The 57,228-nt window shown below is 45.1% G+C and carries 45 protein-coding genes and 2 pseudogenes; 32 read left to right on the forward strand and 15 right to left on the reverse strand.

Features of this window, described 5'->3' with window-relative positions; translation table 11 throughout:
- The coding region (locus tag JCM15548_RS12290) for a hypothetical protein (RefSeq protein WP_157482726.1) at positions 1-1,116 on the reverse strand (1,116 nt) is incomplete at its 3' end.
- Between the two features lie 781 nt (positions 1,117-1,897).
- On the opposite strand from JCM15548_RS12290, the gene recD reads away from it, so the two are divergent.
- From recD to JCM15548_RS12305, 3 genes are read left to right on the forward strand one after another with little or no spacing between them, the layout of a single operon-like run.
- A complete protein-coding gene (gene recD / locus JCM15548_RS12295; RefSeq protein WP_062125754.1) occupies positions 1,898-3,703 on the forward strand; it encodes an exodeoxyribonuclease V subunit alpha in 1,806 nt (601 codons plus the stop codon).
- Positions 3,704-3,708: 5 nt separating this feature from the next.
- Positions 3,709-6,837, forward strand: coding sequence for an exodeoxyribonuclease V subunit gamma (locus JCM15548_RS12300; RefSeq protein WP_062125756.1), 3,129 nt, complete (start codon positions 3,709-3,711; stop codon positions 6,835-6,837).
- Positions 6,838-6,843: 6 nt separating this feature from the next.
- Positions 6,844-10,017 (forward strand): UvrD-helicase domain-containing protein, encoded by a 3,174-nt coding sequence (locus JCM15548_RS12305; protein WP_062125758.1) that lies wholly within the window; start codon positions 6,844-6,846, stop codon positions 10,015-10,017.
- Here JCM15548_RS12305 and JCM15548_RS12310 read toward each other — a convergent pair.
- Complete coding sequence (locus tag JCM15548_RS12310) at positions 9,997-11,187, reverse strand: ATP-binding protein (RefSeq protein WP_062125760.1); 1,191 nt, start codon at positions 11,185-11,187, stop codon at positions 9,997-9,999. The genes JCM15548_RS12305 and JCM15548_RS12310 overlap by 21 nt on opposite strands.
- 265 nt (positions 11,188-11,452) lie before the next feature.
- On the opposite strand from JCM15548_RS12310, the gene JCM15548_RS12320 reads away from it, so the two are divergent.
- The 9 genes and pseudogenes from JCM15548_RS12320 to JCM15548_RS12345 all read left to right on the forward strand — a co-directional run bounded on the left by JCM15548_RS12320 (position 11,453) and on the right by JCM15548_RS12345 (position 19,179).
- Positions 11,453-12,823 carry an efflux transporter outer membrane subunit gene (locus JCM15548_RS12320; RefSeq protein WP_062125765.1) on the forward strand — a complete coding sequence of 457 codons (1,371 nt, stop codon included), beginning with the start codon at positions 11,453-11,455 and terminating at the stop codon, positions 12,821-12,823.
- A gap of 18 nt (positions 12,824-12,841) precedes the next feature.
- Entirely contained in the window at positions 12,842-14,011 is a 1,170-nt protein-coding gene (locus JCM15548_RS12325; protein ID WP_062125766.1) for an efflux RND transporter periplasmic adaptor subunit, read from the forward strand.
- Positions 14,012-14,104: 93 nt separating this feature from the next.
- A pseudogene (locus tag JCM15548_RS25550) lies at positions 14,105-15,300 on the forward strand (efflux RND transporter permease subunit).
- Complete coding sequence (locus JCM15548_RS25555) at positions 15,297-17,144, forward strand: efflux RND transporter permease subunit (protein WP_262487040.1); 1,848 nt, start codon at positions 15,297-15,299, stop codon at positions 17,142-17,144. Before JCM15548_RS25550 ends, JCM15548_RS25555 begins: the two are co-directional and overlap by 4 nt.
- 66 nt (positions 17,145-17,210) lie before the next feature.
- On the forward strand, positions 17,211-17,777 hold the full coding sequence (locus JCM15548_RS12335; RefSeq protein WP_062125768.1) for a DUF502 domain-containing protein: 567 nt from the start codon (positions 17,211-17,213) through the stop codon (positions 17,775-17,777).
- Positions 17,778-18,098: 321 nt separating this feature from the next.
- Entirely contained in the window at positions 18,099-18,290 is a 192-nt protein-coding gene (locus JCM15548_RS24015; protein ID WP_227625765.1) for a hypothetical protein, read from the forward strand.
- A 32-nt stretch (positions 18,291-18,322) separates the two neighbouring features.
- On the forward strand, positions 18,323-18,595 hold the full coding sequence (locus JCM15548_RS24020; protein WP_227625766.1) for a hypothetical protein: 273 nt from the start codon (positions 18,323-18,325) through the stop codon (positions 18,593-18,595).
- The gene (locus tag JCM15548_RS24025; protein WP_227625767.1) at positions 18,583-18,828 is read left to right on the forward strand and encodes a hypothetical protein; all 246 of its coding nucleotides are present in this window, start codon (positions 18,583-18,585) and stop codon (positions 18,826-18,828) included. Before JCM15548_RS24020 ends, JCM15548_RS24025 begins: the two co-directional genes overlap by 13 nt.
- Positions 18,829-18,840: 12 nt before the next feature.
- Complete coding sequence (locus JCM15548_RS12345; protein WP_062125770.1) at positions 18,841-19,179, forward strand: YeeE/YedE thiosulfate transporter family protein; 339 nt, start codon at positions 18,841-18,843, stop codon at positions 19,177-19,179.
- A 2-nt stretch (positions 19,180-19,181) separates the two neighbouring features.
- Here JCM15548_RS12345 and JCM15548_RS12350 read toward each other — a convergent pair whose 3' ends face one another.
- On the reverse strand, positions 19,182-19,553 hold the full coding sequence (locus JCM15548_RS12350) for a response regulator (protein ID WP_062125772.1): 372 nt from the start codon (positions 19,551-19,553) through the stop codon (positions 19,182-19,184).
- A 46-nt stretch (positions 19,554-19,599) separates the two neighbouring features.
- Entirely contained in the window at positions 19,600-21,804 is a 2,205-nt protein-coding gene (locus JCM15548_RS12355) for a PAS domain-containing sensor histidine kinase (protein WP_062125774.1), read from the reverse strand.
- Between the two features lie 268 nt (positions 21,805-22,072).
- Here JCM15548_RS12355 and JCM15548_RS12360 point away from each other — a divergent pair, with 268 nt between their 5' ends.
- The 3 genes from JCM15548_RS12360 to JCM15548_RS25560 all read left to right on the forward strand — a co-directional run bounded on the left by JCM15548_RS12360 (position 22,073) and on the right by JCM15548_RS25560 (position 24,007).
- Positions 22,073-23,422 carry a CoA-disulfide reductase gene (locus JCM15548_RS12360; protein ID WP_062125777.1) on the forward strand — a complete coding sequence of 450 codons (1,350 nt, stop codon included), beginning with the start codon at positions 22,073-22,075 and terminating at the stop codon, positions 23,420-23,422.
- Between the two features lie 253 nt (positions 23,423-23,675).
- Positions 23,676-23,885 (forward strand): addiction module protein, encoded by a 210-nt coding sequence (locus JCM15548_RS12365; protein ID WP_227625768.1) that lies wholly within the window; start codon positions 23,676-23,678, stop codon positions 23,883-23,885.
- Complete coding sequence (locus JCM15548_RS25560; RefSeq protein WP_262487041.1) at positions 23,885-24,007, forward strand: hypothetical protein; 123 nt, start codon at positions 23,885-23,887, stop codon at positions 24,005-24,007. The genes JCM15548_RS12365 and JCM15548_RS25560 overlap by 1 nt, the downstream gene beginning before the upstream one ends.
- 243 nt (positions 24,008-24,250) lie before the next feature.
- On the opposite strand, the gene JCM15548_RS12370 is transcribed toward JCM15548_RS25560, so the two are convergent.
- The gene (locus tag JCM15548_RS12370; protein WP_062125783.1) at positions 24,251-25,384 is read right to left on the reverse strand and encodes an ATP-binding protein; all 1,134 of its coding nucleotides are present in this window, start codon (positions 25,382-25,384) and stop codon (positions 24,251-24,253) included.
- A gap of 458 nt (positions 25,385-25,842) precedes the next feature.
- Between JCM15548_RS12370 and JCM15548_RS12375 the strand changes: the two genes are divergently transcribed.
- The 15 genes from JCM15548_RS12375 (at position 25,843) to JCM15548_RS12440 (ending at position 43,262) form a co-directional block, all read left to right on the forward strand.
- Positions 25,843-27,747: an O-antigen ligase family protein gene (locus tag JCM15548_RS12375; RefSeq protein WP_062125786.1), complete on the forward strand. Its 1,905-nt coding sequence runs from the start codon at positions 25,843-25,845 to the stop codon at positions 27,745-27,747.
- A gap of 311 nt (positions 27,748-28,058) precedes the next feature.
- Positions 28,059-28,313, forward strand: coding sequence for a hypothetical protein (locus JCM15548_RS12380; RefSeq protein WP_062125789.1), 255 nt, complete (start codon positions 28,059-28,061; stop codon positions 28,311-28,313).
- A gap of 92 nt (positions 28,314-28,405) precedes the next feature.
- The gene (locus tag JCM15548_RS12385; RefSeq protein WP_062125792.1) at positions 28,406-29,473 is read left to right on the forward strand and encodes a BF3164 family lipoprotein; all 1,068 of its coding nucleotides are present in this window, start codon (positions 28,406-28,408) and stop codon (positions 29,471-29,473) included.
- 207 nt (positions 29,474-29,680) lie between these two features.
- The gene (locus tag JCM15548_RS12390; RefSeq protein ID WP_062125795.1) at positions 29,681-30,220 is read left to right on the forward strand and encodes a hypothetical protein; all 540 of its coding nucleotides are present in this window, start codon (positions 29,681-29,683) and stop codon (positions 30,218-30,220) included.
- 3 nt (positions 30,221-30,223) lie between these two features.
- Positions 30,224-32,233, forward strand: coding sequence for a hypothetical protein (locus tag JCM15548_RS12395; protein WP_157482728.1), 2,010 nt, complete (start codon positions 30,224-30,226; stop codon positions 32,231-32,233).
- A 2-nt stretch (positions 32,234-32,235) separates the two neighbouring features.
- Positions 32,236-33,048, forward strand: a complete 813-nt coding sequence (locus JCM15548_RS12400; protein ID WP_062125802.1) for an efflux RND transporter periplasmic adaptor subunit — start codon at positions 32,236-32,238, stop codon at positions 33,046-33,048.
- A 44-nt stretch (positions 33,049-33,092) separates the two neighbouring features.
- The gene (locus JCM15548_RS12405; RefSeq protein WP_062125805.1) at positions 33,093-33,305 is read left to right on the forward strand and encodes a permuted SH3 domain-containing protein; all 213 of its coding nucleotides are present in this window, start codon (positions 33,093-33,095) and stop codon (positions 33,303-33,305) included.
- A gap of 68 nt (positions 33,306-33,373) precedes the next feature.
- Positions 33,374-36,529, forward strand: a complete 3,156-nt coding sequence (locus JCM15548_RS12410; protein WP_062125807.1) for an efflux RND transporter permease subunit — start codon at positions 33,374-33,376, stop codon at positions 36,527-36,529.
- Positions 36,530-36,567: 38 nt separating this feature from the next.
- A complete protein-coding gene (locus JCM15548_RS25565; RefSeq protein WP_083985121.1) occupies positions 36,568-38,064 on the forward strand; it encodes an efflux RND transporter permease subunit in 1,497 nt (498 codons plus the stop codon).
- Positions 38,065-38,096: 32 nt separating this feature from the next.
- Complete coding sequence (locus JCM15548_RS25570) at positions 38,097-39,629, forward strand: efflux RND transporter permease subunit (RefSeq protein ID WP_062125810.1); 1,533 nt, start codon at positions 38,097-38,099, stop codon at positions 39,627-39,629.
- A gap of 1 nt (position 39,630) precedes the next feature.
- Positions 39,631-41,118 carry a TolC family protein gene (locus JCM15548_RS12425; RefSeq protein WP_062125812.1) on the forward strand — a complete coding sequence of 496 codons (1,488 nt, stop codon included), beginning with the start codon at positions 39,631-39,633 and terminating at the stop codon, positions 41,116-41,118.
- 107 nt (positions 41,119-41,225) lie between these two features.
- Positions 41,226-42,398, forward strand: a complete 1,173-nt coding sequence (gene lepB / locus JCM15548_RS12430) for a signal peptidase I (protein ID WP_157482730.1) — start codon at positions 41,226-41,228, stop codon at positions 42,396-42,398.
- A gap of 99 nt (positions 42,399-42,497) precedes the next feature.
- A complete protein-coding gene (locus tag JCM15548_RS24035) occupies positions 42,498-42,671 on the forward strand; it encodes a type II toxin-antitoxin system HigB family toxin (protein WP_227625769.1) in 174 nt (57 codons plus the stop codon).
- Entirely contained in the window at positions 42,671-42,808 is a 138-nt protein-coding gene (locus JCM15548_RS26360; protein ID WP_369403700.1) for a type II toxin-antitoxin system HigB family toxin, read from the forward strand. Before JCM15548_RS24035 ends, JCM15548_RS26360 begins: the two co-directional genes overlap by 1 nt.
- Positions 42,798-43,262 carry a helix-turn-helix domain-containing protein gene (locus JCM15548_RS12440; protein WP_227625770.1) on the forward strand — a complete coding sequence of 155 codons (465 nt, stop codon included), beginning with the start codon at positions 42,798-42,800 and terminating at the stop codon, positions 43,260-43,262. Before JCM15548_RS26360 ends, JCM15548_RS12440 begins: the two co-directional genes overlap by 11 nt.
- Before the next feature lie 146 nt (positions 43,263-43,408).
- On the opposite strand, the pseudogene JCM15548_RS21165 reads toward JCM15548_RS12440, so the two are convergent.
- A pseudogene (locus JCM15548_RS21165) lies at positions 43,409-43,576 on the reverse strand (ThuA domain-containing protein); the annotation flags it as partial.
- A 306-nt stretch (positions 43,577-43,882) separates the two neighbouring features.
- Here JCM15548_RS21165 and JCM15548_RS12445 point away from each other — a divergent pair.
- The gene (locus tag JCM15548_RS12445; RefSeq protein WP_227625773.1) at positions 43,883-44,479 is read left to right on the forward strand and encodes a cation efflux transmembrane domain-containing protein; all 597 of its coding nucleotides are present in this window, start codon (positions 43,883-43,885) and stop codon (positions 44,477-44,479) included.
- A gap of 163 nt (positions 44,480-44,642) precedes the next feature.
- Here JCM15548_RS12445 and JCM15548_RS24045 read toward each other — a convergent pair whose 3' ends face one another.
- A complete protein-coding gene (locus JCM15548_RS24045; protein ID WP_227625771.1) occupies positions 44,643-44,759 on the reverse strand; it encodes a ThuA domain-containing protein in 117 nt (38 codons plus the stop codon).
- Positions 44,760-44,951: 192 nt separating this feature from the next.
- Positions 44,952-45,674: a DsbA family oxidoreductase gene (locus tag JCM15548_RS12450; RefSeq protein WP_062125830.1), complete on the reverse strand. Its 723-nt coding sequence runs from the start codon at positions 45,672-45,674 to the stop codon at positions 44,952-44,954.
- 201 nt (positions 45,675-45,875) lie between these two features.
- Here JCM15548_RS12450 and JCM15548_RS25990 point away from each other — a divergent pair, with 201 nt between their 5' ends.
- Positions 45,876-49,250 carry a rhamnogalacturonan lyase family protein gene (locus tag JCM15548_RS25990; protein WP_083985124.1) on the forward strand — a complete coding sequence of 1,125 codons (3,375 nt, stop codon included), beginning with the start codon at positions 45,876-45,878 and terminating at the stop codon, positions 49,248-49,250.
- A 97-nt stretch (positions 49,251-49,347) separates the two neighbouring features.
- Here JCM15548_RS25990 and JCM15548_RS12460 read toward each other — a convergent pair whose 3' ends face one another.
- From JCM15548_RS12460 to JCM15548_RS12490, 7 genes are all read right to left on the reverse strand, one after another.
- Complete coding sequence (locus JCM15548_RS12460) at positions 49,348-51,771, reverse strand: glycoside hydrolase family 2 TIM barrel-domain containing protein (protein ID WP_062125833.1); 2,424 nt, start codon at positions 51,769-51,771, stop codon at positions 49,348-49,350.
- A 192-nt stretch (positions 51,772-51,963) separates the two neighbouring features.
- A complete protein-coding gene (locus tag JCM15548_RS12465; RefSeq protein WP_062125836.1) occupies positions 51,964-52,977 on the reverse strand; it encodes a beta galactosidase jelly roll domain-containing protein in 1,014 nt (337 codons plus the stop codon).
- Positions 52,978-52,988: 11 nt separating this feature from the next.
- A complete protein-coding gene (locus JCM15548_RS12470) occupies positions 52,989-53,333 on the reverse strand; it encodes a beta galactosidase jelly roll domain-containing protein (RefSeq protein ID WP_083985125.1) in 345 nt (114 codons plus the stop codon).
- A complete protein-coding gene (locus tag JCM15548_RS12475) occupies positions 53,294-54,067 on the reverse strand; it encodes a beta galactosidase jelly roll domain-containing protein (protein WP_062125842.1) in 774 nt (257 codons plus the stop codon). The genes JCM15548_RS12470 and JCM15548_RS12475 overlap by 40 nt, the downstream gene beginning before the upstream one ends.
- Positions 54,068-54,210: 143 nt before the next feature.
- The gene (locus JCM15548_RS12480; protein ID WP_062125845.1) at positions 54,211-54,897 is read right to left on the reverse strand and encodes a response regulator transcription factor; all 687 of its coding nucleotides are present in this window, start codon (positions 54,895-54,897) and stop codon (positions 54,211-54,213) included.
- Positions 54,894-56,456, reverse strand: a complete 1,563-nt coding sequence (locus JCM15548_RS12485) for a sensor histidine kinase (RefSeq protein WP_062125848.1) — start codon at positions 56,454-56,456, stop codon at positions 54,894-54,896. Before JCM15548_RS12485 ends, JCM15548_RS12480 begins: the two co-directional genes overlap by 4 nt.
- A gap of 117 nt (positions 56,457-56,573) precedes the next feature.
- Positions 56,574-57,059 (reverse strand): hypothetical protein, encoded by a 486-nt coding sequence (locus JCM15548_RS12490; protein WP_062125861.1) that lies wholly within the window; start codon positions 57,057-57,059, stop codon positions 56,574-56,576.
- Positions 57,060-57,228: the final 169 nt, after the last annotated feature.

Consider the following 57,228-nt stretch of genomic DNA (forward strand, 5'->3'; position numbering starts at 1 on the left):
ATTATTTGGTGAGAGAGACTGAGTTCTTTCTTCAATCCAGCTTTTAAGGGCCCTAATTTGTTGAGATTTTTGAGGGTTTAACTCTTTGGCTTCTTCAAGAATAGTTAAAACAGTATTGGGGTTTTTGAGGTAATTGAAACCTGCCTGTCCCACACGTTTTTTGTCCTCCAGGTAGCCCTTTTCCTTTATGTCATCTATTTTATTGTCCAAAACAAAAGAAAGGTTTTTGCGGGCCACAATGTTAAAGCTTTCAGCATCATTGATGGGTTCCGGCACTTTTAAAAATGATGCCTCGCCGTAAAACCCGACAATCTTACCTTTTGAATAAAAAACCACGATATTGTCACTATCTTTCAGCGACGGGGCAGCATTCCATTGAGAATACCCCAAGATTTTATTCCCTTTGTTGCGTGGGTTGTCAATGTCAAAATTCCAGCTTTCATGGGGAATATTTCCGTCTTTTACCCAGGAATGATTGCTTGGGTCATTGCTTGGAGCTTTCCAGTCGTTACTGTTCCATGTGATGTTGGCAATAATCATTCCCGGTAGCTGGGGGTTGGCATCCATAGTATTGTTGTTATTGCGAATAGACTGTATTCTGTTTAAAGATTTGGCAAACTCTTCATCCGGAATCATCATTTTTTCCTCCAGTCCCATGTCCATTATAAGTTGGTCTATAACCGGCTTTTGATTTTGAATAAAATCATCAAGATTTGAAAAGATGTTCTTCTCGTTGGAATAAGGCCTGGTGTACTTGGTTTCATCCACTTGCTTGAACCCCTGGATTTTTTCAATGCATTGATTATACAAATCCAACAGACCAGAATCTTTTTCACCTTTAAAAACTATTTCGAGATGGGCTGAAGCATTCCCTTGTTCATCGATACCAACAACAAAGCCAATGCTTTTGGTCATATTAACACCCCCATTGGGCTTGTAAAATCCAATGAAAATGTAATTATGATTACCATGGAACCAATGGCCGCCTTTGAGTCTTTCCTTATTATTCTTTTTACGTAAATAAAAAGTAAAATCCGGCTCTTTTGCTCTTATGCTTAAAAGGTGTTCGAGCAATTTGTCGTGCCATTCAATTATAGACTGTGGAGTTTGGAACATTATTTTTTAATTTTCATGATCATTTTTTTTTAAGCAAAATTCAGGGTCAATTACTTATAAGTCGTCATAGGTGAGGTGGTAAAGGCGATAAATTATAGTTTTCATGAGTAGTGATTTAGCAGTGCTTCACCTTTTTTTCTGCGAAAAAGTTTTGGGAGCGAAAAACTTTTTAGGCTTTAAGATCTAATTTGCAAAGAATGTAAATGTCTTTTGTTCTGCAATGTTTTCATTATTAAAGGGTAATGGTTTCTCCTATTTTTTAGGAAAAGTTTTCGTTGGTTAAAAATGTTCAAAATTTCCGCCATTTCAAAATCTCACATTCAAGCTCTTTTAACATTAAACCAAATGCAGGAAGTAAAGGACAATGCTAGTTTAATATCTTAAAAATATGGAGATGCACTTTTCACGGACTTTTGATCTGGGTGTTTTACCTCTACCTGAGGAGATTTCTCCTGTCACGAATGAAAGTATTGCAGGTCTGTAATTGGTGCCACGTGACTTTCTCGATTCAGAAAAAAATGATTAATTCTTTTCACGTACGACACCTTTTGGCATACTGCCACTTACCTTTGCTTTACAAATCGAATGCAAACCTTTAAAACGCCACAAAATGAAAACAGCCAAAAGCCTGGTATTAATAAAGCTATTGATTTTTGCCTCCAGGAAAGCACCGCTCTACAGAAAGCGGCTCTTGGTTTTATAGGATGCGCTTTGATATCATCAATTTTATAGGCATTTTTAAAAACGCAACATTCCCTAACTAGTCAATAAAGCAATTTTCATGCAAACCATTAACGATGTACATGCTCAATTTGCCGGATTTTTTCCTGAGGTGGAATTGAGGCCACTCATTTATTTGTTGTCGAAGAAGTTGAGTGAGGGGCATGTCTGTATTGACCCCATGGCCTTGCTGGATAGCAGTGAGCTGCCGGAGCCTTTGGACCAGGTTGTTGGGGATGTGGCACAGCTACTGGGGGATAGTCAGCTGGTTTCAACGGCATGCGGACCTAAGCGACCGATGGTCTGGCACAGGGAGCGACTGTATTTGCAGCGGTACTTTCACTATGAAACGGTGATTCTTGAACGGATAAAGGACTTTTTGGACAGTGAAAGGGAGCGCTTTCCGGCCATGAAGCAAGCGCTGGAAATGCAGCGGGAACTGATTCGGCGACTGTTTGGTGCGGATGAAAATGCCGGGAGTCGGCCGGACTTCGACTGGCAGATGATGGCGGCGCTGTTGGCGCTTGTTAATCAGTTCACGATTATAACGGGCGGACCCGGGACGGGCAAAACGACCACGGTTGCTAAAATACTGACGATTTTATTTGCTGTGAATCCGGCAGCAAAAGTGGCGCTGGCGGCTCCTACGGGTAAGGCGGCTTTTCGCATGGCGGAATCGTTGAAAAATACCCACATTGAATTAACGGAGGCGGTTAAGGAGCAATTTGGCCGCTTGGAACCGGTGACGCTTCATCGCCTGCTGAAGGCGCATGGTACGTCGTCGAAATTCAGGCACCATGCGGGTAATCCGCTGCGGTATGACCTGGTGATTGTGGATGAGGCTTCGATGGTGGATGTGACCCTATTTGCCAAACTATTGGATGCGGTGGGCAGTAATACTCAACTGATATTGTTGGGCGATAAGAACCAGTTGGCTTCTGTGGAGGCCGGCAGTGTGCTGGGTGATTTGTGTCACACGCAAAGCACCATGAATGTGGTGACGTCGGAAAAGGCGCGGTTTATTCAGCAGTTTTTGGTGGAGGCTGAACCGTCTATTCCTCATCATTTGGTGGTGGAAGCTTGTCCGAACCCATTGGCTGAACATGTGGTGGAGCTCCAAAAAAGTCACCGTTTTTCTGACGAAAAAGGGATTGGTTTGCTCAGTAAAGCCATCATTAACAACGACCAGCCTGTCTTGCAAGCCTTTCTGCTTGAGAATATCGATGATGCCATTACGATTGATAAGGGCTACGACGCGGAAAAATTTCATGCATTTGCAGAGGGTTATCGCGCCTATATTCAGGAGCCTGACACGGCCCTGGCACTCAAAAAGTTGAATGATTTGCGGGTGCTTTGTGCCATTCGGGAGGGGGATCAGGGCGTTTATGCGGTCAACCGTCGCATCGAGGGTTACTTGCAGGAGAAAAAATGGCTACAGCCTCAGAATGAGTTTTATGAAAACAGGCCGGTCATGGTCTTGCAGAATAACCCGGGGTTGCGCTTGTTCAATGGGGATATTGGCATTGTGCGCAAGGATGCGGAGGGTAGTCCCAAAGTGTGGTTCGAAGATGCTTCGGGGGCGCTGCGCGCTTTTATTCCCGGACACATTGGCGCGGTGGAAACGGTTTTTGCCACCACCGTGCATAAAAGTCAGGGGTCGGAGTTTGACCGGGTGCTGGTGCTTTTGCCCAATCAGCCGCAGCTCCCGATTATGACGCGCGAGCTGGTGTACACGGCCATTACCCGTGGCAAAAGCCATGTGCTGCTGCAGTGCACGGATGAGGTTTTAATGGCGGCGGCAGCCCGCAGTGTGGAACGCGCTTCGGGTTTAATGCACCGCATCGATGAAATAACTAATAAGCAATAAAGGCCATGGCTCTGAAAGTTACTGTATCTACTTCCATCGAACAACTCTTCTCGACCCTGAGTGCGCAGCTTGAAGCCGGCGCCCAGTCGGTTTTTACGCCCCACACCTTTGTCACGCAGACCAGCGGGATGGACAACTGGTTAAAGTACCGTTTGGCTGAGCAGTCGGGCGTGGCTGCCAATATCCGCTTTCTGCGACCGGCCGGTATGGTGGCTCAGTTTTATTACCTGACCGGCGGCAGTTATTTAAAGAGCTACTTGTCGGGCAACCTGACATGGCTCATTTACAGTCTGCTCAACGAGTCGGATTTTAAAGACCGCTTTTCAGATATTGCCGCTTATTACGCGGGAAAAGGTCTGGATGGCGATTTGAAGCGGCTGGGATTGGCACGAAGGGTGACCGACTTGTTCGACCAGTACCAGGTGTACCGTTCGGATATGGTGAAGGACTGGAACCGGCAAATCACTTTTGAGGTGGATAACAAAAACTGGCAACAGTTTTTGTGGTGGCGGGTCCGGCAGCTCACGGCCCAGTCCATTCCCGATAAAACGGAAATGGCGGACAGCATCCAAAGGCAGCTTCGGCAGCCGGAACAAAGGGAAAAACTGTTGGCACAACTGCCTGCTGTTCATTTCTTTGGAATATCTGCTTTATCACCCTACCACATGGCCATTTTTGCCGGGGCCTCCCAGGTGATGGATGGGCATTTTTATTTGCTTTTGCCTGCTTTGTCGCAGTTGGCCAGCGGAGGAAAGACGCTGTCTTTTGAAAACAGTCTGCTCGAAAGCTGGGGCGATTTGATGAAAGAGACGAGCGGGATTGTGCTGCAGCATGCGGGGAATGATGGACTGACGGTTCTGCCGCAGGCGCCCAAAACACCGGCTACACTTTTGCAAAAAGTGCAGCACGACCTTCGGCAAAACCTTGCTGAACCGACCCAGATAACTGAGGCTGACTTGTCGGACAACTCCCTCACCATCAATGCCTGCTACACCGCCACACGGGAAGTGGAGTCCTTGTACAACTATTTGGTGCACATGGTGCAAGGGCGTGGTGAAGCGGTATCGACCCGCGATATCGTGGTGCTGGTGAGTCAGGTGGATACGTATGCACCCTATATCAAGGCGGTTTTTGACCACGCGCCCTATAAAATTCCGTATTCCATTGAAGGAGAAAGTTTGGAGCAGTCCGACGGACTGGTGGGGGCGTTGCTGGGACTGTTGGGTATTTCGGAACAGAGTTTTACTTCGGGAAATGTGCTGCGTCTGCTTGATTCGGCTTATATTCGTAAGCGCTTTGGCATACGGGACCTGGCGCTCATTCGAAAAACAATAGCAGCGGCCAATATCCGCTTTGGCATCGACAACCGAAGTGAGGACGACAGTCGTTTTGTTAGCTGGAGGCATGGCCTCAAACGCATTGTTTATGGCATGTGCATGGTGGGGGAGGACCTGTATTCAGATGGTGAAGAAACCTTGATTCCCCTGGATGATTTGGAGGGACGACCCGCCCTGGAGATGGTCGGCTTTCTGCATTTTGTAGAGATGTTGATGGGCTCTGTCCGGGAACGCGACCAAGCCAGGACCTTGTCGGGATGGGTCGAATACACCGAACAAGTGATCCATCATTTGATATGGCTGCCCGATGAGGCAGCCAATGAGGAGTACACCATTGTTTTGGGGCAGCTTAAACGACTCAATGCCATCGACCACCTGGTGAAGGAGGAGATGGCTTATGAGCTGTTTTTGGATCAGTTCAGCCAGCAGTTGGCAGATAATACGTCCACTCACCACCATGGAGGAGGCGTGGTTTTCTGCTCCTTCATTCCCATGCGCAGCCTTCCTTTTAAAATGATTGCCATGCTGGGACTCAACTTTGACAAATTTCCGCGCAGGGACAAGCATTTGAGTTATGATCTCAGATCGGGCCACCATCAACCGGGCGATCGAAGCATCAAGAACAATGATAAGCACCTGTTTCTGGAAACGGTTTTGGCGGCCAAAGAGAAGTTGTACATCAGTTATTTGGGTAGAAGCACCAAGGATAATTCAGAACTACCGCCCTCCTCATTGGTGGAGGAATTGGTGGATTATTTGGAGTCGGCCAGCGAGAGCCCCGCTCTGGTCCGTTCCAAACTCATCACCCTTCAGCCCCTGCACGCTTTCAGCTCCAAATATGGCAGCGGTCCCTACTACAACTATATCAAAGAGCCGGATTTCCGGGCCGAATTGGGTGAGGGGAATAACCGAAATGTGTTAAATCATAGCAGCTTAGATCTGAATCGTTTGGTGGCTTTTCTCAAAAATCCCTTTAAAACCTATTATAAGAATGTGGCCGGAATCAACTACGACGATGGCGGGATGGAGGAACTGGAAGAAAAGGAACTGTTCTCGTTGGATGCCTTGCAAGCGTGGCATTTGAAAAATGCCTTGCTTGAAATGGAGGCGTCGGCCAAAGCCGACTTTATCCAACGTGGCACAATGACCGGTACACTGCCCCTGAAAAACATGGGGCGGGCCCTGGTCGATAGCATCGACGAGGCGGTTCAACCCTTAAAAGTTTTGGTCGATGGAATTACCAAAGGTGGCCCGGCATCGTCCCTGGCCATTGAGGTGGATTTGGGCGCAACGGTCTTAACGGGACAAGTACAGCACGTCTATGCGGATCAAATGGTTTTTGTCTGCTTTTCCTCCGGCGAGTTTAAATATTATCTGGAAGCTGTGGTCTGTTATTTAGCTGTAACAGCGGCTGGCCATCCCGTGCAGCTGAGTTTTGTGTCTGCCAAAACGGGACAAGCCTTTAAAGCCAGCCCCGTAAGCCAGTCAGAGGCCCAAAAATTATTGGCCCGACTCGTAGCGCTTTTTCAAAAAGGGCACGAGACTATTTGGCCCTTCTTTGCCGATTTTGATCTGAAGTGGGATGAAATGGACCGGTGGTCGGTTCAAGAGCTTCACAATAAGATCGCCAATGAATTTAGTAAATTTCATTTTCCGGTGGAAGAACCGCACATCCTTACCGAATACGAGCATGGTTACTTCGAGCGGGAGGATTTTCTGGAAGCTTTTAAGGCAAACAGTCGCTTTATGTGTGATCTGGTTTTGCAATTCTTTCCCCTAACCGAGTTAAAGAGATAATCCGTTATGCTTAATTTTTCCCATTTTGATGCCTTGTCGGTCGACCTTAAAGGCTCCAACCTCATAGAGGCCAGCGCCGGAACCGGCAAGACTTACTCGATTTCTTTGCTGGTGGTCCGCTTAATTCTTGAAAAGCAGCTGCCCGTCAACAGTCTGCTGATGGTCACCTTTACCAAGGCGGCGGTCGCCGAGCTGGAGAGCCGCATCCGCCTGTTTGTCCGCATGGCCTACCGCTCTGCGCGGGGGCTTCCCATACCAGAAAAATCCATCGCGGCCATTGTCGCCCATGCCATTGAAAGCGCGTCCCGACAACAAGTTATCCAGTTGCTCAAGGAGGCTGTTTTGTTGCTGGATGAAACATCGGTGCAAACCATTCATGGTTTTTGTCAGACCACCCTGGAGGAGTTTGCTTTGGAGGCCGACCTGCGCTATGATCCGGAAATTGCTACAGATGCATCTGAAATAGTGGAGCACCTGGTGGATGATTTCTGGCGACTGAATGTCACCACCCTGCCTGCTGAGGCCCTGAAACTTTTGATGGAAGCAGGCAAGCTGAGCAAGGCCGACCTATCCGGTGCTGTAAAAAATGCGCTGGAAGGCAAGTTCTTATATGGTTTTGAGCCGGCTGGTGATTATTCAACAGACGCCAGTTGGATGGCCGAGGTAGAAAATACGATGCGGTCGGGAAGCCCGGAACAAATGGATCAACTCATTCGGGAACTTCCCCGACGATTGATTTTTGGGGCTGTCAGGGAGTTGCTCCCGGCGGTCGCCGCCTTTAAGCAGGAACGTCACTTGCTGACTTACGATGACATGATTGAAAAGCTGCATGCCGCGCTGGTCAAGAACAAAAGCGAACAGTTGATAGACCAGTTACAGAAAAAGTTCAGGGCCGTTTTTATCGATGAGTTTCAGGATACCGATCGGTTGCAGTATGAAATTTTCAGCACGGCTTTTAACCACCCGGCCTCGGTGATTTTTTATATCGGGGATCCCAAGCAATCCATTTATTCCTGGCGTAAGGCCGACATTAACACCTACCTGAAAGCCACCCACCAGGTGGATCGGCTGTACAGCATGAATCATAATTTCAGGTCCTCAGAAAGAATGATTGAGGCCATGAATCAGTTTTTTCTGCCGACAGCCGGGTTCGATACCTTCGCCTTTGGTCGTGCCGCTGAGGGCATTCACTACACACCTGTAGAGTCGCCAAAACCCAACGGCAAAGGCTTGTTCATGAAAGGGCAGTCGGAGGACCAGCCCATCACCATCTTTGAAGTCAGCAGAAAGCCTGAAGTCATTGACCCTTTAGTGGCTCAGGTGACTTTATTACTGAGCAAGGACCATTACAGCATTGAGAAAAAGGACGCCAGCAGATCCCTGACGCCGGGCGATATCGGGATTCTGGTGCGCACCAACACCGAGGCGCTTAACATTAAACAAGCCCTGGCACAGGCAGGCATTCCTGCTGTGACCATTGGTGAAGCCAAAGTCTTTGATTCTCCTGAAGCGGAATATTTACTTTACTTGCTGGAAGCTTTTGAAAGCCTGTCGCAGGGCGCCATTAACAAAGCGTTATTGTCCCCCTTTACCGGCTTGGCTTTAGACGATATTCTTAAGCTGAACATTGAAAAGGCCGCGGAACTGTTTCGAAAGTACAGAGATTTGTGGCGACAATTCGGAGTCTTTCAGGCGGTGAAAGCATTCATGGCCGATTGGAACGTTCAGGGGCTTTTGCTGAGTCGCCACACAGAGATGGGCGAGCGGACCATTGCCAATCTTTATCATCTCACGGAGCTATTGCACAAAGCTGAGAACACCAAAAAACGCTCATCCATTGAGCTGATCGGTTGGCTGCGTTCGGCCATCAAAGGCGCTCAACCGGCCGATGATGAGTTTGAACTTCGTGTGGAGAGTGATGAAGATGCGGTCAACATTGTCACCATTCACAAAAGTAAGGGCTTACAGTACCAAGTGGTCATCGCGCCTTACCTGGACATGATCACCTACAATAAACATGAGGAGGTTAGCTGGCGCGACCCCCAAACCGGGCAATACATGGTGGGCAATAAAAAGGCATTGTCGCCTGCTGAGAAAGTCTTATGGCAGGATCAGTTGGTGCAGGAAAACCGGCGACTGCTGTATGTGGCCATCACCCGGGCTGTGTACAAATGCTTCATATTTAAGGTCAATATGCATAAAGGCCCCTATTCGACTAAAAAATCGGCACTGGCCGCTTTTGTCGATCCCCTGCAGCGTATTTCCGGAGCGCCTATATCGTTTGAGCCTTGCCCAGCGCTCATGTCCGGCTATTTCTGTGCCTCAAGCTCCAACCGAAAACCCACCTATGCAGAGGCCACCCACTTTAAACTGGCGGATCTGAACTGGCGCAAAATGAGCTATTCTTCTTTATCGGTCTTCCACGAAGCATCCCCAAAAATCCACACCGGTGATTACGCTGATGAATACGACCAGTTTGTTTTTTCAGACCTGATAAAAGGCGCCAAGACGGGTGATATGCTGCACTTTATATTTGAGCACATCAGCTTTGTCGATGCTACCCGCTGGGATGCCATTATAGATGAGGCCTTAACGCTGTTCATGCCCCGCTATAAAGAAACTTACAGTGGCCAGTTGCGGCGCTTGATATCGGAGGTTTTGAACAGCCCTATCCACTTGAATGGCGATCGCTTTCAGCTCAGCTCCATTGATGACTCCCGCCGCATCAATGAGTTGGAGTTCGATTTTCCCGTACCCCCGGTACCCGTGGAAACCATCAAAAAATATTCAAGTCCGGACCACCCTTTTGACATTGGTCGCCACGGCGAGTTGGAGGGTATGATGAATGGCAAAATCGACCTCTTTTTTGAGCACAAGGGCAAGTATTATATCCTGGATTGGAAATCCAACTACCTGGGGGATACCCCTGAGTGCTATGCACCTGAAAAGCTGAACCAGGCCATGAATGAGAACAACTACCATTTGCAGCACCTCATTTATACTGCTGCCGTTGACAGGTATCTGAAATTACGCGTTCCCAACTATCGTTTTGAGCAGCATTTTGGCGGAGTTATTTACCTGTTTTTAAGAGGGGTGAGAGCGGGTTCCGACAATGGGGTTTTTGTCTGTAAGCCTGACCAAGCGTTTTTAACGGGATATTTAATACAAAAACCCAAATAGCCACAATGGAATCTTGTGTAAATGGCCGACTTCAATGCCGTCAGCTGCCACAAACGAGTTGGCGAGGTGCTTAATTTGTTTGTTTGTTTTGCCGGATCCTCCTACCTCAAATACGAAATTCTTAAAGGCAAAATCACCTTCCGGCGTATATTTCATAGGCCCAAGCACACCCAGCTGGTTGATGAAAAAACTTTCCCTTACATTTCCGATGTTGGGTTTTTCAGTTGCTAATGCATATTGCAAATTTGGATGATGCATATATATTTTTTCTGGTTTTTGTAACACACCGATACCTTTTGTATCTGCATACAGGCATTTAATCACGTGTATGTCTTCAAGATAGCGAATGAATTGCACCAGACTGTTACGATTAATGCCAATGCGCTCACTTAATTTGGAAATATTTGGCTTAAATGGGACCGATTCCGAAATAATGTGCAGGAGCAACCTAATCTTCTCAACACTTCCAAAACTAATGTCGGCCGATGAAGGTAAATCAATGCTTAAAGCCAATGAAATGGTCTCGGATAATTTTTGGTAATATAGTTTTGGGGCCTCCTTAAAATAGGGATAGTAGCCATGCTCCAGAAATTCAGAAAAATGGGCGATAGGGCGTATTTTTTCGACAATTTCTAAAGCCACGTTGGTGTGATTTTCCAATAATTCCTCAAAAAGGATGGGTTTAAATGCAGTCTCCTGTGTGAAATTCAAGTATTCCCGGAATGATAATCCGGGCAGTTCATACATAACCGCTCGTCGGCTTAAATCTCCTTTTGCCTGATTCAAATGAATCAGCGATGAACCGGTAAAAATGATTTTTAGATCAGGCTGGTCATCATAAATGTTTTTCAATTCCTGGGACCAGTTTTGGTAGCGATGCACTTCGTCCAGAAGAAGATATTTTCCTCCCTGCATAACAAATTGTTCGGCAAAGTCAACCAGAGCGTTTTCTGTGAAATAGAGGTCATCCAGACTCACATAAAGGGTTTGATTATCCTGTGGCAAGTTTTCTTTCGCATATTGTAGCAACAGGGTTGTCTTTCCTGCTCCTCTGGCTCCCTTGATGCCAATTAAACGGCTATTCCAATCTATTATATCTGCCAGATATCTCCTGAACTCCATCGGCACCTGGTACAGTTTCCGATAGGATTTTTGAAAAATCTTTTCCATATTGGTTAATTATTTAAGCAAATATAGTGAAAAATGCTCATTTAAAAGAGCATTTTTTATCAAAACTGCTCTTTTAAAAAAGCAAAATTGAAAATTGGCCGTCTGCCTGGTCGTCTGAAAGGACTCTGTAGCGACTAAAATGGTGGGATGAAACACCAGAATTAGCTTCATAAACATAGAAATGCCATACCCGGCCATTAAACTTTCTTAAATTTTGCCTGTTTAAATTATTGTATCTTTTTTTTGAACAAGAAATAAGAATTGGATGAGATTTACCGAAAAGGCTTTTCTTTATTGGGGCATTCTTCTTGTTTTGGGCGCTTTGGGTTGTTCCCCGAAAATTTCTGAAGTTGTTTCCCCTGCCGAAGAACAGGTGTCGTTTTCTGACGGCGGTGAGGCGGAAATGCCGGACCGGTGGTGGACTGCTTTTGAGGAACCGGTGCTGAATGAGCTTATGGAGGAGGGGCTTGGCGCTAATTTCGACTTGCAAACGGCCTGGTATCGTTTCCGGGAAGCGGAGGCTATAAAAAAGCGGGCTGCTTCTTTGTTGTTTCCTTTTTTGGAGGGTTCTGCCAATGCCGAAATATTCAGTCCTGAGTCTTCTTTAGGCAATAGTGAGCAATTTCAGGCGGGCCTGTTGGCCCATTATGAAATAGACTTGTGGGGCAGGATGCGCTCTTCGGTTGATGCGGAACGTTTCCGTACCCGGGCATCTTTCCTGGATTACCAGACCGCCGCCTTAACGGTGTCGGCCGAGATTGTGAGGACCTGGTTGGGACTGGCAGAAGCCCGGGAGCAGGTTGAAATTACTACAAGTCAGGTTGAAACGAACACAAAGGTTTTGGAACTCATCAAATCCCGTTTTGGCAGCGGTCAGCTGCGTCATGTCGATATGCTTCGTCAGGAGCAACTACTGGAAGCGACGCGCGAACGTCATATTCAGGCGGAAGCGCGGGTGCAGGTGCTGGAGAACCAGCTGGCTGTTTTGTTGGGCAGAGCGCCCCGTGAGGATTTGGCTTTGGCGACCGGGACTTTACCTGAACCACCGCCTTTGCCGGAGACGGGACTGCCGGTTGATTTGGTTCAAAGGCGGCCCGATGTCCAGAGTGCTTTTGAAAGGCTTAGAGCGTCCGACCGGGATTTGGCTTCTGCCATCAGTAACCAATATCCGCGACTAACTTTATCGGCATCACTGTCATCTGCTTCCAACAATGCCGATGCTTTGTTCGATAGCTGGGTGCGGTCGTTTGCCGGGAATTTGCTGGCACCTTTGTTTTATGGGGGACAGTTAAGGGCTGAGGTCAAGCGCAGTGAGGCCATCAAACAACAGCAGGTTTATATTTACGGACAGAGCGTTTTGACGGCCTTCCGGGAGGTGGAAGATGCCTTGATTCGCGAAAGAAAGCAACAGGAAGCCGTTGAGAGTGTAGCGAGACAATTGTCCCTGGCCCATCGGGCCAATGAACAATTGCGGGTGGCCTATTTCAACGGAATGGGGAGTTATCTGGAGGTTTTAACCGCATTGGATGAGGAGCAGCAACTTCAGCGCGATTTACTGACAGAAAAGTTAATACTTCTCGAATACCGTGTGGCGCTTTATCGCGCCCTGGCCGGAGGTTTTGAAACAGGTGAATAACGCTAATGCAACTGAGCTATGAAGAAACGAAAATCGCTTATTATATCTTTGGTAGTGTTGCTGGGTGCCGCACTGGTTGTGGTTCTGATCTTTTTGACGGAACCAACCGCACAGCGCGAGTCGGCCGCCAAGGAAACGGCCATGCTGGTAGAGGTTACTACCGTTTCCCGCGGCACTTACCAGCCCTTGTTTGTAACCACCGGGACGGTGAAACCGGCCCGGGAAATTATCTTAAGTCCCAGAGTTAGCGGTGAGGTCATTGAACGCGCTTCCAGATTTAATCCCGGAGAAACCGTGCCTGAAGGCACTGTGCTCTTAAAAATTGACCCTTCCGATTACATCAATGCGCTTCAGTTAAGGAAGAGTGAACTCCGCCGGGCCGAAGCCAACCTGAGCATTGAAGAAGGACGACAGGAAGTAGCGCGACAGGATTACCAGCAATCCGATCAAACGTTAGATGCGGATAGTGAAGCGCTGGTGCTGCGTCAACCCCAACTGAATACGGCACAGGCGGAGTTAGAGGCTGCGCGTGCATCGGTAGCGCAGGCCACGCTCGATTTGGAGCGAACCACGGTCAAAGCACCCTTTGATGTACACATATTAAGCCGTCAGGTAGATGCCGGCACGCAGGTGGCACCTGGTCAGGAACTGGCCCGGTTGGTGGGGACCAAGGAGTATTGGGTGGAGACCACGGTGCCGCAATCGCACATTAAATGGCTCTCTTTTCCGGATGGCGACCAGGAAGGTGCCGATGTGCGTGTGCATAACCGCTCCGCCTGGGAAGCGGAGGAGTACAGAACCGGTCGGCTCTACCAGATGATTGGGGCCATAAATGATCAGACCCGCCTGGTTCGGGTTTTGGTATCTGTCACCGATCCCTTGCACGAAAAGGAGGAGCCGGGTGCCAGATTGCCGCTGATGATGGGCGCTTTTGTGGAAACGGGCATGGTGGGGCGTGAAGTGAGCGATGTGGTTAAGCTTAACCGCGATTATGTGCGAAAAGGATCTACCGTTTGGGTCATGAAGGATGGTGTACTGAACATAAAGGCGGTCGATATCCTGCTTTCAGATGCCGAGCATGCCTATATCAGCGAAGGTCTGGCCGATGGCGACAGTGTTGTGACAACCAATCTGGCAACGGTGGTGGAGGGTTCACCGCTTCGGGTTGCTGAAAACGGAAGCGACTAAGACATGGAAAAGAATTCATCACAAAATAAAAAGGAAAAGGACCGGGGAATAATGGCCTATATGGCCCGGAACTCCGTGGCAGCTAACCTGCTCATGATTATTCTTTTGGGGGGCGGATTGTGGACCATGTACCATATTCAGAAAGAGGTCTTTCCCGAGTTTCAACTGGACATTGTTGATGTAAGTGTGGTTTACCCGGGTGCTGCGCCGGCAGAGGTGGAGTTTGGTATTTTGATGCCCGTTGAAGAGGCGGTCCGGGGTGTACAGGGAATTAAAGAAATTACTTCCACAGCCCGTGAGGCTCGGGACAGGTTCAAATTGAGCTGGTGCCCGGGACCGAGCGGATGAAGGCTTTTCAGGACATTCAGCAGGCGGTTAACCGCATCCGTACTTTTCCCGATGATATTGAGGAGCCTGAGGTGGTTTTACAGTCGCAACAGCGCGATGTAATGGAAGTTGGGCTGTATGGCGATGTGGATATATGGACTTTGCGGGTGTTGGCCGAGCGCTTGCGCGATCTGTTGCTTAACAGCGAAAACATCACCCAGGTGGAAATCGGGAATATTCCCGATATGGTGACCCATGTGGAAATTCCGCGCCATCGACTGCGGGAGTACAATCTGACTTTATCGGAAGTGGCGGACATTATTTCATCGTCAAGTGAAGATGTACCAGCGGGGGCTTTGGAGACCGGGAGCGGAGAGATTTTATTGCGTATGAAGGAGCGCAAACAGTGGGCCAGGGAATTTGAAAACATTGAAATTATTTCTTCTCCAGGTGGCGGAAGCGTTACGCTGGGTGATATTGCGAAGGTGACAGACGGCTTTGAGGAATCGGGTTTTCATGGAGAATTTAATGAACAACCCACCGTTGATTTGAGTATTTACAGGGTGGGCGACCAGTCGCCCCTCGATATTGCCGCTACGGTGGAAGAAGTTCTGAAGGATTTTGAATCTTCCTTGCCACCGGGGGTGAGTCACCGAATTGACAGCAACAGTGCGGAGGATTATGAGGAGCGTCTGTCTCTCCTGACTGAAAACGGACTGATTGCCGTGGTCATCGTGCTCTTAATACTGGCGCTTTTTCTGGAGTACCGACTGGCGTTCTGGGTGATGATGGGCATGGCCATCTCGTTTATTGGGGGAATCGTGTTTTTGCCGCTTTTCGGATTAAGTATCAATATGATATCCATGTTTGGTTTCCTGGTGGCTCTGGGTATTGTGGTGGATGATGCCATTGTCGTCGGCGAGAACATTTACGAATACCGACAACAAGGTATGAGCCTATGAAAGCGGCCATTAAAGGGAGCAGGGACATTGCCCGACCGGTGGTGTTCAGCATCCTGACCAACATCATTGCTTTTATTCCCCTGTTGTTCATGCCCGGTGAAACCGGAAAGTTCTGGTGGCCTTTGCCGGCCGTGGTGATCATTATTTTGGCCATATCGCTGTTTGAGGCCTTGCTGATACTACCCGCCCACCTCGGTCATTTGAAGGAGCGTTCCCACACCAAAAAAGCAGAGCGTTTTTTGGAACGCATTCGCCAAGGATTTGGGCGGCGGTTCGACCATTTTATTGACCATCGTTATAAGCCTTTTTTGGACATGGCCTTGCGCCACCGCTACATCACACTGAGTATTGCTGTTGGGATATTTCTTATGGTGGGTGGATACGGTTACAGCGACCACATGGGGATCATCATGATGCCTGAAGTGGCGGCCGATGAGATAGAAGCCGGCGTTCGCCTGCCTGTCGGGGTCACCCCCCAACAGGCCGCCAAAGTGGCCCGTGATATAACCGAATCCACCAGGCGGATGTTTGAGGAGCATGACCTTTATGAGGTCGCCGAGGGCATAAAAACCAATGTGCGGGGACAGAGCTTTATAGATGTCGAAATTGTCATGAAGCCCCCGGATGAGCGGGATATGAGGGCCCGGGAATTGATCAATCTCTGGCGCGATGAAATAGGAGATATTGAAGGGGTCGATCAAATTACTTTTCAGGCCGAACGTGGTCCCGGTGGCTGGGCCAAAGATATCAGCGTGGACATCAGTCATGCCGACATCAAAGTGCTTGAAAAAGCCAGCATGGATTTTCTTGAACAGGCCGAATCGTTTGAGGTCACCAGAGATGTGAACGACAATTACGATGCCGGCAAAACGCAGTTTGACTTTAAGCTGCTTCCCGAAGGCCGGCGCTTGGGTCTGACCTCCACAGAAGTCGGACGGCAGGTCCGCGACGCCTTTTATGGCGCCCTGGCCATGCGCCAGTTGCGCGGCGTTAACGAGGTGGAAATGCGTGTGAAACTCCCTTATAGCGAACGCGAAGATTTGCACAACCTGGAAAATTTTGTGATCCGAACCCCCGACGGTCAGGAGGTGCCCTTATTCGATGTCGTGAGGCTGGAAGAGGGAGAGGCCTTCTCGAGTATCAACCGACGCGACGGTCGCCGGATTGTGACCGTCAGCATGGATGTGGAGCCCAAAAGTGCTGTTTCGCAAGTCATGAAATCCCTGAATGAGGAGGTCCTGCCGGAAATCAGGAACAACTACCCGGGGACCACCTGGAGTTTTCAGGGGACGCAGGCAGATATGCGGGAATCGACTCAGGTGTTGTGGAGCGGATTTGCCATGGCCATGATGCTTATTTTTGCCCTTTTGGCCCTGGCTTTTGGGAATTACGTGCAGCCCTTGATTGTGATGTTCGCCATTCCTTTTGGCATTGTGGGGGCCGTGATCGGACATATATTGCTGGGGCACGACTTGTCGCTGGTGAGTCTGATGGGCATCATCGCCTTATCGGGCGTGGTGGTCAACGACTCCTTAATCATGGTGGATTATGCCAACCGCAAACGGGGCGGCAAAACGGCCTATGAAGCCATTCATGAAGCAGGTGTCCGTCGTTTCAGACCAATTATGCTGACGACTTTCACGACCTTTGGCGGACTAACACCCATTATTCTGGAGACATCCCGGCAGGCCTATCACCTGATTCCCATGGCGATATCACTTGGTTTTGGAATTTTGTTTGCCACGGCCATTATTTTGGTCATTGTGCCCTGTTTTTACATGGTTTTGGAGGATTTGAAAGTCCTCTGGTTCACGGCCAGAGGGAAAGACTTGGCGCAAAGCTGACAGGCGTATTGCTTTCTAAGCGGAGATGTGTTAAACTTGTCCCCATATCCCGGTTAATGTCTTATTATGAAGAAAATTTTTAATTATTTCCTGCAGGGCCTGTTGTACATTGCCCCTATTGGAATCACCGCCTACATCATCTATGTGATTTTCAAATTTGCGGATGATTTGCTCAACGGCATTATCAATGAGTATCTGGGGATTGATATTCCCGGACTGGGCTTTGTGGTTATTTTCTTTTTCCTGGTTCTTGTGGGTATTGTAGGTAAAAGCATCATTGCCCAACCCATTAAAATGTTGTTTAACAAGGTCATTGAAAGGGCCCCCTTTCTGAAGTTTATATACTCCGCCTTGAACGACCTTTTTTCTGCCTTCGTTGGTAAGGACAGAAAGTTCACCAAGCCGGTCATTGTCCTGGTCAATCCCATTTCCAATCTGGAGAAACTGGGTTTTATGACCGAAGAAGATCTGAGTAAATTGGATGAAATAGATAAGGTGGCCGTCTATTTTCCGCATTCTTACAACTTTTCAGGAGAGTTGTTCATTGTCCCCAAGACCCAGGTCCGGTCCATTGATATGAATCCGGCCGAGGTCATGAAGTTCATTGTTTCAGGTGGTATTTCAGGGATTTAATTGACCTTTTGTGGACGATACAGGAGGGGGCGATTTTTAATTATTTGTAAGCCAGGTGTATGTGTTTAGTTTCTTTGCTAGGCTGGACTTTATGGGAGGAATTGTTTATATTTTAACCCCACTGCTTAAAATATTTAGCCCTATGAACGAGCCATGAGCATTCTTCTCACAAAGGGGCCTGATTGTCTCAGCGAGTTCCATATGGCCATTGAAGACTAAACTATAATCCTATGAAACGAGCCATGAGAGAATAGCTCTCATAAAGGGGCCTGATTATCCCGGCGAGTTCCATACGACAATTAAAAATCAAATTATATACGTATGAAATACATCTTTTTTTTACTCCTACTCGTGGCCTTGAGTGGCCCGGTTTACAGTCAGATAAGTCTGGATGTATCGGCCGGACTGGCCAGTCAGAGTTACAACGAGGTTAAGATTCCCAACGAAGTGGGGACTGCTTTTGATTTGTATAAGGATTTTAAATCCAGGGACCTGTTATCAACTATAGCTTAAAGCTCGGTTATCGTTTCAAAGAAAAAAATCATTTGTTTGTATTGTATGCCCCACTGAGTGTCAATTATGAGGGCGCTGCACCTTTTGACATCCGATTTGAAAACACCACCTTTCTTCAGGGGCAAAATGTGGACGCCCGTTATCAATTCAACAGTTATAGGGTGACCTATCGGCGAGATGTATATACCTCTGATAAATGGCTGCTGGGTGTTGGCTTTACAGCCAAAATACGGGATGCGGAAATCCGATTAAAAACAGCCGATAACAGTGATAAAAAGGTGGATGTGGCTTTGTGCCCTTGTTGAATTTGCATGCTGAATACGCTTTCAATAGCTGGTCGGCCTATTTTGAAGGGGACGGTCTGGCCGGTGGTCCGGGAAGAGCTTTTGACCTTTATCTGGGAGGCAAAATACCACTCAATGATTATCTGAAAATAAAGGCGGCCTACCGCCTGCTGGAAGGAGGCGCAGATGTCGCCTCTGTTTACAATTTCACCATGGTGCATTTTGCCACTTTGGGAATAATTATTCACTTTTAATCCACTTTCGAAATGAATAATAAAGTAGAAGATATCCAGATGGAGGAAGTGCCGGATAAAAGACCCTTGCTTTTTGGACTGGGTTTTGGCATTCTGTTTGGTTTTTTACTGCACAAAGGCGGTGCCACCAAATACGATGTGATTGTGGGGCAGCTCTTGCTGACCGATTTTACCGTTCTGAAAATCATGCTTTCAGCTGTCGTGAACGGCATGATTGGCATTTATTTCATGAAGCCGATGGGCTGGATCCAGCTGTCGCTCAAGAAGGGCTCTGTAGGCAAGAACGTATTGGGCGCCTTTATATTCGGTTTTGGTTTTGCCGTGCTGAGTTACTGTCCGGGAACCATCTAGTTTTAAACACCAACAGATTCAACAATAGTAGCTTCGATGTCATTGAAACTTGTTGGTTTTCTGAAGTATTTATGAAGGAGATTATCATCCAGTGCCTGAGCTATTCTGTCGCAAATGCCATAGCCTGTATAGATGAAAAAGACCAGATTTGGAAACTCTTTTTTGGCTGCCTCAATAAATTCGAGGCCATCCATCACCGGCATTCGCATGTCGCTTACAACTACCGTAATGCCCGATTCCTTACGAAGAATTTCCAACCCTTCAAATCCTGAAAGGGCCGTATGGATTGTAAAGCGATTCCTCAATCCCAATTCAAAAACCTTTAGATTGATAGGTTCATCGTCCACGTAAAGAACTGAAATATTGTTCGCCATTTGAAAACTGCTTTTTAGATAATTCCTGCAAATATAAATAAGATGTTTAAGAAAGCGGCAGAGTTATTACGATTTGCGTACCCTTACCTGACTCTGACCGGATATCCAATTTTCCCCCATAGCCGTTTATGATATTCTGTGTGATGGAAAGGCCCAGGCCTGTTCCATCATCCGGATCTTTGGTTGTGAAGAAAGGATCGGTAACTCTGGAAATAATTTTTTCATCAATGCCACAACCGGTATCCTCAATATTCAGGTTGAAGGAAGAATCATTGATCTTTGTACGAATGGTGATCCGGCCTTCGTGCCTGATCGACTGAATGGCATTCGTTAAAATGTTGATGATGACCTGATGCATTTCTGCTTCGTTGCATTTTATTCGGAATTCACCTTCGTAATAATCCCGCTCTACCTTAATTCTGTTATCGAGCTGACTCGATAGTATGAGCAAGCAGTTCTCTATAATGTTATGTATGTTGCAGTTTTGGGTTTTGGTATTTCCTTTTTGTGTGTAATGGTCGAGACTCCTTACAATTTTTGCTGCTCTTTCCACACCTGTATTCATCATTTCCAAAAGGGGGCTGACCTCCTGACTATGCTCTTTCAGATTTTCTTTTGTATAGTTGTTCAAGGCGGCAATTCCGCCATTAATAAAATTTAGCGGGTTATTTATTTCATGGGCAATTCCGGCAGCCAGCACACCCAGAGAGGCCATTTTTTCGATGGTAATTAACCGACTTTGAGTGCTTTGTAAGGTGTTCAGGGTAGCCTCCAACTCTTCCCGCTGGGCGTGCAGCTCCTCGTTGGCCGCCGAAAGCTCTTCATTGATGGCCTGCAATTCCTCGGTGCGCTCCACCACAAGGGCTTCAAGATGGTTGCGGTATTTTTCAAGTTGCTCTTCAGCCTTCTTGCGTTCTGTAATATCGCGCATGGTATCCATGAGATATCTGGGGGCACCTGAAGCATCATGGATTATGGTCACATTGAATTCTGCCGTGAAAGTTGTTCCGTCCAACCTACGCACCTCAGCTTCAAGAGCGTCGAAGGAGCCCGCTTGTAGAATTTCCGGCATGATAGCGTTGACTTTGTCAACGCTTTCTGGCGTGAGATGACCAAAAGCATTTTGACCAACCAGATCGCCAGACGCCTTTGCGCCTAACATTTTGGCCTTTTTGCTGTTTAAGAAGATCATCTGACCGCTGAGATCCATGAGCGAAATGCCATCCTGGGAGGTTTCCACGAGTGTCCGGTAGCGCTCTTCGCTGTCCTTAATTCTTTGTTCCATCAACACCCGATCCGAAATGTCCCTGACCACTGCAAGCACCCGTCCTTCTCCGCCAATTTCTGTCTTTTTAAGCGATATCTCTGTATGGAATAATTCGCCATTTATGCGCCTCGACTGCCATTGGAAAACCTGGGCCTCCTTGATCGCTTTACCAATAAGCATGTCGGTCTTTTCTTGTGTTTCCGGATCGTTTTTGGCGCTGAGGTCTTTTACCAATGCATGGAGGGCTTCCTCTTTATTTGAAAAACCATACATCTTAAGCATGGCATCGTTTACATCTAAAATTTGTCCATCAGAAATATGGTGAATGAATATGGCTTCGTTGGTTGAATTGAAAATTTCCCTGTAACTTCTTTCGTTTTGAGAAATAATTTGGTTTTGGTGCTTAAGTTCCCGAATAAACCCAGAAAATGAGAAGAAGAATTTGTGGGTTATAAACAGAACGATCAATCCAACGGTTGTAATATGGATCGCATTAATTATCCATGGATAGAATTTAAGCAGGTAAATATTAGGATCGTAACTTTCTGGTAATGATATTGTTTGGTTGCTGTGCAGAAGTCCGATAACTATAAACCCGAGGATGCCAATAGTGTAAATCAGTAAACTCCTTTTTAAGGTGAGGTAGATGATGGAAAACAGGGGTACCAGAACCAGATAAATTCTTGTAGAAGATAAGAGGCCATAAAAGAAGGCATCAGACAGAGATAGAAAAAAAATTAAGGAAACAAGCAGGTAGGCCTTTATGCTAATGTGGAAATGCTTTCTGCGGATGGTGACCAACAAAAGGACAAGAAGCGCCAAAGCTTCAAACGCAATGGATAAATTGAAACCCGTAGTGGTCACGCGTGAAAGCAGAGCAGAGATAAATGCCAGACTTCCAATAACCGATGCTACTATTATTGAAGTGTTTAGTACCTGGTTTTTGATGTCTTCAAGGCTATATGTTTCGGGTGTTTTATTCATTAATACAGGAAATGTTGGTTTGAACTTGACAGTTTAAGAAAGAATATACACCAGAAATAATTCACTTGCAACTTTTTTTGTAAAGAGGCTCTTTCATTTTTTTATTGACAGCCTCCAGATCTTTTTTTTGTATTGTTGACAATGGCTTATTAATTAAAAATCTTATCGACCATCAGGGGGGCTTTAAGATGGCTTTAGTGGATAAAAAGAGATATATTTATTAGATTGTTGTAGAACATTTCATGCTAATTAGAAAAAATATTCACCCATGAATAATCAAAAACTGGTTGTAATAGGCGGTGATGCTGCCGGGATGTCAGCAGCATCTAAAGTCAGACGGGCGCAGCCTGAACGTGAAATTGTTGTGTTTGAGCAGGGAAATCACACGTCTTACTCTGCCTGTGGAATGCCCTATTATATCGGTGGACTGGTAGAATCTGAAGATGAGCTGATTGCCCGAAAACCTGAGGTTTTCAGGCAGAAACAAAACATGGACGTACGTATACGTCACGAGGTGATGGAAATTGACGTGCAAAATAAGCGCGTAAGGGTCAGGAATCTGGACGAAGGAAATGAATTTTGGGAGACCTGGGATGATTTACTGATAGCCACAGGCGCTTCACCAATAGCCCCCAAAATGGAGGGGATCAATGCCGATGGTGTCTTTACGCTTTCATTGCTGCAAAGTGGGATCGATGTATTTGACTTTATTGAGAAGGCAAAACCGGCCAAAGCGGTGGTGGTTGGCGGAGGCTACATCGGGATAGAGATGGCCGAAGCCTTTATCGAACGCTCCATAGAGGTTTCGCTGATCGACATGGCCCCGCAAATGATGACCACCCTCGATCCGGATATGGCTGACCTGATTTTAGACTATATGAAGGAGCAGCAAGTGGCGGTCTTTCTGGAAGAGAAATTGGTAAAGATTGAAACAAAGGCCGATGGCAGCGTAAAATCGGTCACCACGGATAAGCAAAGCCTTCCCGCCGATATCGTCATTTTGGGCATGGGGGTGAAGCCCAATTCGGAACTGGCCGCCAAGGCAGGCATAAAATTGGGTGCCAATGATGCCATTGGCGTCAACAAGCGCCTTGAAACCTCTGCACCCCATGTCTGGGCAGCAGGCGACTGTGCCGAATCCTTTCACCTGGTTACCCAAAAACAGGTACACATTGCCCTGGGCACTGTGGCCAACAAGCACGGTCTGGCGGCAGGCATCAATATCAGCGGCGGTAACACGGAGTTTCCGGGCGTTTTGGGAACCGCCATCACCAAATTCAAAGAGATGGAGATTTCGCGCACGGGTTTATCCGAAAAAGAAGCCAAAGCATTGAAAATGGACTACCAGGCGGAGACCATCACCTCTGTTTCACCGTCCGGCTACTATCCCGGGGCTGAGAAAATCACCGTGAAACTGGTAGTTGATAAACAAAGTAAGCGCTTAATTGGTGGACAAATAGTGGGATTCAAAGGCTCTGCCAAGCGCATTGATACCATTGCCACCGCCATCACTGCCGGACTAACCGCCCAACAGGTGGTTGATCTTGACCTGGCCTATGCTCCGCCCTTTTCTACTGTTTGGGACCCGGTACAAATGGCTGCCCGGCAATTGGTTTAATTGATCTTGTGACATTCGATAAATAAATGTTTAGTCACGAAAGAAATTTGATGAAATAGAATTCAAAGAGGATGTTGTCCTGGAGCCAAGTTCACTGAGCGAGTATACCTTTACGCCAAGCCGATGATTACAGCCTTTTGCATTGGCAGTTCAAGCAACTGAGCAAGAAAGTGAAAAAACAGGTGGCGAAATATCATCCGTAGAAATAATATCCTTTGAGATAGAAAATAGTTAACTTTGTAAAATGACAAGAATGATGCAAGACATATTAAAACTAAGTGTTTCAGAGCGTATATTAATGGTAGAAGCCATTTGGGACAGTATTGCAGAAAACGATGAAAAGCTTGAATTAACCGATGAAGTAAAAGAGCTTTTAGATGATCGAATTGAAGCACATAAAAACAATCCAAGTGAAGGCTCCAGTTGGACTGATGTAAAGGCAAGAATTAAAAATCAGTTCTAATGTATAAACTTATCATCAAGCCATTTGCTGAAGAAGATGCAAAAGATGCAGCAAATTGGTACAATGAAAAAAGAGAAGGTTTAGGGAATGAATTTTTACTTGCTTTAGAAGCTGCTTTATAGGCCTGAAAAAGGCTTATACTGTTCGTTTTCCTTACGGAATATTTTTCACAGTTGAAGAAGATACCATATATGTTTTGGCCATCGTTCATACAAGCAGAAGTCCAAAAGTCTGGAAGAAAAGGAAATAACCCATGCAAAATCTTGATGATTTATATTGGAACAGATAATGAAAAATGAAAGACTCCTAGACAGAGTTCAGTTTACAGTCTCCCCACAAACCTCCACGTCCCACAGCAAAAAAAATCATTTCAACCAACGCTCAAAATTATGCCTGTTGATCACTTCAAAAGAGGCATTGGGATAATTGTTTTGCCACTGGGAAGGGATTTTGACTTTGGATTCATTCCATTTAAATTCATAACCAAATAGTGAGCCACCCCGTTCTTCAACCCAATCGATTTCTTGTTGCTCATATGTCCTCCAAAAATAGTTGTTGGATGACAGTCTTTTGTATTCCTGATATTTCAGTCGTTCACTGATCATGTAGTTTTCCCAAAGAGCACCAATGTCATTACGGGATTCAATGGGATTAAAATTGGCGATAACGGCATTTCTTATGCCATTGTCCAGAAAATACCATCTGGCATTTTTAGTTATTTCTTTTCTTAAATTCCTGCTATATCCTTCAACCTTATGAAGTATAAAAACCTTGCTTAATAAATCCAGGTATTTTTCTACTGTATTCTTACTTATTCCTAATTGATTACCTAATTCCTGAAGGGAAACTTCGCCACCAATTTGGAAGGCTATCAAGCGTAACAGGTTGAATATTTTTTGGGAATTCCTGATGTGCTCATATACCAGAATGTCTTTTAGTAAGTATGAACTTACCATCTCATTCAAATAATCGATTTTATCCTCTTTATCAGGTATATGGAGCAATTCCGGATAATTACCAAAGATCATTCTCTCCCTTATCTTATCAACTTTAGAGATGCTATTTTCGATTTGACTATACTCATTTTCAGACAGGGCAAATAAATTGAATGAATATTTCCGGCCTGTTAAGGGTTCTCCGGCATCCTTGTAAATATCAAATGAGGATGATCCTGAAATGATAATTTTTAATCCTTCAATCTCATCAACCATCAGTTTTAGTTTCAAGCCAATTTCAGGTATCTTCTGTGCTTCATCAATATAGAGAAGCTTATAAGAACCTAAAATCTGCCTGTAATTTTCGACGCTCCTGATAGCAAGCTTGTCATGCACATTAATATCCTCACCGTTTAATGTGAGTACAGGCTCTTCAATTCGTTCAAGTATTTCTTTAACGAGTACGGTTTTCCCAACCCTGCGTGCACCAAAAACTATTACAACCTTGTTTGGTTGTAATTTCTTTATAATGTTTTTCGAAATGTCCCTGACTAAATATTCCATAATTGCGTCATGTGTTTGACGCAATTTATAATTAATTGTTTATAATAGCAAATTTGATCAAGAAAATAGAAAGCCATTTTGTGCAAAACAAAAGCCCTTTCATTTCCGCTTCCCGGCCCACTATTTGATCAGCATGGTAGGGAGATACAGTCAATCAAATAATCCAACACTAAAACCAACTTCGCAGCAAGTGGTTGAACTTGACCTGGCCTACGGACCGCCCTTTTTCTCTGTTTGGGACTCGGTGCAAATGGTTGCACGGTATTTGGTTTAAATATGTCGCTGGAATAAGGTAATTGATTTTTTTTAAGTCTGAACCTGACTCGCCACATTGACATAAATTAACATTTATTAAATAATTTTACCCCCCCCCCCTGGATTTGGATATTGTATTTATTGTTAATATGTTTGTAAAAGTGTTTCGTACTTTTAAATATTGAAAATTACCCTAACCCCCAATGAGAGTAATATTTAAACATACTTTAACCATATTCCAAGTACTCTTGATCGCTGCCATGCTTTCTACTTCATTCATGGCAACTCAAGGTTTCTTCAATGACTTGGTAACTTCCAAACAGTATGGCCTCGAAATAATATCTCTATTATCAGGTGTCCTGTTTGTTGCCGTTTTATTATTTCAGAGAGAGGTTATCGTCACAAAAACAGATTTATTGGTACTTCTTTTTGCTGCATGGTATGTAATAAGTGAACTTATTACCAGTGGTAACTTTTCTTCAATTAGGCTCATCCTGTTTGAATTGTTTTTGTGGGGATTGGTTTATATGATTGTCAGACAATTTTCTGGAAATTCTGTATTTGTGTGGGGGGTAGCCATTGTTTGGATGGCAGTAGTATTTCTGCAGTCTGGTTTGGGTTTGATGCAATTGTACGGATTGGAAAGGTCGTATCATGGACTGTTTAGAATTACCGGGACCTTTCACAACCCCGGCCCATTTTCAGGTTTTGTGGTGAGCACTTTGCCATTGGCGTTGGGAGTGATTTGTTTCATTGATGTTCGCAGGGAAGTCATGGACAGTAATAGAGACATATTTTTGAAATGGTTGAATGTCGATATTCCGTTCTTTTTTATTTTTAGATATTTAATCTTAACCTTGGCCTGGATAACCCTTGTTTCCATCCTCTTGGTACTTCCTCCGGCTCAATCGCGGGCAGCTTGGATAGCAGGCATTGCCGGTTGCTTATATGTACTTACCGGCCACCCTGCGCTGTTGGCTTTTAAGAAGAATTTGATAAAGAAGTTTTTATCTTTTAGAAAGTCTCTAAGAGTCCTGCTAATAATCGTCATCATGTTACCCTTACTGACTGGAGGTTTTGGCCTCTATGGAATGAAAAAAGGCTCAGCTGATGGACGTTTGCTCATATGGCAGGTAACCAGCCAGCTCATAAAGCAAAACCCTGTAACTGGTCACGGAACAGGCGCTTTCAAATCCCTATATATGGACGAGCAGGCCAACTGGTTCGCATCCGGCAAAGGCACAGAAGCACAAGCTATGGTTGCCGGCAGCCCCGAAGCCCCTTTTAATGAGCCACTCAAGCTCTGGCTTGAAAAAGGCCTTATTGCGATATTATTAGCGGGAGGGTTTCTTTATCTTATTTTCGTTACCAAAAGTAAAGCAGCAACCCCAAGCCATAAACTACACCGGATTCTGAAAGGCGCACTAATATCCATAATCGTTTTTAGTCTGTTTTCTTATCCCTTTGACATCAGTTCATTTCTCCTTCAATTAGTTATTATTGTTGCATTGTTGGCCGAATTCAACAAGCCTTTGTTTCAGATGTCAGGCAAAAAAGTTCTGTTTTTCACTTTGCCCTTTGCTATAGTATTAATTGTAGCAACTACCAATTATATCCCACAACGGAAAGCTCATTATCAGGCCATGCAAACTTGGCAAGAGGCCGACAGGTTCTATAGTTATCGAAGTTATAATATTGCAGTGGAAGCTTATGAAGAGGTTTTTTCTATATTAAAAACTGACGGTCTGTTTCTTCAAATGTATGGCAAAGCTCTCAATATGAACGAGCAATACCAAAGAAGCAATAAAATTCTGGCCATGGCACAACAACGCTATTGTAGCCAAATAATACAAAACACGCTTGGCGAGAATCACAAAGTTCTGGGCAATTATCCCGCAGCCGAAGCTGCATATATCAATAGCTCTCAGATGATACCGTCATCACTATTACCAAAATACTTGTTGGCCAAACTTTACGCCGAAAGCGGCCAAGAAGATAAAGCCAAACAAACCGCCGAAGAAATCCTCAACAGCCCGGTAAAAGTTGAGTCTTCTGCGACTAGGGAAATAATGAATGAAATGGAAATGTTAATATCACAGAGAAAATAGAGTAATCGGGGAGACAAAGAGTTTTTTGATTAGCTCAGCATCTAAACCATGCTCCCCGTTTAAAAATTGGGAAAAGAAGAGGAAGCCAAACGCCGACCAAGCACCCGCTTCCTCTTCCGACTCCCTCCAAACTTAAAAAAGAAAGGAGGTTAACATGACGTAAAGGTAATGAATTTCGAACACACGGTGTTTCATATACACGTGGTTTCGAAAAATGAACCTGCAAGGTAGTTCTACATTTTGTTTCACAGTTAGTTTAACATTTTCATAAATGTAAACAACTTAAATTTAAATCATTAATCTTGATAAATATGAAGAAGAAGTTATTTTTTGCGATAGCAACTGGTTTTTTCGCAGTAGCCACGATGTTTAACATCAATATGGTACACACTAATAGAACCAGCGATGTGTCCTTGGAGAGTATTGCGGTGATGGCTCGTGCAAATGGAGGGGAAACGAGAAAAATTACTTGTAGTTTTCCTTGGAATGACATTTGTTTTAGTGGACAAACTTCCGAGGGTTATGTGACATGGGATGGTACAAAAACCTCTGATACCTATGAGTAAGGTTGATGAGTATTAAGTGGTATTTGTAGGGCTCAAATACATTAGAGCCCTACTTTTTAAAAATTTAAAAATGGAAGGTTAAAACATAATACATGAAAAAAATAATTTTACTCATATTTGCCTTGTTGGTATTGTTATCGTGTAAAAAAACACAAAGCCAGGTGTTTAATGAAAGTGAAAAAAAACTACCTGCCTTTAATTCGCAGGGCGAATTAATATTTGAGGTTATACGAGAGTATCTAGGACCTTATCCAAGAGCAATACACCTAATGGACTCCCTTTTAGTATTACACCACGAAAGGCCAGTTGAGTATTGGATAAGTATTTTTAATACAAATGGAAAGCATAAAAAGTCTCTTTACAGAAAAGGCCGGGGACCTGAAGAATTTGTCGGCGTATCTTCATCTGGTTTTGTAGATGGGAAGTTTTGGATGTATGATTTTCAAAATAATATAATCGTAATTATTCCTGATTTATTTAGCAACCCATTATCGATGTTTAAATATGATGTTGAAATTCCAGGTCTGGTTATTAAGCTTATTGATGAATCTTCTTTTGTAGTTCTTGGATTTGGAACCGGAACGCGTAGTCGGTTCGATAGGTACAATTTTAAAGAAAATAAAGTTACAACGGGATACGGAGATATTAACACATTAAAGAATTTTATTAGAATAACATCGGGCGAACATAATTATCCGCTAATGATGGAAAAGACTACTTTTAGTAGTTTTTTTTCGGTTAAGCCGGATAGAACCAAACTTGTTGCCGCATATTATTATTTTGACGCTTTAGAAATATATAATGCAACTGGTGAGTTAAAAGTGTGTTTGCGCGGGCCAACAGATAAATATCCAAAACTTGAAGTGTATCACGAAGGTAGTGGCTCTGGTAAAATAACCCCTCGTAACACAAAAGTAGGATATGGTCAAGTTGTAAGTACAGATAATTATATATATGCACTTTATTCCGGTCAAAATATTTTTGAACATGGATTCAGTGCAAAGAATCTATTTGTATTTGATTGGAACGGTAACCCTATAAAAAAGTTTAAATTGAGCCATCCAATAGAAACATTTTGCGTTGATGAAAAGAACAATATAATTTATTCCTTAACCAGTGATACAGGTCAATTGGTTAAAGTGAATTTTGATTTGGAATAGAAATTTTTCTGACTTAGTGCAGTTTAGTATTATATATATCCAGTTGGCTAGAAACAAAGTTATGCATGGTCAATTCTTTGTTAATCAACATGTAGTAGGTTTAATATGAGGGATAGCCTTACGGCGATTCGTGCCACAGGTAACTATTTCATTGACAAAGTTTGGACTTATAGTCAATTAAATTAAATTATTCAACACTTAAACCAAATGAAAAAAATCCCATTTTTCGTTATTTTTATAATACTGTCCTACTCCTGTTCCCAAACCTCCCAAACAGAAAAGGAGTTGGCGGAGGTCCTTGGCACAAGACTCAACATTGAGATGTTCGATACCATCCAGTATCGGGATTCGCTTATCTCGATGGAACAGTTACGAAAAAAACATTCACATCTTTCGGTAGTATATTTGCAGGATAATTGCACCCCCTGCTATCCAAAATATGTGGAGTGGCACCAAAAAATGGAGGAGATAGATGATTTTTCGAGGCATACTGTACTGTTTGTAATTCAAACATTTGAATATGAGTATTTCAAGAGAAATGTAATGAAATTAGAAGAAGAAATTGATGAAAAATATTACATCATCATCGACCCCAAACAGGAATTCTTTATCAGCAACAAAGACCTTCCCAACTGGATTATGAATAGTTCAATGCTCATAGATTCCGAAAACAAAATAAAAATGGTGGGTTCACCTTGGATAAATGAAGATATGGCGAATCTGTTTCATGAAATTATATCTCAATAAAAAATGGATAATTTTCACCATACACAAATACCTACTAGGTCTCACAAGCTGGTTGTATTTTATTGTTTATTAATTTTTTACTCCTGTAATTCTCATCAACAAAAGGAAGACCATTATGGTTGGACAAACATGAAAATACCTACCGAACAAGAACCGTATTTTACCAAAATTGCAAAATCAGACTTACATAAACGAAAAACTTTTGCAGGTTTAAATCCGCTGATAACACAACGGTATCTTGCAGAATTGGATTCTGTAAAAGCTTCTGCTCCTTCGTTATCTAATTTAGAGCTGCAGCAAAAATCTGATTCCATTGCCAATGCCTTGGAGATTAGACTTCAGGGACAGTTGCAGTTGTTCGATGACTCGTTATTCATAGCCACTGACTTCTTGCAACAAAACTTTGAACTGTCTATAGAAGCTTTAAATAGTGCAACGTGGCGAGACTCGATATCTTTAGATGTGTTTGAAGAATTTATTCTTCCTTACAAGTTGGCTTATGAGGTTGCTGATACTTGGCGCGATACCCTATTTCGTTTTCACTGCGATCTCACTGACGGAAACCCTGAATTGAGGAATCTGGATTCATTGTACGCTTACCACATGGACAATACTTATTACGGGTTAAAATCGGGGGGAGAATTAAACAGAAACTACCCTTCTGAGCCTAATTTTTCTTGGCTGGCATTCTCAAAGGAGGGAGACTGTGGTAATAGGTGTCGCTATATGATGTATCATCTGCGTGCGGCTGGCGCCCCTGCGACTTATGATTACATACCGGGCTGGGGAAACCGTCCGGTTGCCAGACATGCATACGTGGGGTTGGCGCACCGGGACCAACAGCTCTCCACCTTATTACAGAATGACAATAACCCGAATAATTTGGTGAATGATCTAAATGCGGCCATGTTTACGGGCTATCAATATGTTTTTAATGATGAGGACCTGCCTCTTGGCTTATATGTGCAATATGAAAAAACAATTCCCAAAATTTATCGGGAGACATGGACTGACCAAGATGAGATTGTTGAGATTTATAAGACTGTACCACATGATCAGATTGACAGGACTCTAATCAGGCCCAATATGGTGGATGTTACAACTCAATACCTGAAAACAACGGATATTGAAGTTGGTAAGCCTCTTTTTTGTGTGGGCAAAATGGCGTATTTGGCCACTTTTGATTTGAAGGGCTGGACTCCTGTTGCCTATTCTAAATTCAATTTTTTGGGAAGGGCGCAGTTCAAAGACATGGGTAAAAATATTCTCTATATGCCTATGCTTAAAAATCAACAAAATCTTGAGCCTGTTGGCGACCCATTCATTGTTGAAAATAGTGGTGATAAGCGAATCGTAAAACCCAATTACAATGATGTTGTGGATTTGCATCTAATCAGAAAATTTCCCTTCTTTTCATACGCGGCAGCTCATGCCAGGGATTTTAAAGGCTGTATCATAGAAGGAGCTAATAAGCCTGACTTTAGCGATGCCAGCGCAATTCATACCGTAGATTATTATCCTTTCTTTATGCACCGGGCAACAATTGAAACAGAGGACTCATTCAGGTACATTCGGTTCAGATCTCCAAGCAATAAACCATTCCGTATGGCACAGATGGAATGTTATTCAGGTGAACCTGATAATCTGCAAAAAATTGACAATGTATTATATACCCAAGGAACTCTTACTGGAAACGATGTAAAAGCTTTTGATGGGGATTTAAGTACTTATATGGTTAGAACTGAAGCCGTGTTTGATTTTGGAACACCGAAAACGGTGACAGAGATCCGGTTTTGTCCTCGTAATGACACAAACGGCATCATCCCCGGAAGCGAGTATGAACTATTCTACTGGGATGACGAATGGATTTCAGCTGGTCGTCAGCTTGCCACAGACTATCATCTGAATTATAATAATATGCCTTCTGGAACCATGTATTGGTTAAGATGCCATACCGAAGGCCGCGAAGAAAGAATCTTTACTTACGAAAATGACATCCAAATTTGGTGGTAGCTATGAAAAATCTAAGTTTAACAATCCTTTTGATTACCCTTTATGCCTGTTCCACTTCTCAGGCCGATAACGCTGGTTCGGAAGAAATAGCGCGCATTTCGCATGCAGAGGCAGACATAACTAAAGTTGGTACAGTCACAGTTAATTACGGGAGTTTTGATCTGGAACTCATTAGTAACGGAAGATTGGAAGCCCGTCGAAGGGCATTGGTCCCTTTTAGGGTACAGGAGCAGATTGTTAATGTTGTAGTACTGGAGGGTCAATCGGTCACGGCCGGGCAAATTTTGGGAAGATTGGAACCCTTCACCTACCAAAAACGGCTCGATGATGCCACCAACAGCTACGAACAGGCCCTGATTGATCTGGAAGATCGTTTATTGGGATTTGGCTACTCATTGAGTGATACGGCATCAGTACCTGACAATATTCTAAAAATGGCCAGGATACGCAGTGGATATAACAATGCCCAGTCTGCACTAACTGAAGCCCGGCGTAATCTGTCTCACACCACCATTACAGCTCCCATTAGTGGCGTGATCAGCAATTTGGAAGCGCATGAACAAAATCCTTCTTCCGCTTTTCCCCATTTCTGCGAAGTGCTGGACATCAACACCATGCACTTGGTTTTTCATCTTTTAGAAACAGAAATTGGTCAGGTGAAAACCGAACAACAGGTTGAAATTTTCCCATTTGCCCTTACTGGTGAGACTTTTAAAGGAACAGTAACCAGTATCAACCCTGCTGTGGACGACAAAGGAATGGTACGCATAACTGTCATGGTTCCCAATCCCGGTCGCCGCCTGATGGATGGATGAACGCTCGCGTGCTTCTTAAAAACAAAATCTCAAACACATTAATCGTGCCCAAAGAAGCGGTTTTGTATCGCCAAAACAGACAAGTTGCCTTCATCTACGAAGAAGGAAAAGCCATCTGGAAATATGTTGAAACCAGTCATGAAAACTCTACCCATGTGGCCATAATCGACGGACTGGAAGAGGGAATGGAGGTGATTGTGGAGAATAATTTGAATTTGGCGCATGAAAGCCTTGTTTCAGTTGTCAATCAACAGTAAATAATGATAGTAAAGAGTCATCAATGACCTGCCACAGGGCTTGATGACTGCTAACTGATAACCGAACCATGAAAAACGCCTTCTCCATCAACATCCTGTTTTTGCTATTTACTATCATAGGCCTGGCGCTGGTTTCCCGTTTGCCTGTACAGTTGCATCCACACGTTCAGGGAGATGTCATTAATGTAAACTTTTCGTGGCCGGGTATGGGTGCTGAGGTGTTGGAGCGTGAGGTGACCTCTCCGATTGAAGGTTCCCTTTCGGCTCTTCGGGGTATTCGAAGCATTACATCGAGATCGTATAAGGATAGAGGGGAGGTAACTTTAACTTTCAAGAAAGGAACCGATATGGATGCTGCACGCTTTGAGGTGGCTTCTCTTATGCGGAGCATCCATTCGCGGTTGCCGCAGGGCGTGCAATTGCCGCAGGTTAGTTACCGGGGCGGTGGTGGAGATGATGATCCGCTGTTAATGGTCTATACCATTAATGGCGAAGGCAGCAGTTACGCATTGCAGGAATACGTTTCGCGCTATGTGGTACCTCGAATCAGTCATCTGAAAGAGATAAGCAGCGTAAATGTTACAGGTGCCACCCCCATGGAGTGGGAGTTGGCTTACGACAAAGAACGTCTCCGCCTGGCAGGGCTGTCGGTCCGTGATCTTCAAAATGGCGTGGGCAACTATCTCTCTCGCAAAGAACTGGGGATGACATCCATTCAAGAGGGAAAGGAGGAGGAGACCATCCACCTAACCTTTACCGGCATGGCGGCCGATTCATTAATATGGGACGATGTAGTGGTGGGTAAATCGGACAAGCGCATTCTCCATCTCGCCGATGTGGCAACCCCAAAGCTCAAGGAAACTCTTCCGCGCTCCTACTTCCGGGTGAACGGATTAAACACGGTCTATTTGGTAATTCACTCCGTACAAGGAGCCAATCAGGTGACACTGGCCGGCAATGTGCAGACGGCAATTCAAGAGTTATCGCACGCATTCCCGCCCAACTTCTCTATGCTGGTGAATTATGATGCTTCGGAACACATCAATACCGAAGTCCAAAAAATAACTTCCCGCGCCTTGCTGGCCATCATTATTTTGTTGTTGTTTGTTTTGTTCATAAGCAGACGATGGCGCTATCTCTTCATCATTGCCCTGAGTCTTGTGGCTAACCTCAGCATAGCGGTCATATTCTACTACTTTCTTGGCATAGAAATTCATCTTTACAGTCTGGCAGGAATTACCGTATCATTGGGAATGATTATTGATAATACCATTGTGATGGCCGACCACCTCCGTCACTCCGGTAACCGTAGCGCTTTCCTTGCTATTTTGGCGGCCACACTCACCACCATGGGGGCCATGACTGTTATTTTCTTTCTTAAAGAGGAACAACGTCTTAATTTAGTCGATTTTGCCATAGTCATGCTTGTGAATTTGAGCGTGTCCCTTGCTGTGGCGCTCTTTTTTGTACCGGCACTAATGGATCAATTGCCCATTAAAACCGTCCGAAAAGCCAGACTGATTCGTCGCAAGCGCAGGGTCGTGAAAACTACGCTTTTGTATGGCCGGTTTCTTAGTTTTGCCTTTCGCCGGCGATGGGCACTTATCCTGATATTTGTTTGGGGGTTCGGACTTCCGGTATTCTTTTTACCCGATAAAATTGAAACCAAAGGGGATGAGGAACCGGCCTGGTATGTAGAGTTGTATAATAAATCGCTGGGCAACCAAACCTATGTCAATAATGTAAAACCTTGGGTTAACAAGATTCTAGGCGGCAGTTGGTACTATTTTTCCAATTACTACTCGGGTAGTAATTTTAACTGGGACGATTCCCGTACAAGGCTTTGGGCACGTGGAAGCATGCCCGATGGTTCTACGATTCACCAAATGAATGAGGTTTTTATTGGGTTGGAGAATTACCTCGCCGGATTTGATGAGGTGGAAATGTTTACTTCCAACATTCACAGCATCGACCATGCCACCATTGAAATCTCCTTTAAGGAAGACCATGAGCGGGGTACATTTCCGCACCAGTTAAAAAATGAACTAATTCGGCAGGCTATAGGAATTGGGAGTGCAGACTTTTCTGTCTATGGAGTGGGACAAGGCTTTAGCAATGCCTCTTACGATGGAATGCGAAATAACCGTCTGCAATTGAGGGGCTATAATTATGATTTATTGTTGCAACAAGCCGATCAGTTCAGGGATACGTTGTTACAAAATCCCAGAATTCAGGAAGTCATAGTTCAAACCGGCGTTTCCTGGCGCGGAAAGCCGCGCTACGAATTTGTAATGGGGCTTAACCGGGATAGGCTGGAAGAGGCAGGTAGCTCACTCAGAAATCTGTTTGCCAATTTATTGTACGTCACGCTCAACGACCAGAATGCCGGTTACATCCCAGGTAAGGATGGGATGACGGCCATCAGGCTTAGGGAAACCAACAAGGGTACCACATCTGTATGGGACATGGAAAATAGTTTGCTGCAATCTTCTGAAGCCAATTTTAGATTAAAAGATGTGGGATGGCTCACCCGGGAGAGGACCGGGAGTGTCATTCGTAAACACAACCAACAATATGAACTGAATGTGGAATATGATTTTATCGGACCCTGGGAACTTAACCGCAGGGTAAGGGAGAGGTATCTGGATCAGATCCAAGAGGAACTGCCTATGGGCTTTTCAATTCATGATGTTAGTGGCGGGGGAGGCTGGAACAGGGATGAAAAATCACAGTACTGGCTGTTGCTTCTGGTATTGGCCGTCATTTTTGTTTTGTGTGCCATTCTGTTTGAATCTCTTTTGCAACCTTTGGCTGTTGTTGCTTCCATCCCAGTTGCCTTTATAGGTCTGTTTCTTACATTCGCCATTTTTAAAATCAATTTTGATCAGGGGGGATATGCAGCTATGATACTTTTGTGTGGACTTACTGTGAACGCCGTGCTATATATCATCAACGATTATAATAATTTAAAAAAACGAAGGAGTAATCAATCAAAATTGCCACTGTTTTTAAAAGCTTTTAATCACAAAATCATCCCTATTTTGCTTACCACACTTTCTACCATCTTGGGATTATTGCCTTTCCTGATGGCAGGAAAAGAGGAAGGTTTCTGGTTTTCATTGGCCGCCGGGGCAACTGGAGGTTTAATGTTTTCAGTGTTGGCGGTGGTGGTTTGGCTGCCCTTGATTTTGATAAAGAAGAGAAGTGTCGTTAAACAGGGTTAGGTTCGCAGAGATAACTTAGCTTTTTACAGAGAGATACTATGATAAAATTCTTAATTCACAGACCCATTGCCGTCATCATGACCTTTGTTGCCATCCTCACATTGGGGCTGGTTGCTTCCGGACTGTTACCGGTGTCCCTTATGCCGGATATCGACATTCCTGAAATTACCATTCAGGTCAATCGTCCCGGAGAATCGGCCCGTCAGGTGGAGGAGGGCATTGTTGCCCCCATGCGCTACCATCTGATGCAAGTTCCCCATTTAGATGATGTGGTCAGTGAAAGTCGGGATGGACGTGCACTCATCCGCCTCAGATTCAGTTTTGGAGCAGATATCAACTATGCCTTTATTGATGTCAATGAAAAGGTAGATGCTGCTATGCGAAATCTGCCACCGGAAATGGAGCGACCAGCCATAATAAAAGCCTCGGCCTCCGATCTGCCGGTATTTTACATCAATCTTTGGAAGGAAGGTGCGGATGAAACTGAATTCATGGAATTGAGCGATTTGGCACGTTCGGTTATGATCAAACGATTGGAACAGCTGCCTGAAGTGGCCATGGTAGATGTTACTGGTCATCTGGAACCGGAACTCTACATTGAGCCCAATGAACCCCTGCTTAAATCCCTTGGACTAACGCATCGGCACATTACTCATGCCTTAGAAGAAAACAATTTGTCGCTGGGCTCACTTCAGGTGGCTGATGGGCAGTATCTGTTCAATATACGCTTTTCCAACGCATTACGGACTGTTGAAGATGTAAAGAATATTCGGCTCAGAGTTGGCCCAAGGTTAATGAAACTACAAGAACTGGCAACCATTGGGATACGCTCACGCCAACAGGAGGGTGCTTTCCTTACCGGGGCAGAACCCGCTCTTTCTATGGCAGTCATTAAGCAATCCGATGCCCGTATGGACGACTTGAAAAACAGTGTACACGAGATGCTAAACCGTTTTGAAAGAGATTATGCCGGTGTTAAATATCAGATCATTCGCGACCAAACCGCGCTTCTTGACCACTCCATAAGTAATTTAAAAGTCAATTTAATTTTTGGAGGAGCACTGGCCTTTCTAATTCTTTTTTTCTTTTTAAAGGATGCCCGGGCTCCGTGGCTCATTGGAATTTCCATCCCGGCTGCATTGATTATCAGTCTTCTTTTTTTTCATCTTGTAGGCATCTCTATTAATATTATTTCGCTCTCCGGTTTGATTTTAGGCGTGGGCATGATGATTGATAACTCCATTATTGTCATCGACAACATTACGCAACATACAGAGCGGGGTGAATCATTGGCTCGGGCCTGCATCAAAGGGACGAATGAGATCTTTCGTCCCCTGATATCATCTGTTTTAACCACTTGTGCGGTTTTTATTCCATTGATATTCCTCAGCGGAATATCAGGAGCCCTCTTCTACGATCAGGCCTTGTCGGTAGCCATTGGTCTTGTGTCATCACTTATCGTTTCCATTACCCTGATACCTGTTTTATATCATCTTTTTAGTGTAAGAGCTGAGAAGCGAGGCAAACTGGTATAGGAAAAGTAAGCAGAGCTCTTCAAAAACTTAATTTGTTCAAAACAGAAAACTTATATGAAAAAGGTTTCAATTGGGTTTTCAAGTTCCGAAAAATAGTCATCGCGGCTTTTCTTGTATTAATAATACCTGGTTTTTTGTTAGGGTGGAAGATGCCCAAAGAAAGATTCCCCTCGTTTAATCAAAGTGATGTGTTTGTTAAAATCGATTGGAATGAACGCATCAATTTGGATGAAAATATTTTACGTTTAGAAATCATCAATTCAGGCGTTTCGAACTTGTCACAAATTGGGAATAGTTATGTGGGTACCCAAAAGTATATGCTCCATAAAGACATGGACCAGTCCGTATCCGAGGCATTGCTTTATTTTTCGGGCAAAACACCGGAGGATATTACCAACATCCAAAAGGTAATCACAGATATAATCAATACAAACTGGACATCTGCCATTGTATCCTATCAAATGCCTGAAACCATATTTGAAAAACTCTTTCAGCAAGAAGAGGCCTTTCTGGTTTTAAAAATCAGTAATAATCAGGAAAGAGGTATTCCGGATTTAGACCGGATGAACCATATCACTGCTGATCTCAGTGAAAAATTTCCTGATGCAGGAATTATGCCTCGGGCTTCCGAAAGTTATATAGAAGTAAGCGTATTGCCCGAAATGCTGGCCCTTTACGATGTTGAGCACAGAGCCTTGTATGAAAGGCTTCGTGCGGCACTTAATGCTTGGCAAGTAGGTGTTCTGCACACCGGCTCTCAATACGTTCCTATGGTTATTGGGAATTCTCCGCTCCCTGTTAACCAAATGCTAAACGAATTAATGGTGGTCAACAGGTACCAATTGGAAATTCCTGTGAAAACCCTGGTCAATACCCGGATTAAAGACGATTACAAAACCCTTTTTGGAAGTAATGAGGGGGCTTTTGTCCCCATTGATGTCCACTCCATACCCGGAAATAACGCACCGCTTTGGATGGCCCAAATCACAGAGCAACTGAAGAGTGCCTACGATATAGACCCAAGCTTTGCCGGAAGTTGGTTCTCATCGCGACAATTAATTCGTGAATTGGTAATTGTCATGCTCATCTCCTTGTCTTTGCTCTATTTTATTTTGGCAGCCCAGTTCGAATCACTGCGCCAGCCATTGATACTGCTTTTGGAGGTTCCCATTGACATCGCGGGAGCCCTTTTCCTTTTATGGATTTTTGGGGGTACCATCAACATCATGTCCATGATTGGAATTGTGGTCATGAGTGGAATCATAGTCAACGACTCCATTCTAAAAATTGATACCATTAACAGGTTGCAACGTGAAGGAACGCCCATGCTCGAAGCAATAAAAGAGGGTGGACACCGACGTCTTAAACCGATTATTATGACAAGCATAACAACCATTCTGGCGCTGATGCCGGTGATTTGGGGCAGTGGAATGGGCAGCGAACTGCAAAAGCCATTGGCCCTGACAGTTATTGGCGGCATGTTTCTCGGTACCATTGTGAGTTTGTATTTTATTCCCTTGTGTTATTATTATTTAATGAACTTCAAACCCCATATTTCAAAATAGTATGAAACTGAAATCAATACTTATAATTATTTTTTTTCTTCATCAACTTGCTTGTTTTTCACAGGGAACCATTCGTCTGACCTTAGATGACGCCTTGGAACTGGCTGGACAGCAATCATTACAATCATTTCTCAACACCCATTATTATATGGCTGATTATTGGGCATATCGCAGCTACCGGGCAGATTATCTGCCTTCGGTCACTTTGCGAGCCAATCCGCTGACCTATTCTAACGCGTCCCAATTGCGTTACAATTCCCTTAAACAAACCGATGAGTTTATCCGTACCGAGAATTTGAGTTCAGATCTGAATCTTATTATTTCTCAGAAATTGTCTGCAACAGGAGGAACGTTCTTTGTTCGGTCAGAACTGGGCCGAATAGAAAACTATGGAGATAATCCCTACACCCAGTATGCTTCTGTGCCTTTCAGAATTGGTTATTCGCAGCAACTATTCGGATTTAACTCCATGAAATGGCAACGTCAAATAGAGCCTTTGAAGTTTGAAAAAGCCAAACTTGAATATCTGCAATCTGTAGAAGAGATGAACCTCTCAACTGTTCGATATTTTTTTGCCATGATACAGGTTTCAATTCAAAAGGAAATCGCCCTGTCTAATATGGAAAATACCAAAAATCTCTTACAGGTAGCATACAGGCGTTTTGAACTGGGAACTGTTTCCCGGGAAGAATTACTGGATTTACGTTTGTCGGAGAACAACGCAGCCATCGTTCTGCAAGAAGCTCACCTCCACTACCGTGAAGCTAAAGAAAACCTACTTAACTTTTTGATGTTGCCGATTGATATTGATTTAGAAATTGATTTGCCTTTAGATATACCGGTCAATGAAGTAAACGTTCGACTTGTTTTGGAAAAGGCATTAAACAATAACCCGGAAATATTGAAAATGGAACAAGATGCTTTGGAAAACCGGCGAAATGTTGAGCAGGCAAAAACAGCACGCCACTTTCAGGCAGATGTTAACATGTCCTATGGTTTGAGTAAGAATGACGGAACATTGAGTAATGTTTACAGTCCCGAATTTGACAATTACCAACAACTTTCGGTGGGGGTGAATATTCCTATTTTAGATTGGGGTCGTAGCAAAGGACAATACCAAATGGCCCGGTCGCGTCAACAAGTGGCTGAAATAGCCAACCAACAATCTCTTCAGCAAATCGAACAAAATTCCATCACCCGCGCTATTGCTTTTAATATCCAAAAATCACGTGTAGAATCGGCTGCCTTATCCGACACGCTGGCAACTGAGAGTTATGAATTAACCATGACCCGTTTTCAAACCGGACAAGCCGATGTGCTTAGGCTTACTTCTTCTCAAAATGCCAAGGACAATGCCCGTTTACAATACATTAATGCGATTGCTGATTATTGGCAAAGCTATTATTATCTGAGAAGATTGACCTTGTATGATTTTGAAAGAGGGGTGGAAATTGTGTTTGATGAGGATGGATTGTTGAAAGGGGAGTAAGGTTTGGGATGGAGCGTATCTAATTAAATTAAACAACTGTGAAAACAATAATTAGAAGTCTTATCATTGTTCTTTTCGTTTTGCACCTGATTCTCAGCATTTGGTGGATGGCCATTTTTTTGGCGTTTGTGTGGTTTGTTTTTTGGCTGTCCTCCTCATCAGCCAAGATCTCCCAAAAATTCAGGAAGCAAACGGTCGTTGTTTATTCTCTGATTTTGACAGGTGCCATACTAGCCGCCATATTGTTTCGGGTTCTGTTTTTTTCAGTGTTCATGATTCCTTCGGGCTCAATGGAACGAACCATCATACCGGGGGATAAAATCTGGGTCAATAAGTTGGTTTACGGACCAAGATTACCATACTCGCCCTACGAGATTCCATGGGTAAACATATTATTTTGGCTGGCAGAAGATAAAAAGCCGGATGTTGAGAAAGGATGGTGGGGGTACAAAAGGTTGAAAGGGTATCGCCAACCAGACCGGGGGGATGTGGCAGTTTTTAACCATCCTAAAAGCAAGGATATTTTTATTAAGCGCATAACTGCAATCCCCGGAGATACGCTAAGTATTAATAATGGTAGAGTTGTTGTTAATCAGGTGGTTCAAAAGGATGCCCCGTATGTAACATATTTTGCTCGTGTGGAACATGATAATTACAACTTGGTTAGACACTTGTTAGACAGTCTGAATATAAAAACACATAAGAGGATGCATTCAGACCACTTGAATGGTTACATGACCAGAAAAGAAATGGAGCTATTATCTAATTGTAGATCAGTTATATCAGCTGAAATTGAACCTTTACGTCCAGACACTGCCTGGCGCGTTTATCCAAAGCGAAAACAAATATTATGGAATATAGATAATTACGGACCTTTTGTGATTCCTCAAAAAGGAATGCAAATCACGCTCAATAGACATACGGTATTGCTTTACCAACAAATAATTAAACAATTTGAAGGTGTAGAGATAAAAGAATCAGGAAATCATTTTGCCGTAAATGATATTCCTTTCGAAACTTACACATTTACCCGAAATTACTATTTTGTGATGGGCGACAATCGCCACGACAGTCAAGACTCCAGGTATTTTGGTCCTGTTCCGGAGTCCGAACTTATAGGCAAAGCTCCTTCATTATTTTTTCTTCAGATCATGGAAGATTTGATGCATCCCGAATATTCAAAACACTTAATCATTAAGGTGGAATGGTGGTTATTTCAGCCAACTTTCGAAATTATGACTGTTGATCACTTCAAAAGAGGCATTGGGATAATTGGTTAAAGGCAGGTGAATCTGGAAGGCCTGGTAGATGGATTCGTCTAAAAAATTAAATTGCTACATGGTTACCAAATAGGGTAACTTTTTCTATCTTTGTAAAGTATGAGAATAATAAAAGAATCAACTTTAACCGAATATTGCAAACAAAGCAAATTTCAGCAAGCTGAAGCGTCTTTAAAAGCTTGGGTTTACGAGGTTCGGTTCTCAACATGGAACAATGCAAATGAACTGAAAGCAAAATACGGCAATGCAGTATTCTCAGTTCAAAAAGAGTAGTGTTCAACCTAAAAGGCAACGATTACCGCTTGATTGTTGACATAGAATATAAGTTGAAAATAGTCTTTGTTGTCTGGTTCGGAACACATAAAGAATACGACAAAATAGACGCAAAAACAGTAAGCTATGCAAATTAAAATATTGAAAACAGAACAAGAATACAACGAAGCATGTGAACGCATTTACACTTTGATTAATAGCAAAGAAAATGCAATAGAACCCGAGAGTCCGGAAGGTGAAGAAATGGAGCTTTTATCTTTACTTGTTGAAAAGTATGAGCAAGAGCATTATCCGGTTGAAGCACCAAATCCGATAGAAGCCATCAAATTTAGAATGGAACAGATGAATTTAAAACAAGCTGATATTGCGCCATTGTTTGGAGGAAAAACCAGAGTGTCGGAAGTTTTGCATGGAAAACGTCCATTGACTTTGAAAATGATAACTCTATTAAACAGATACTTAGGTGTACCTTTAGAATCATTGGTTGCCGGCAATAAAGAAGTGAAACTGGAGCCAGAAAAAAGAGATAAGCTTTTAAGTATCGAATCTGTTAAAGAATACGTTTCAGGTTCAAGAGCAGCAATGATTTAAACCCCACAAACCTGCACGTCCCACAACAAATAAATTCATTTCAGCCAACGCTCAAAATTATGCCTGTTGATCACTTCAAAAGAGGCATGGGGATAAGTGATAAGTCCTCCAAAATGGTTGTTGTATGATAGTCTTTTGTATTCCTGTCATTTCCTTTTCCCGGCCCAGAGTATGCCGCCTTGAAGGTGTTTGACGAAAAAGGGATGCTTGTATAAGTGGTGTTCATGCCCCAGAGCCGTTTGAAAAACGCGGCCTTGGCCCATGGTGTTGGTCCGGACAAGGGGATGATCGCCCATTCGGTGTTGAGTGCGGAAACCTACGGATGCCCAATGCTTTTGCCTCTGCGATGTCGGCCTCTACTTTAGCGACAAAGGTTTGCCGATCAAGGGAGGACTGCGACCCATACGAATAACCTCAGAAGGGGTGATATGTTTAAACGTCTATTGGCGGGGATGTCCATGCAGGATCTTTTTTTTCGGCTCGTTTTAATCGTATCTTTGATGAAAGCCTTTTCAATCAGGGGGCGTCATCTATCTGGATAAAGCGTCTCCTGTGGGCGTAATATAAAGCACGTTGATTATGAACAATGAAAAATTGATAAGGACGGCATTTTGGTTAGCGTGGTAACCATTATTTACAATATCGTTGAAGGCGTTTTTTCTGTTTTTTTTGGTATCACTGACGAAACCTTGGCACTGCTCGGGTTTGGCGTGGATAGTTTTGTGGAGGTATTGTCGGGGATAGGTATTTTGCACATGATTTTACGGATGAAGCGCGCAGGGATAAATGATGTCGCTTCGAGAGACCGGTTTGAGCGTCAGGCGCTAAGAATTACGGGTACCGCCTTCTACTTGCTGGCAGGGGGCTTAATAGTGGGCTCTGCATTGAATCTGATTACCGGTGCTAAGCCGGAAACGACTACTGTCGGGATTGTGATCTCGGTCTTATCCATATTGACCATGTATGTCTTGATGACCTGGAAAATGCGCATTGGCAAGAAACTGAAGTCGGATGCCATCATGGCGGATGCCAATTGTACGAAAACCTGTTTTTACCTGTCGTTTATTCTTTTGGCATCCAGTGGATTGTACGAGTTGCTGGAAATCGGGTGGTTGGATGTGTTGGGTTCATTGGGTGTTACCTGGTTTGCATTTTCTGAAGGAAGGGAAGCTTTTGAAAAAGCCAGAAGTAACGAATTGAGCTGCTCTTGCCATTAATTTGCGAGGCTGGATACGATCATGGCATATTCAATTTGTTGAATTCTTTGCTCAGCTTTTACTTGCGCACACAGTGTTACATTTAGTATTTATGCATGATTGGTTAAAATAGCAAATTTGATCAAGAAAGTTGAAAGCCATTTTGTGCCAAACAAAGGCCCTGTCATTTCCGCTTCCCGGCCCATAAAATGCCGCCTTCGAGGTGTTTGACGAAAAAGGGATGCTTGTATAAGTGGTGTTCATGTCCCAGAGCCGTTTGAAATACGCGGCCTTGGCCCACTACGGAATTATGCCGTGACGGAATCCTTCCGTTTTTGAAAAAGCCAGGACCCGCAAGGTTCCGGGTTTTGGGATAGGCAGACGACAGAGGTTACGAGTAGAAAAATGGCAGTGATTAAAAGCGATTTTTTCATAGGTTGTTGGTGTTTAAATGGCGAGGAGGTTCTTTGCCGCGAGGGACCAGCTTGTGCGCTTAGTCACAGTTGCCATCGAGATCGCAACTATCGCCTTGGGTGAATTCGATGTTGATAGGGATGGGGCTTTGTTGTTCTTCGTTATAGGCCTTTGTCAGCATGTCTGTAAAGGTCTGACTGTCATAGCTGCCTGAAATGACGTACTGGCGGTTAACCAAAAAGTGTGGAATCATCCGGATGCCCAATGCCTTTGCCTCTGCAATGTCGGCCTTTACATCAGGGACATAGGTTTGCCGATCCAGAGCGCCTTTAAATGTTTCGGTACTCAAGCCCAGTTCTTCCACCAGCTGCAAAAGCGTGGCGTCCTTGTCTATATCCTGGCCATCTATAAAATAGGAGCGGAAAAGGAGTTCTTCGGCCTGGCTCTGTAAGCCATGTTTTTTGGCAAAATGGGCCAGTTGATGGGCCTTCAGGGTGTTGGACGGAATGACTTTGTCCAGATTGTAGTGCAATCCCACCATGGCGGCCTTCTGTGTGGCCCCCTCACTCATGGTGGCTGCTTCTTCCAGACTGACAGATTTACGTCGTGCCATATAGGCGGTAAGATTTAAGGTGCCATCGTTTTTCAGCTCGGGATCGAGCTGAAAACTCTTCCAGATAACTTCCACTTCATCCTTATGGGCAAATTTTGCGAGTCCCGCCTCAAACTTCCGCTTACCAATGTAACAGAAGGGGCACATGACATCTGTCCATATCTCAACCTTCACTTTTTTGTTATTCATAACTTATTATGGCTTCTTATTTTTATTTAGTTTTTTTAGGTCTGCGACCCATACGAATAACATCAGAAGGGGTGATATGTTTAGAGGGGATGAATGTTAAGAAGTGCTTCAACTGTTAAAATAATGTCAATATGTGTATAAGAAAGAACAGTTTGTACACCTTAATTTGACGGCGGAAGGGGTATTTTTGAAGATGAGGAAATGGATCTGTCTGATCCATTTTCAAGTCTAACTTTATACCGTTTCAATGAGATATTTATTACTAAAGGCTGTTATTGTTTATCTGCTCTTTTTTGGCATGAAGCTGAGGCACAGCCGAGATTGGAGACCCTGGACAGGGGGGTGGTGTCTGTCAGAAAAACACCGACGTCGGTGTTTTTAAGTTGGCGCTTTCTGGGGACCGATCCCGATGGCGTGACATTCAATGTTTACCGTGATGATGTCAAGGTCAATGACCTTCCGCTCGACGGGGCCACTAATTATGTGGATGAGGTATCCGGTGATTTTTCCTATACTGTAAAAGCTGTTATAGATGGTGTTGAACAGTCGGCCGACGCTGCTGTCCCGGTGTGGGCGAACAATTGGCTGGACATTCCGCTGTCGTTGCCGGCTGGCGGACAAACGCCTGACGGGGTGAATTATACCTATAGTCCCAACGATTTAAGTGTGGGGGATATTGATGGCGATGGCCAGTATGAAATCATTGTCAAGTGGGACCCTTCTAATTCGAAAGACAATTCGCAAAGCGGACATACCGGAAATGTTTACCTGGATGCCTATAAAATGGACGGGAGGCATTTTTGGCGGATCGATTTGGGGGTGAACATACGTGCCGGGGCACATTATACGCAATTTTTGGTGTGCGATTTTGACGGTGACGGTATGGCCGAGGTAGTTTGTAAAACGGCACCGGGAACCATTGACGGAACGGGTACTGCGCTGACGATGGGGCCTGCGGCTTCTGCCGATCATGGGGCCGACTACCGCAATGATGGTGGTTATATCTTGTCGGGACCGGAATATCTGACGGTTTTTAACGGACTAACAGGGGCTGAAATGGCTACGGTGGATTATGTTCCGGGACGTGGGAATGTGAGTTCCTGGGGCGATGGCTATGGCAACCGGGTGGATCGCTTTTTGGCGGGAGTGGCTTATTTGGATGGTGAGCATCCCAGCATTGTGATGACGCGCGGCTATTATACGCGGGCGGTTTTGGGGGCGTGGGACTGGAAAGACGGGGCTTTGACGCAGCGTTGGGTATTCGACAGCAATGATGCCGGCAACAATTCTTATGCCGGTCAGGGCAACCACCAACTGAGTGTGGCCGATGTAGATGAGGATGGCATGGATGAGATTATTTTTGGTTCCTGTGCCATTGACAACGATGGTACTGGGCTGTATTCTACCGGACTGGGACATGGGGATGCTTTGCATGTGTCTGATTTACTACCTGCGCGGGAGGGTCTCGAGGTATTTATGCCCCACGAAAGCTGGGGTAACGGGGTTACCTTGCGCGATGCAGCAACGGGAGAAATTATATGGCAGAAGAAAATGGAGGGGGCCGATATTGGTCGGGGCCTCTCTGCCGATATTATGGCGGAACATCCGGGCAATGAGTTTTGGGCGTCCAGCGGCATGGGGGTATACGATGTTCATGGTAATACAGTCGGTTCTATTCCCTCTATTAACCACGCTATTTGGTGGGATGGCGATTTGCTGCGCGAGCTGCTGGATGGAAATACCATTTCAAAGTACGGGGCGGGGACTTTATTGTCCGCTACCGGGTGTTCGTCCAACAACTCGACTAAAAAGAATCCCGGTATTCAGGCGGATCTATTGGGCGACTGGCGTGAGGAGGTTATTCTAAGAACCAACGACAATACCAAACTGAGGATTTTTACGACGGACATTCCTACCATCTATCGATTGCCTACCCTGATGCACGATGCGCAATACCGGACAGCCATTGCCTGGCAGAATGTGGCTTACAACCAACCACCCCACGTGAGTTATTTTTTGGGAGATGGGATGGAACTTAAGTATCGCCAGTCTTTTCTCCGTTATCCGGTATCCATAGCGGCGGAAAATATAGAGGTCCATGCCCTGTCTTTGAAATGGCAGAATCTGGAGGATGCGGCCGATGAAATTGTGATCGAAATGAGCGATAACAAGGTTGATTTTGAGGAAGTGGCAAGGGTGGATGCCCAATTGACTTCGGCTCATTTTGAGGATTTATTGGGTGGGACGACTTACTATTTTAGGCTAAAAACGGAAACGGCCGACAGACAATCGGACTATTCAGCTGTATTGACGGTTCGCACCGTGGAGGAGCCTATGGCGCCTTTGGCTTCAACCCTTCTGTTACCAGCCAATGGTGGCGCGGGGGTCAATTATTCCAATGTGCTTTTCAGTTGGGAGAACAGTACCAATTCAACGGCGGGTACGGTTTATTACTCGTTGTATGTGGGGACTTCTGCCGAATCCATGGCACTGGTGCAAGAGGAGCTGACCGATCCTTCATGGACCGTCTCTAAGTTGGCGTCGGGAAGCAATTACTTTTGGCAGGTGAAGGCTGAGAATCCCCTGGGCACATCCCTAAGCGAAGTGGGACAGTTTAGCACCGCTCAGCTGATGGACAGAACCTTGCTTTTACACATTCCCTTTGATGAAACATCGGGTGCTGAAGCAGTGGATGTGGTCAGCCTTACCAAGGCACAGGCTTCAGGATTTACGCCCCAGTGGCAGAGTGGAAGGTGGAATAACTCGGTCTTTTTTCCGGCCACACCCACCACTTCCCATATCTATTTTCCGCACCATGAAGGCATCCAACTGGATGATCAATCGTTTACCATTTCATTGTGGTACAAGTCGCCAGGCACCATCGCAGACTCTTACCTGCTGCACAAAGGCATGCACGATGGGGCCAACGGTGGAAATGGAAAATGGATCGGACTACAGTATAAGGGTACTAAGCTGACTTTTGCCGTGGACGACAATGTCAATAAAACGAACATCGATATTGCGGATGCCGATCAGTGGTTTGATAACCAGTGGCACCACTTGGTGGCCATCAGAAATCGCGAAGATGGGAAGCTACTGGTTTACGTGGATGGTGACCTGAAAGGGGAGCGCAATGATATAACGACCAATGGCATTGGTGTGTCCACGGATTTAATTCTGGGTAATTGCGACGGCTATTTTAACACGCCTTTCCCGGGACATATGGATGAACTGCGTATATACAATGAGGCCCTTACGCCAGGGGAAGTAGAGGATTTATATCTGGATGCGGCGACCTCTTTAAATGAAGTCGGTGCCATGTTCCATCAGAACGATGTGGTCGTCTCTCCCAACCCGTTTAAGGACCGTCTTAGCTTTAGATTGTCGGAGCGCTGGCTGGCCAATGAGGTAAGGGTTTCTGTTTACGATTTGGCTGGCAGACTGGTTAAGCGGGAGACTTGCGAGGTGCGGGCCGGTCAATTTGAGATGAAAGGCTTAGAATATTTGGCCAAGGGCATGTACACTTTTGTGATTCAGGATGACCAAAGAATGGTGGCAGTGAAAATGATGCATTAGACCTTTTGGATAAGATCAGAAGCCCCTGTACTGCCAAAGCAATACAGGGGCTTCTTTTTAAAATGATAAAAGGTCGTCATTGAGCCGTATTGGTCGCTTACTCCGATTGAATGGTAACAGTGGCTCCTTTCAGCCAGGGGGCTGTTAGCTCAATGGTGCCTTCACCCGCTTCGCCGTTGGCTTGTATGTAAACAATCATACGTCCGTTAAAGGCCCTGAGCCGGTTGTTTTTGTAGTTGCCCATGTCTTGTGGATTACTGGCTTCCATTCCCAGCAGGGAGAAGGGGCCGCGGACGCGAACGGAAATTTCATTATCTGCCAAAACAACGTGTTTTCCTTCTGCGTCTAAAATCTCCACTTCTATCTGAGCCACGCCAAAATCTTTGTCGATGGCCTGTTTATTGTCCCAGATTTGGGCAGAGATGCTTTCGGGACGCCCACTGGTCTGTATCTGATACCTGGCTGTTTCCCGGCCATTGGTGTAGCCAATGGCTTCCAGCGTTCCGCCTTCAAAGGGGAGGTCCCAGTGAATGATGCCTGTTTCGTCATTTTGGGCCACTGGCTCACCTATTTTTTCGCCATTCAACAGCAACTGGACAGTTTCGCAATTGGTGTAGCTCACCACGCGGATGGTTTGATCTTCCTGGTAGTTCCATACCGGGTCGGCATCTGAAGACAGATGGTTGCGGCCGCGTCCGTTGGGGTAGGTGCCCAGATAAACCATGGGCTCATTGCTCCACAAGCTTTGACGGAAATAGGCACGTGGCTTTTTGTAGCCGGCCAAATCCAAGAGTCCGGAGGTGAAGCCACGGGATGGCCATCTGTGTGCTTCTCCCAGGTAATCAATACCGGTCCATAAAAATTGGCCAAAAATATAGTCTTTGTCGCGTACATGCTTCCACTCACTCAGGCCATGCCTGTTTTCACTGCCATAAAAGATCCTGTCGGGATATTTTTTATGGTCGCTTTCATACCGGTTCTCTGTGTAATTATAACCCACCACATCCAGTGCTCCGGGGTAGTCCGTTTCGTTGGACATAACCGGTCCTGCCAGTCCTGCCGTTACCGGTCGTGTGGGATCGTACTTGCGGACGATGGCGGCGAAGCGCTCTGCAATGGCACCCAGGCGGTCGGCATGCGGCTGGTCGGGCTGATAGCCACGAACGTGTTGCTGACCAATGCCTTCCTGATCCAGAACAGGGTGGGAGTAGGGATCGTTGGGGTAATCGACCTCATTACCAATGCTCCACATGATGATAGAGGGGTGGTTGCGGTCGCGCAAAATCATATCTTTAAGGTCGGTGGCTGCCCACTCTTCAAAAAAGGCGGCGTGCCCCTGAAATCCGGGCTCTCCCTGGTTCCAGCCTTCGATCCACTTCTTTTTGGGGTATTCCCATTCGTCGAAGGCCTCATTGAGTACCAAAAGTCCCAGTTCATCACACAATTCATACAAGTCCGGGGCTTGTGGGTTGTGACTGGTACGGATGGCATTGGTGCCCAGTTCTTTTAAGGCCAAGAGGCGGCGCTTCCAGACTTCACGGGGCACGGCGGCTCCCAGACTGCCGGCATCGTGGTGGAGACAAACGCCTTTGAGGTTCATGGATACGCCGTTCAAAGCAAAACCTTTATCCGGGTCAAAATCCAGGGTTCTTACACCCACCTTTATATCACTTTGGTCAATCACTTCGTTGTTGGCATATACCTTGGTAACAAGGGTGTATAAGTAGGGGGTGTCGAGCGACCATAAATGGGGATTCGAAAGGTCCATTTTTTGGGTGACACTGCCTTGTTCTCCTCCTTCCAGAGAAAGTCTGGAGGAAGTGCTGGCCACCTGTATTTGGTTTTTGTCGCGTAGTTCCTGAGTCACCGTCAAAGGTGTTGGGGTTCCGCTGTGATTGGTAAGGCTGGTGGCCACCTGCACTTCTGCTTTGCGGCTGGTCACCTTAGGGGTGGTAAAATGAATGCCCCACTGATCGATGTGAATGGGATGGGCCGTTACCAAATAGACATCCCGGTAAATGCCCGATCCGGTGTACCATCTTGAATCGGCCGACTCGCTGTGGTCCACCCTTACGGCAATGGTGTTTTTACCGCCAAAATTAAGATGGGGCGTTAAATCGTGCATGTATGAAATGTAGCCATTGGGCCGCATGCCCAATGAGTGGCCGTTTATAAAAACCTCTCCGTTGCGGTAAACCCCTTCGAGGTAGAGGTAGATTTTTTGGTTCGCTTGTGAAGTAGGGATGTCGATTTGTTTCCGGTACCAGCCGATACCTCCGGGCAGATATCCGGTAGCACTGGCGTGGTGCGGACTATAAGTGCCTTCTACGCTCCAGTCGTGCGGCAGGTTCAGGCTGCGCCAGCGCGAGTCGTCAAAATCCGGCGCAGCCGCCTCTTGCGGGTCGCCCAGTTGAAATTTCCAGTCCCTGTTCAGCAGTTCTGCATCGCCAAATGCTACTTGTCCCTTTACAGGCAGCATCATTAATACCAAAATAGCAATCAGTAGTTGTCGTTTTACCATGGTCAAATGTTATTGTTGGTTTAATACAATTAAATCACTTGACCAATTTAATATTTTGCCTGAGCCTGAGCAAGGAGGGGTTTATTTCAGGATAGAGATTGTCGAATAATTGCTATAGATTTTTAGTGGGCCACATTTGTTTGCGGGCCTTTCCCCAAGTCAGTAATCAGGTAGAGATAATGGATTGGGATTTTACCGCGACTTTTTCCGCCAATGGGTTACAAAGCGTTTTAGTTCCACCAGACCGACCGGTCCGGCATATATGCCGCCGCCACCCATGGCATCGTATACACGGACAGCAATCGTGTTGACCCGACCGGGAATGATGTCGCCGGCGTTCAGATAATAATAGCGTTCCTGCCGGTGCTGCCAGCCTACCTGCATTTGCGAATAGTTGGGGTGCATTTCTCCGGTCTTTCCTACCAGCTTCCCATTGATGTAAACTTCGTCCAGGTCGTCCACTTTACCCAACATCAACACATATCTTTTGTTTTGTTCGGATGGGGGTGCCTGGAATTGCTTCCGGTACCAGCCAAAGCCATCGTAATTGCCCCGGATTTGATCTTCCCAGAAGCCGGGAACGGTGATCGACTGCCAATCATCATCGTTGTGGCCGGATAAGCGCCACGCCAGATCATCGCCGGTTTTAAATTTCCAATAACCTTCCAGATCTACGTCGGGCGGAAGTTCTCGGTACCGGATGTAAATGCCTACCGGACCGTGGATGATGCCACCATCCAGCTGGGCATCGTAAACCCTTACAGCAATGGTATTGGGTGCATTGTAGTTAATGAGTTCTGAAGGAAGGGGGTATCTGCGTTCGTTTTTATAGGCGGTTGAGAAGCGGGGCGGAAAAGCGCCCTTGTGACCTATTTTTACTCCATTAAAATAGACTTCATCCACATCATCAATATAGCCCATGAACAATACGTGAGCGGCGCCCTTGTGAGATGGGGGCATGGACACTTGCCGACGGTACCATGCATAACCGTCATAGCCGGGAAAACCCTGGTTTTCCCAGGTTGAGGGCACCTTTATGGATTCCCAATCGCCATCGTCGAACTCGCGCTCAGCTCTTTGCAGGTCATCCCCGATCATGAATTTCCACTGACCGTGCAGATTTAGGATCTCGTCGTATCTGTCTCCTTCAGCACTCAACCTGAAGGCCAGTAGCAGACAAACGCCTATATATAGCAGTGCTTTCATGAGTCATTAATTTAGTGGAAACCAAAAGGGTAGAATTTGCGATAAAACACCGTATTTCGATGCTCCTTGATATAGGTCAGGCAGTTTTCTTCCGTCATCAGTCCCACCGGCCCTTCGTAAATGCCTCCGTTGCCTTCAAAATCTTCCACTACTACCACCAGGGTGTTGGGACCGTCTGTACGGAGGAGATTCTCAGGAATCGGGTAGGTGCGTCTGATCTGCCAGTCCCCTCTGTTCCTGTTGTCCAAGGCGGTTTTGTACATGTCTTCGGTTTCGCCAATCAATTGGCCGTTTAAATACACCTGATCCTGGTCGTCTATTTTTCCCAGAATGAGAAAGAGTGGTTGATGGGCCAGATGCGGGGGCGTTTCAAAAGTTTTTCGGTAGGTGGCGGTGCGTTATAATTGGTGAAACCCTGACTTTCCCAGGTAGCCGGCACGTATATGGGGTGCCATTCATCATCTTTGTAATCGTCGTTCAGATACGCTCTGTTAAAGTCGAAGGCGATTTTCCAGTCGCCCGCCAGGTTGTGGCTTAAAAGGCGTTCGTCTTCATAATACCCTATGCTTAGTGGACCCCGGATGATGCCGCCTTCTTCTCCTTCATCAAAAACGCGAACAGCGATGGTGTTGGGGGCATTGAATTGAATCAGCTCTTTGGGAAGGGGATAGACCACAGGAATGTTGTAGGCTGTTTCGTATTCCGGAGGAAAACTGCCTGTCTGGCCGATCAGTACCCCGTTAAAAAAGACTTCATTGACATCATCAATGTAGCCCAGTTGAAGCTGCAAATGATCGCTGGAGCTGGTGGTGGGGATGGTAATGCTGCGCCTGTACCAGGCGTAGCCGTTGTAGCCAATATAACCCTGATCCTGCCATTTTCCGGGCACACGCAGGGAATCCCAGTGGGAATCGTCAAAATCCTTCCCGGCCCAGGCCGCATCGTCCCCGATGTTGAATCTCCAGCTCCCATCGAGGGTCAGTAGCGGTTCAATGGTAGGAGACGATGCTTCGCTACTCATGCGGATGGTGCAACTGCCATGACTGGTAATTATAAGCAGGGTGACAAGGACTAGTAAAGAAGCTTTCATAATGGTTGTTTGTTATGGATCATTTCTCGTGCGTCAAATAAACATGCAGCTTTGCGACGCCTCTCATATTATTTTCAAATTTACAACAATGGCTGGTTGATATTGTCGCCAGGATGTTAGGAGATGTCACGAATTGTCACCGATCACAGAATGAGTTTATAGCCAATGCCATGCACCGTGAGAATGATTTTGGGATCGTTGGAGTCGGCTTCAATTTTTTGACGCAGTTTGAGAATAAAATTGTCGATGGTCCGCGATGTTGGCTGGTAGTCGGTTCCCCAAACAGCATCCAACAAATTGTCGCGGTCAACGGTTTCATTTTTATGGGCATACAGGTAATGAAGAATTTCAAACTCCTTGTGCGAGAGTTTGACCTCTTGTCCATCCACACTGGCTGTGTAACCCGCAAAGTTGACCGACAAGCGGCCAATTTTTTGTATCTGATGATCTTCGGTCAACGCTTCAATGCCGGTGCGTCTTAAAATGGCACGGATGCGTGCCAGGAGTTCGCGCAGACTGAAGGGTTTGGTGATGTAGTCATCGGCTCCAAATTCGAGTCCCAGCACCTTATCAATTTCTTCTGCCTTGGCCGTGAGCATAATAATGGGTGTTTTAATGCCTCTGGTGCGGGCCGATTTGCACACGTCAAAGCCCGACATCTCGGGCATCATGACGTCCAATAATACCAGATGGTATTTGTTGGCCAGAAGTTTTTTCAGACCCTCTGCTCCATTGTCGGCCGTGTCCACCTGATAGCCTTCAAACTCCAGGTTGTCCTGCAAGCCTTTGAGCATCGAAATTTCATCTTCAACAATCAGGATATGAATCATTGGTTTGTCTTTTTGGGTTTATGGATGATGGGAAAATACAGGCGGAAGGTCGAACCAGCCTCCGGCTTACTTGTCAGCGTAATTTTTCCTTTGTGGGCCTTGACAATTTCTTGTACAATAGACAGGCCCAGTCCGGTCCCCTTTACTTCGTTGGCCAGATTTTGGTTGGTGACCCTGAAAAACTTGTCAAAGACCAGTTTTTGGTCTTTTTTGGCAATGCCTCTGCCGTAATCTTTAACTTCAATAAAAACTTTTCGTTTCTCGATCCCGGTGCTTATATCGATTTTTTTAATGTCCCGACTGTATTTGATGCCATTGTCAATCAGGTTGATGATGGCATCTGCAATGGCTTCTTTATCACCCAGAATATTGGGCAAGGGCTGTTCGGGACTGAATTGGAGATGAAAATTTTTGTTGTTGAGATGGAAATGGTAAGTCTCCAGAATTTGCTCAGTAACCAGATTGAGGTTACAAATCTCCGATTTGTAAATCCGCTTGCCGCTTTCAATCTTGGAGAAACTCAGGATTTTATCCACCATGCTGGTCAGTCGATGGGTTTCCGTTCCTATGATTTTATAGTACTCCTGGACTTTTTCCACTGTTTTTACCCGACCCATTTCCAGGGTTTCTATGTACATGCTGATGAGGGCCAGAGGGGTGCGAATTTCGTGGGAAACATTGGAGATGAATTCTGACTTTATTTGTGCCAGCTGAATTTCTTTTTTGACACTTGAATACAAAAACCAGACACCGGCTATGAGGACGACCAGAACCACCCCAATGAGCATGAGGCCTTCTTTGACCCTCGAGGAGGCGAGGTCTGAGATGGTTTGCTGTTGGAGACTGATGCCAATCTTGATTTGGGGAAAGAGCCACATGTCGCCTTCCTGATCAAAACGGATGTTTTGGTCGGGGGTCCCTTCGCTGGTCAACAGAATATTTCCGGATGGTTGATGACGCAAGGCGATGATGAAATTGTCCTGGGCAATGGATTGCATCCGGGGACTGACATGGTTTTGCAGAAATAGCTGAAGGTCGAGTTCAATGAAACACACTACCGGCTCATTTTCTCTGTCCTTACCAATAAATAAAAGAAAAAAGGCATTTTCTTGCTGGGCGTGGGAGAGGAATTTGCGGTAGTTGTTGTCGTAATAAGTCAATAATTGTTGGATGGCGGCTGCCTCCTGTTGCTGGATTTTAGCTATTAGTGGTGACTTGTTTTCGTGATTGGGGGCAGTGTAGAGGGTCTGGATTTGTTGGCTGTCAGTACTGGTGTACAGGCCCAGTATGGATGGGTTTTCATCCCCCAGACGCTGAAGCAGGGCTTCATCGGATGGATACATCAGCCATAAATCGATGCGTGAGGACCAATTGCCTGCCACATCCTGTGCATAAGTGTTAATAGACGATACAATGGTTTCGAGTTGGTTTTGATAAACAGTGCTGATGAGTTCCTCGTTGTCATTGATCCTGGTGTATTCATAAAAGGTGGCAATGGCAACCGGGAACAGCAACAGCACTGTGAGGCCTATTAAAATTTTATGCAGTGTCTGGTTCATATTCTGTAATGGGAAAATTCAAGGAATAAAACTAAAAAACTATTTTGTTTTTAGCTATTTACGGACCATAAATCCTGAGATTCTTTTTATAGCGGATCCGAATGCTTTCCCGGCTCATTATTTTTTCGTCAGTTGCTGGTCGGCCACCTGAATGTCATCTTTGTTCCAATTCATCACAAATTCTTTGATGTCATCGAGTTGTGGATTCTTTTGAATTTCGATGCAGTCGCCATGCACATAGAAGTAGAAATTCACATCCGGATGATCGGAGCTGCCATTGTAAAACTCATGTTTGTAAACGGCTACCTGGTTTCGGTAATCGATTAGTTCCATCATGTCCTGGCGTTTGGTTTTTTGATTGTACACATAAACCGGCATTCTTTGCATGAGCTTGCCATCTTTGGCGTATCTGAGTACGTCTTTGTTGGCCATTTTAATGGTTTCGCCATCCAGTCGGGTACAGGTGGTCTTAAAGGCACCTACTGTAATGTCCTGACAAATGAGGGTGTCGTTGTGGGTCACCACATAATTGGAAGTTACTTTTTGGGCATTGACAAAAATTCCCATAAGGGCCATCGCGGTAATTAATAACATTGCTTTCATCGTTTCAGAAATTTTAGTTAAACATGGATTGATTAATTATTCTGATACAAATGTAGGGCAGCGGATATGTTTAGGTGTCATGGTGTTTTCATGTGTTGTCATGAGATGTCATGGGAGAGGGGTGGGAAGGGTATGATGGGTTGATAGGGTTGGTGGGGGCATTAGGTTG

The organism is Geofilum rubicundum JCM 15548 (genome assembly GCF_000974365.1).
Taxonomy (GTDB): Bacteria; Bacteroidota; Bacteroidia; order Bacteroidales; family Marinilabiliaceae; genus Geofilum; species Geofilum rubicundum.

Coding starts and splice junctions, on each gene's coding strand:
- JCM15548_RS24035 (WP_227625769.1), top strand. CDS start 42,498: ATGAGAATAATAAAAGAATCAACTTTAACCGAATATTGCAAACAAAGC.
- JCM15548_RS25565 (WP_083985121.1), top strand. CDS start 36,568: ATGATAAAATTCTTAATTCACAGACCCATTGCCGTCATCATGACCTTT.
- lepB (WP_157482730.1), top strand. CDS start 41,226: ATGGCCATTTTTTTGGCGTTTGTGTGGTTTGTTTTTTGGCTGTCCTCC.
- JCM15548_RS12345 (WP_062125770.1), top strand. CDS start 18,841: ATGAATAATAAAGTAGAAGATATCCAGATGGAGGAAGTGCCGGATAAA.
- JCM15548_RS12320 (WP_062125765.1), top strand. CDS start 11,453: ATGAGATTTACCGAAAAGGCTTTTCTTTATTGGGGCATTCTTCTTGTT.
- recD (WP_062125754.1), top strand. CDS start 1,898: ATGCAAACCATTAACGATGTACATGCTCAATTTGCCGGATTTTTTCCT.
- JCM15548_RS25990 (WP_083985124.1), top strand. CDS start 45,876: ATGGATCTGTCTGATCCATTTTCAAGTCTAACTTTATACCGTTTCAAT.
- JCM15548_RS12375 (WP_062125786.1), top strand. CDS start 25,843: ATGAGAGTAATATTTAAACATACTTTAACCATATTCCAAGTACTCTTG.
- JCM15548_RS12305 (WP_062125758.1), top strand. CDS start 6,844: ATGCTTAATTTTTCCCATTTTGATGCCTTGTCGGTCGACCTTAAAGGC.
- JCM15548_RS12360 (WP_062125777.1), top strand. CDS start 22,073: ATGAATAATCAAAAACTGGTTGTAATAGGCGGTGATGCTGCCGGGATG.
- JCM15548_RS12300 (WP_062125756.1), top strand. CDS start 3,709: ATGGCTCTGAAAGTTACTGTATCTACTTCCATCGAACAACTCTTCTCG.
- JCM15548_RS24015 (WP_227625765.1), top strand. CDS start 18,099: ATGAAATACATCTTTTTTTTACTCCTACTCGTGGCCTTGAGTGGCCCG.
- JCM15548_RS12385 (WP_062125792.1), top strand. CDS start 28,406: ATGAAAAAAATAATTTTACTCATATTTGCCTTGTTGGTATTGTTATCG.
- JCM15548_RS12395 (WP_157482728.1), top strand. CDS start 30,224: ATGGATAATTTTCACCATACACAAATACCTACTAGGTCTCACAAGCTG.
- JCM15548_RS12465 (WP_062125836.1), bottom strand. CDS start 52,977: ATGAAAGCACTGCTATATATAGGCGTTTGTCTGCTACTGGCCTTCAGG.
- JCM15548_RS12365 (WP_227625768.1), top strand. CDS start 23,676: ATGATGCAAGACATATTAAAACTAAGTGTTTCAGAGCGTATATTAATG.
- JCM15548_RS12310 (WP_062125760.1), bottom strand. CDS start 11,187: ATGGAAAAGATTTTTCAAAAATCCTATCGGAAACTGTACCAGGTGCCG.
- JCM15548_RS12485 (WP_062125848.1), bottom strand. CDS start 56,456: ATGAACCAGACACTGCATAAAATTTTAATAGGCCTCACAGTGCTGTTG.
- JCM15548_RS25560 (WP_262487041.1), top strand. CDS start 23,885: ATGTATAAACTTATCATCAAGCCATTTGCTGAAGAAGATGCAAAAGAT.
- JCM15548_RS12390 (WP_062125795.1), top strand. CDS start 29,681: ATGAAAAAAATCCCATTTTTCGTTATTTTTATAATACTGTCCTACTCC.
- JCM15548_RS12425 (WP_062125812.1), top strand. CDS start 39,631: ATGAAACTGAAATCAATACTTATAATTATTTTTTTTCTTCATCAACTT.
- JCM15548_RS12350 (WP_062125772.1), bottom strand. CDS start 19,553: ATGGCGAACAATATTTCAGTTCTTTACGTGGACGATGAACCTATCAAT.
- JCM15548_RS12370 (WP_062125783.1), bottom strand. CDS start 25,384: ATGGAATATTTAGTCAGGGACATTTCGAAAAACATTATAAAGAAATTA.
- JCM15548_RS12460 (WP_062125833.1), bottom strand. CDS start 51,771: ATGGTAAAACGACAACTACTGATTGCTATTTTGGTATTAATGATGCTG.
- JCM15548_RS12440 (WP_227625770.1), top strand. CDS start 42,798: ATGCAAATTAAAATATTGAAAACAGAACAAGAATACAACGAAGCATGT.
- JCM15548_RS25555 (WP_262487040.1), top strand. CDS start 15,297: ATGAAAGCGGCCATTAAAGGGAGCAGGGACATTGCCCGACCGGTGGTG.
- JCM15548_RS12380 (WP_062125789.1), top strand. CDS start 28,059: ATGAAGAAGAAGTTATTTTTTGCGATAGCAACTGGTTTTTTCGCAGTA.
- JCM15548_RS12325 (WP_062125766.1), top strand. CDS start 12,842: ATGAAGAAACGAAAATCGCTTATTATATCTTTGGTAGTGTTGCTGGGT.
- JCM15548_RS12355 (WP_062125774.1), bottom strand. CDS start 21,804: ATGAATAAAACACCCGAAACATATAGCCTTGAAGACATCAAAAACCAG.
- JCM15548_RS12410 (WP_062125807.1), top strand. CDS start 33,374: ATGAAAAACGCCTTCTCCATCAACATCCTGTTTTTGCTATTTACTATC.
- JCM15548_RS12475 (WP_062125842.1), bottom strand. CDS start 54,067: ATGAAAGCTTCTTTACTAGTCCTTGTCACCCTGCTTATAATTACCAGT.
- JCM15548_RS12490 (WP_062125861.1), bottom strand. CDS start 57,059: ATGAAAGCAATGTTATTAATTACCGCGATGGCCCTTATGGGAATTTTT.
- JCM15548_RS12450 (WP_062125830.1), bottom strand. CDS start 45,674: ATGAATAACAAAAAAGTGAAGGTTGAGATATGGACAGATGTCATGTGC.
- JCM15548_RS12400 (WP_062125802.1), top strand. CDS start 32,236: ATGAAAAATCTAAGTTTAACAATCCTTTTGATTACCCTTTATGCCTGT.
- JCM15548_RS12480 (WP_062125845.1), bottom strand. CDS start 54,897: ATGATTCATATCCTGATTGTTGAAGATGAAATTTCGATGCTCAAAGGC.
- JCM15548_RS12335 (WP_062125768.1), top strand. CDS start 17,211: ATGAAGAAAATTTTTAATTATTTCCTGCAGGGCCTGTTGTACATTGCC.